The following is a 57671-nucleotide window of genomic DNA, read 5'->3' on the forward strand; positions in this document are numbered from 1 at the left end:
TGGGCGGTGCGGAAGGGCTGAACAAGAGCCTGCACAAATATGTGATAGGTGCCATGAAGGTAGAGGCGATGATCCGGTATATTGATGCGGGAAGCCTCATGATTGTTGGCAACCGGGAGGATGCGCATTTCCTGGCATTGGAGCAGGGAGCGGGAGTATTGATTACGGGCGGTTTCGGTACGAGCCGTGAAGTGAAGCAGCTGGCAGACCAGTTGGACCTGCCCATCATATCATCCCGACATGATACGTTTACGGTAGCCTCCATGATTAACCGCGCCATTTTTGACCGTTTAATTAAGAAGAAAATTATGCTGGTCGAGGATATTGCTCATGATAAACCCAAGAATCACCAGTTGAAAAACTCTGTTACCGTTCAGGAATTTAAGCGGATTATCCAGGAGACCGGAGAGATTCGGTATCCGGTAACCGATGAATGGAACCGGGTCATCGGCATCGTCGGGGTTCGGGATGTGGAGGGATTGGCCGAATCCCAGCCGATCGAGAAAGCAATGACCCGCAATCCGGTAACGGCAAGTTTGAAGACGTCCCTCGCTTCAGCGGCACAGATTATGATGTGGGAGGGAATCGATTTTCTCCCGATTGTCGATAGGAACCGCAAGCTGCTCGCAACCGTCACCCGAAAAGAGGTGCTTGGCGCACTTCGCGATGCCCGAAACCAGCCTCAGCTTGGAGAGACGTTTGACCAGCTGATCTGGAATGGCATTGCCGAGGATCGGGATGAGGAAGGGCATTTGTTTTTCCACGGCTTTATTACTCCCCAGATGGCCACGGATCTCGGTACGATTTCTCAAGGCGTGCTCACAACGGTGATGAGTCAGGCGGCTGTCAAGGCTGCCAAGGATATCAGCGGGTGGGATCATGTATTGGATCATCTGTCGACCTATTTCATCCGGCCCGTGCAGATTGAGGATCCCATCGTCATTATTCCGAAATTGCTGGAAATCAGCCGGCGCACCTGCAAGATGGAGATCGAAATCCAGCATCAATCCAGTCTGATTGCCAAAGCGGTCATGACGATGCAGGCCATCGATCATGGATAATACAAACGCTTGAAATATAAAGGGGCATCCCATAGGTCGCTATGACCTGACGGGATGCCCCTTCAGCTTAATTCACTCAGCTTGCAGTCCGGGAATTCTTCAGCCTGTTGTAATAGGTGCGGCTTCGAAGCCCGGCAAATATATTAAATGCGCCAAGCACCATAAACGCGGCCTCTACAATAACGGCCGGCGTGGAGCCGCTGAACAAAAACATACAGATAAGCGATAGGGAAACCAGCATAATGCCCATGCAGAGGTTCATCATGGACATATATAGTCCGCGATCAGCCGGATCGGCCACTCGGCGAGCACGAATACTGTACAGCGCAGCGGCAATTACGGACAAGACAAGGATAATGTACAGGACGTAGTGAATGACGGTTATCATGGAAGGCTCCTTTAGTTCGGCTATGTGCTCACGATGCAGCACAGCATATACGATTCGATCATTTACGATAACGGTATTGTATCATGATATGCTTGACTTTGCATCCAGATGGTCAATGCTGATCCAGATTTGCAGCACACCCTCCATGACCAGCATGGTCTTGATTTGGACTTTGTAATCTTTATCGCGAACGTTGTAAATTTTGTCGCTGAGGAGCGAACGGGTCAGCTTGCTGTCCGTATCGATATCAAACACGTTCCGGCCGCGAAGGGCTGCCAGATCTTCCCCCATGAGTTTTATGATATCCTTGCTGATCACGGGATCAAGAGGGGCTTTGGCGTCTTGCTCGCTGCGGATCTTGATTTCCTTGATGACCGTAGATTGTTTATTGTATTTTTTTAACGAATCGATATCTTCTTTATACTGCGTGATTTGGAGCTGCTGGGCTTGATTCGTTTCCCACAGTTTAGTGTAGCTTGCGTGGTAGATCGAGTTGTAGACGATGCTGCCGACGACCATCCCCAGCACGAAGATGGAAGCAACCTGATAGAAGGGGCGAAAGCGGTGGGCTGGGGGCACTCGCATAGGCTAGCTCCGGCTGGAGCAAACCCATTTTACGAGTTCGCTGCCCATATGCGCTCCGAGAAATGCAAAGCCAAGATATAATATTTGCTTGATCGCAGGGGATAAATTGCCGCCAAGCATATTGCTCTCGATGACGCGCATCGGATCGATGGTGCCTCCGATGGCGGCAGCAAGCGCCCATATCTTGATCCGGTCTGCGACCTCCAGCATGGTATGGGTGGGGGGCTGCAGGGACAGCACGGCACCCACGCCTCCCACCATAGCGCCCCCCAGGACGATGCCGAAGGCTATAAAAAAGTCCAGGATCGCTTTTGATAAAAAAATGCTCATCGCCTCATGTCTCCTCTCTTCTTAGGTGGATATCACGGCAGCCGCCTGTCCACATTCTCCCTAGTCTCATTCTATGGGCGGGCCTAGCATGATTATGATAAAATGGAATAAAGACTTTTAAAGATATTCCCGGGTTGACTATAAATATAAATGTACCGGCGAAAGGAAGGCGTTACGATGAGCTCTTTCGTGCATTTGCACGTGCATAGTGAATACAGTTTGCTCGATGGAGCGGCACGTATCGGTGACCTGGTGCGGGAAGCGGCAGCGCTTGGAATGAAATCGCTGGCGCTGACGGATCATGGCGTGATGTATGGGGCCATTCCATTCTATAAAGCCTGCCTGGCGCAGGGCATTAAACCGATTATTGGCTGCGAAGCCTATATTACGGCGGGTTCCCGCAAGGAACGGGGCAGCCGGAAGGATCAGCCGATCTATCACTTGATTCTGCTCGCCAAGAATGAGGTCGGCTATCGCAATTTAATGAAGCTCTGTTCGATCGGGCATCTGGAGGGTTACCATTACAGACCCCGAATCGATATGGAGGCGCTGGCTGCCCATCATGAAGGCATCATATGCCTCAGTGCTTGCCTGGGAGGCGAGGTCCCGCAGCATCTGCTTCATGGACGTGAAGCGGAAGCCAAGGCAGCAGCGCTTCGTTACCAGGCGATATTCGGAGATGACTATTACCTGGAGCTGCAGGATCACGGGATTCCGGAGCAGAAGCGCGTCAATCCGCAGCTCATCGCGCTCAGCCGTGAGACGGGTATTCCACTCGTAGCTACCAATGATGTGCATTACCTCACGGAGGAAGATGCCGAGGTTCAAGACGTTCTGATCTGTATCGGTACGGGCAAAACGGTGGAGGACGAGGACCGGCTGCAGATCCAGACCAACCAGCTGTATCTCAAGAGCGGCAGTGAAATGGAGCGTCTGTACCCCCATGTGCCGGAAGCGATACAGAATACAGCCAAGATTGCGGACCAATGCAATCTGGAGCTCGAATTCGGCAAATCGATTTTGCCGGAGTACAGCTCTCTCCCCGAGGGAAAGAATGCTGCGGAATATCTGCGCGAGCTTTGCCTGAACGGACTGCAGGAACGCTACGGGATTACGGAACGGTGGCAGGATGAGGCACTTCGGAGTGAGCTGGAGCAGCGTCTGAATTATGAGCTCGGCGTCATCGAGAATATGGGCTTCAGCGACTATTTTCTGATCGTATGGGACTTTATTGCTTACGCCCACAGACAGGGCATCGCGGTTGGGCCCGGCAGGGGCTCGTCGGCGGGAAGCTTGGTCGCCTACACCCTTCAGATTACAAATGTTGATCCGATGAAATATAAATTGTTGTTTGAACGCTTCCTGAACCCGGAGCGGATTACGATGCCCGATATTGATATCGACTTCAGTGACGAGCGCCGGGATGAGGTTATCGATTATGTGGTGGATAAGTATGGGAAGGAGCATGTCGCCCAGATCATCACGTTCGGTACGATGGCGGCAAGGGCGGCTGTACGCGATGTCGGCCGTGCGCTGAATGTGCCGTTCGGGGATGTGGACAAAGCGGCCAAGCTGATTCCTAACCATCTTGGCATCAGTATTGCCAAAGCGATGGAGCAAAGCCCGCAGCTGAAGGAGCAGTACGAAACAAGACCGAAGGTGCGCGAGCTGATCGACATGGCGATGAAAGTGGAAGGTATGCCGCGGCATGCTTCGACGCATGCCGCGGGTATCGTTATTTCACGCGATCTGCTGACGGATGCGGTGCCGCTGCAGGAAGGCAGCGAGAAGACAGCGCTGACGCAGTATTCCATGGAGAATTTGGAGAGCGTGGGCCTTCTTAAGATGGATTTTCTGGGTCTGCGGACGCTGTCCATCATCGAGCGGACGCTGAAATGGATTCAAGAATTGACCGGCGGGGCGCTTGATTTCGAACAGATACCGGATAACGATGGCAACACGTACGAAATGCTGGGGCGCGGCGAAACCACGGGCGTATTTCAGCTTGAGTCCGCAGGTGTAAGGCGGGTGCTGAAAGATCTGAAGCCTTCGGCGTTTGAGGATATCGTATCCGTGGTCGCCTTGTATCGACCAGGTCCGATGGAATTTATACCGAGGTTTATCCAGGTTAAGCACGGCCAGATAGATCCTGAGTACCCTCATGAGGATCTAATTCCAATACTTGGCGATACTTATGGGATCATTGTCTATCAAGAGCAGATCATGCAGATTGCCTCGACGATGGCGGGCTTCTCTCTCGGGGAGGCGGATCTGCTTCGCCGAGCGGTATCGAAGAAAAAGCGCGAGGTGCTGGACCGGGAGCGCAGCCACTTCGTTTCGGGCAGCCTCAAGCTTGGCTATAGCGAGGATGAAGCTAACCGCGTGTACGATATGATTGTGCGGTTTGCGAACTATGGATTTCCACGTGCGCATGCTGCCGCCTACGGCGTACTCGCCTTCCAGACGGCTTATCTGAAGGCACATTATCCGGTTCCATTCATGGCTTCCATGCTGACCGCCGTTATGGGGAGTCACCGGAAGGTTGCAGAATACGTGCTGGAGGCTCGCCGCATCGATATTGAAGTGATGCCGCCCGATGTCAATGAAAGCGGGACATATTTTACGCCGGTTGTAAGCCAGTCTGAATCCGGCAGCCTGGATGAAGGGAGTCATCATTTCACCGAAGGCGGCATTCGCTTTGGGCTTGCAGCCATCAAGAACGTGGGCACCCAGGCGGTTGAGAATATCGTGGAGATACGCCGCGAGAAGCCATTTGAAAGTCTGCTCGATTTTTGCCGCCGCGTAGACCTCCGCGTATGCAACAAGCGCGTGATCGAGTCACTCATCCAGGCCGGGGCCTTCGATTCCTTGCCGGGTCACCGCTCCCAACTGGTGGCCATGCTGGATGAGACGGTGGAAGCAGCTGTGAAGTGGCGTAAAGAGCGGGACGACCTGCAAATTCAGCTGTTTGACTTTGTTGAAGCAACCAATTGGGACATTGAATATCCTGACATCCCGCCTTATACGGCAGGTCAGCAGCTCGAATTCGAGCGTGAGCTTCTGGGTATGTATCTGTCCGGCCACCCGCTGGATGGATATGAAGATACACTGACGGAGTCGGGGGCCGACCGGCTAATGGACCTTCATGAAGCGGCAGACGAATCGATGGCTGCCGTGGCCGGTATGGTGGTTACGCTGAAGACGATTACGACCAAACAGGGCAAAGCGATGGCCTTCATGGAATGCGAGGACCAAATCGAGCGCTGCGAGGTTGTGCTCTTTCCTGAAGTATGGAAACGAAGCGCGCATCTGATTGAAAAAGGCGCCCTGCTTGCCATACGGGCCAAGGTACAGCTGCAGGATGAAGGCTTCAAGCTGCTGGCCGAAGAAGTGGCGCCGCTTGAAGCGCAGACGCTGCGTCAACTGGTCCAGCGGAGCAAGGTCCGTGGAGCAGCAGGCGGCGGCAGGGGCAAAGCCGGGGGACCAGGATCAGGCAGCGGCGGGGCTGGAAGATCGGGTCCGGGTCCGTCAGGAGCACAGCCGGTTTCCACTGCAGTGCCATCGGCAGAGCCGGCCGCGGCACCGGTGAGCACCATGAATGGCGGTGAGACGACCCCGTTTGGAAACGAAGCCGTAAACAACCGCCATGCGTCCGAGAAGGATTCTCGTACAGACACAGCGAATCCTAAGGCTGAGCAGCGCGTGTTTGTGAAAATAACAGCCGATGCCGAGCAATCAGAATTGCTGGTGAAGCTGAAAGAGCTGCTGCAGCGGCACCCGGGACCTGTCGCAACGGTGTTATTTTACGAGCGGAGCCAAAAGGTCCTTGCACTTAGCGATGCCTACCGGATTAAGCCCTCGAAGGAGCTTTTTGCTGAAATGGAGGGCATGCTGGGACAAGACACCGTCAAGGTAAAATGATATCAAAATTTAAGAACGTTTCTAATCCCTCCCGCATACAATTAGGACACTACAGGAAACATTGGCCGAGTATCGCCAGCCCAACAGGCTCTCCACGACATTTAATCCAGTGGGGAATTCGGCCAGAGACGCGGGGGGGATTTGTGATGTCAATTGATTTGGCAGAGAGCATGCTCAGCCGCAGGGGAGTCAGCGTAAGCTCCATCGCGGATATTGTGTTTCAGCTTCAGAAGCGATATCATCCGAAATTAACGATCGACCAGTGTGAGGAAAGCGTTCGAGCAGTACTTGGCAAGCGGGAAGTGCAGTATACGCTGTTTACGGGCATTGCGCTTGACGAGCTGGCAGAGAAGAAGCTGCTGCCGGAGCCCTTGCAGTCGATTATGGAACAAGATGAACCGCTCTACGGTGTGGATGAGACCATGGCGCTTGGTGTCACAAGCATTTATGGCATGATCGGATTGACCAGTTTCGGTTATTTGGACAAGGAAAAAATGGGTGTGATTGAGACGTTGAATGATAAATCCGACGGGATCCATGTGTTTTTGGACGATCTCGTTGCAGGTATTGCCGCTGCCGCTTCTTCGCGGATCGCGCATCGAAATCCCGATGCGGCCCTCTACTCTGCGGGTTCTGACTGATTATCGCGAGTGCTGTCGAATGATGCATAAGGGTACAAATTTGGCTTTCAGCCCCCTGCTCTCTTTGTTGAGGTAAAAACTGAAGTATGTTATCATTATCCATTATATCGGCTCAGGATATGCCTGTGGGACGAGATTAGGGGGATCTGAAAGGCATGTGGACGGTAATCTATATTGCGCCAACTGCAAAGGTGGCGGAAATGATCAAGACCAGGCTAACGGAAGAAGGTTTTTTGGTTCAAAGCCGTCCTGTGAATCTTTCCAAACAGCAGTTTGAGATTTTGGTACCCTCCGGAGAGCTTGAGGAAGTACAGGAAGTGTTGAATTCGATATTGCACCCCTAGTTTCACCTGGGTTACATAGCGAAGCAAGTGTACGGATCGGCGAAGTGCTATTTGCGGCGGCCATTCAAATTTACGGCTGGAGAGGTGTAGTTGTGTTTAAAGACTTGTTTCAGAAAAAAAGGAAATACGCAACGATCCCATCGGAACGACTTGGGACAGCGGGGCAGCCTCAGGAAGGCGAACGCCCGAAACGGGAAATTCCAGAAGGTCTGATGAATAAGTGTGCCAAATGCGGCACCATTCAATACAGCAAAGAGCTTGAGAAGAATCTGAAGGTCTGTCAGGAATGCGGACATCACATGCGTCTGAATGCGATAGAACGGATTAGCATGACATTGGATGAGACAGGCTTCGAAGAATTTGATGCCGATATGATCTCGGTGGATCCGCTGCAGTTTCCTGGATATGCAGCCAAGCTGGAGCAGCAGAAGATGAAGTCCGGACTTCATGATGCGGTTATTACCGGTCACGGCTCCATCCTGGGCCAGCCCGTTGTTGTGGCTGTGATGAGCTTTGATTTCTTCACGGGAAGCATGGGCTCCGTCGTAGGGGAGAAAATTACGCGCGCCATTGAGTTTGCAACGGACAAGCGTTTGCCGCTTATTATTTTCTCTACCTCCGGCGGTGCCCGGATGCAAGAAAGTATTCTAAGTTTGATGCAGATGGCCAAAACAAGCGCAGCCCTATCCAGATTCAATGAACTGGGCGGGCTGTACATTTCAGTAATTACGGATCCGACGACCGGCGGCGTATCCGCCAGCTTCGCAACCCTCGGCGATATTAACATTGCCGAACCGGGTGCCGTATTCGGTTTTGCGGGCCGTATCGTTATTGAACAGACCATTCGCCAGAAGCTGCCGGACGACTTCCAGACAGCGGAATTTAATCTGGCACATGGTCAGCTTGACATGGTTATTCATCGGAAAGATATGCGCTCCATGCTTGGCAAGCTGCTGGAGATGCATTCCGTGAAAGGGGGATTCTAATGTCAGGCGAATTGCCTTTTGAAATGCCTCTTGCAGAAATGCGCAAGAAGATTGAAGAACTGAAACAATTCGGACAGGAAAAAGGGATCGATTTCACGGATGAAATCGCCCGCCTCGAAGAACGATATAGCCGATTGGAGGAAGAAATTTACACTTCGATTTCACCTTCCCAAAAAATGCATCTGGCCCGTCACCAGCAACGTCCGACATCGCTTGATCTGATTCAATTGGTCTTCACCGATTTTATCGAGCTGCATGGGGATCGACTCTATGGGGACGATCTCGCAATCGTCGGCGGATTGGCCAAACTTGACGGCATTCCCGTTACGGTGGTTGGTCAGCAGCGCGGCAAAGATACGAAGGACAATATCGCCCGTTTCTTCGGAAGTCCGCATCCGGAAGGCTTCCGCAAAGCCCTGCGACTTATGCAGCAGGCAAACAAATTCAAGCGTCCGATCATCACCTTCATTGATACAAAAGGCGCATATCCGGGTAATACAGCTGAAGAAAGAGGTCAGTCCGAGGCGATTGCCCGTAATTTACGGGAAATGTCGTCTCTTGGAGTGCCTGTTGTTTGTGTGGTCATCGGCGAAGGTGGAAGCGGCGGTGCTCTTGCGATGGCCGTAGGCAACCGTGTGCTGATGCTTGAGCACGCGATTTATTCCGCGATATCCCCTAATGGTGCCGCATCCATTCTGTGGAAGGATGCGTCCAAGGCAGATCAGGCTGCGGAAGCGATGAAGATTACCGCGAAGGATCTGCTCGAAATGGAAGTCATTGAGGAGATCATTCCGGAGCCTAAGGGCGGTGCCCACCGGAACTATGAGGAGACGGCTGCCGCGATCCAAAGCGCCCTCATCAGCCAGCTGAAGGAGCTGTCGGTGATGGACGCCTGTGAGCTTAAGGAAGACCGTTACCGCAAATTCCGCAAGATCGGCGAATTTGATTTTGCGAAGGCCGAAAAGACGGAACAGGAAGACATTATACTGTAAAAGTCTGATGAGTATGTGACGATATGACAAAGTTCCTATACAAATGAGATTTTTTGTAGTAGATTTAGTTGTTGGAAAAAGAGATATAGAGAACCCTTTAATAAACGGAGGAAACCCAAAATGCGCAAAACAAAAATTGTATGTACCATCGGTCCTTCCAGTGAATCGTTGGAAAACACCAAGAAGCTCATTATGGCTGGCATGAACGTGGCTCGTCTGAACTTCTCTCACGGCGACTTCGAGGAGCATGGCAACCGGATTAAAAATATCCGCCAAGCTTGCGAAGAGTTGAACAAAACGGTAGCGATCCTGCTTGATACCAAAGGACCGGAAATCCGTACAGGTAAACTTGAAGTGGAACCGATTGAGCTTGTACAAGATGAATATATCACCCTTACTACCGAGGAAATCCTTGGTGATAAGAATCGTTTGTCCATTACTTACAAAGAGTTGCCGCAAGACGTTCAAGTCGGATCGACGATTTTGATCGATGATGGTCTGATCGGTCTGACCGTAGTGGAGATTGAAGGCACGGAAATCAGATGCCGCATCGTTAATGGCGGAACCATCAAGAGCAAAAAAGGTGTTAACGTACCGGGAGTTGCAATTTCCCTCCCAGGAATTACGGAAAAAGACGCCAACGATATCATTTTCGGGATCGAACAGGGCATCGATTTTATTGCTGCTTCCTTCGTTCGTAAAGCAAGTGACGTGCTTGAAATCCGCGAATTGCTGAAAAGACACAACGGAGAGCACATCCAAATTATCTCCAAAATCGAGAATCAACAAGGCGTTGATAACCTTGACGAAATCCTTGAAGTATCCGACGGTTTGATGGTTGCCCGCGGTGATCTGGGCGTTGAGATTCCTGCAGAGGAAGTTCCATTGGTTCAAAAACGCATGATCGAAAAATGTAACCTGGCTGGCAAACCTGTTATCACGGCTACCCAAATGCTGGATTCCATGCAGCGCAACCCTCGTCCTACCCGTGCGGAAGCAAGTGACGTGGCGAATGCGATTTTTGATGGTACAGATGCCATCATGCTGTCCGGCGAAACGGCTGCAGGTAAATACCCGGTGGAGTCCGTGTTGACTATGTCCCGTATTGCGGAAAAAGCGGAGTCTGCACTGAATTATCGTGAAATGTTCTTGAAACAGCGCATCGCGCAGGATACCAGCGTTACAGAAGCGATCAGCCAATCGGTAGCGATCTCCGCACTCGATTTGAATGCAAAAGCGATCATTTCGTCCACGGAGTCCGGTCAAACGGCTCGCATGGTATCCAAATACCGTCCAGAGGCTCCTATCGTCGCTGTAACGACTCAAGACAGAACGATGAGACGTTTGGCACTGACTTGGGGCGTGACGCCGGTTAAAGGCGAACAGGCTTCTTCTACAGACGAGATGTTTGATTATGCTCTGCAAGGCGGCGTGAAGTCCGGACTTGTTAAAGAAGGCGATCTTGTTGTCATTACAGCAGGTGTGCCGCTTGGCCGTTCCGGTTCTACCAACCTGCTGAAAGTGGATCAAATCCCTGCGCAGAAGTAATTTCGATTAACAGGAATCGCGAGATTCTGAATATAGCTGCATACAAGCAATGGACGATGAACTCTATCGACCATTGCTTTTTGCATAGATAAGGGGTGATGACATTGCCTAGCAAAGACGAATGGAGACCCAGCCGCTGGTACTGGACATCCTTTCGGGTGCGTTATCAGGAAAGTGATCAGATGGGCGTGGTATATCATGCTAACTACTTAAACTGGTTTGAGATGGGTCGAACCGAAATGATTCGTGAATTGGGATTTTCTTATCGCGGAATGGAAGAGGAAGGCGTATTGCTCCCGGTGGTTGACCTTGACATCAAGTACCGCCAGCCAGCCCGATATGATGATTTGGTTACGGTATTCACTCGAATGACTGCTTTCTCTCCGCTTCGAATACACTATGAGTATGAGGTTCGTCTACTGAGTGGGCAGGAGCTGGATGATTTGGATGCCAGTATGATGTTCCCGGAATCCGGACTTCCCGGTGCATTGTTAACCGCAGGGGCAACCCGTCATGTATGGCTGAACCGTGAGTGGAAGCCGGCTCGACTGGATAAATGCGCTCCAAAGCTGTATGATGCATTGAAGGACACCCTCTTGGGGAGGAAGGAGTAGCTTCATGTTCAAATGGTTGTTGGCAGCATTTATCTTCGTGCCTGTCATTGAAATATTTGGTTTCCAATTCGTTGCGGATCGCGTGGGCGGTATGAATACATTTCTTCTGACATTGCTGACCTCTGCCGTCGGCGTTGCTATGATGAGGTTTGAAGGCCGCAAAGCGATGGAAGATGCCAAACAGAGAATGAATTCAGGTATGGTTCCCGGTGTTTCCATGGCGGATGGCTTATGTATATTTGCAGGTGGAGTACTTCTTATTCTGCCGGGCTTTGTCACTGACATTATCGGATTTACGCTGGTATTTCCACTGACCCGTCCGTTGTACCGAATTTTGCTGCTGAAGTGGATGAAGAAAAATATGAAGAACGGCAAGATTACGATTTTTCGCAGATAAATCCAAAAAAGGCTTCCCCCATATATGACCGGCCCATCAGGGGCCGGTCTATTTATATGGGGCACTGCACTTTCATGGAGCTCAGCGGCCTGTAAATTACATCTCTCCTCCATGGAGAAGTTAGGGTCAGTTACCTCACCCTGCCCCCGATAATGTAATTCCTGAGATCCTTGAATACATGGGCCCGCCGGAAAGCATCCACAATGACAAGTGAAACCGGACCAATGATCAGACCCAGAATGCCGAACAGCTTCAGTCCGACAAACATGCCGAACAAGGCGGCCAGCGGGTCTAATCCCACGCTGCTGGCAAGCACCTTGGGCTCCATGATCTGCCTGACGATCAGGATGATGCTGTACAGCACTGTCAGTCCGATGCCGAGCGTCAGGTCATCGGACATGAAGGCATACAGCGACCAGGGGATCAGGACGATTCCGACGCCAAGATAAGGGAGAAGATCCACCAATCCTATCAGAAGTCCGATGGCAAAGGCGGAATTGACGCCGAGTGCATACAGCGTGATCATGACGATAAAGGCCGTAATGGATATTAGGATCAGCTGGGCTTTGGCGAATCCGAACAACGCTTTTTTGAGGTCCGAGAAGATATAGGTCATGGGTTTATGGATGACGCCCGGAATCATGCGGAACAGCGCCCGATTATGACGCTCCCAGCTATTGCTGAGAAAGAAGGTGGAGAGCAGGACAACGATGAAAATCGTGCCTAAATTCGGCAGGTAATAAATAATTTGCAGAATTCCGTTAAAAATACCAGTAACCAGGTCGGTCACGGCCGTACCGATGGTTTGTGTAGTGCGGGTCACGTTTTGATTGATGGTTTCATGGTAGTTGGGGTTGTTCTGATAGAAGCGGCCGATCTCATTGACAATATTCTGGAAGCTGTCATTTTGCGTCCAAGAGGTAAGCCAGTCCATCCAGGCGTCGATATGCAGGTTGAAGGACTGGGAGAGGGTGATCAGCTCCTTGACCAGCCTCGTAACAGCTGCAGTCAGAATCAGCAGAGCCGCACCGAAATACAGCAGCAGGGACAATGAGACAGCCACCCAGCGCGGCAGCTTCATGCTCTGCTGGAGCAGGTTGACGCACGGATTCATGGCATAGGCGATGACCCAGGCCAGCAGGAAGGGGTAGAGCAGCGGCAGCAGTACATATATCAAATAGGCAGTCACGAAGATGGAAGACATCACCCACACTCCACGGCCGATGCGTTTGAGCATCAATCGTTCCATTGAATCACACTCCTTTTGCGGCTGACTTCAGGGACGAGCAGAATGGGCTCATTCTATACCTATGCGAGGAGTTTCAATATAAGGATAAAGAGTTCGAAAACGTCCATCTTCATGATTCGACAATGAGAAATATCATAGGTATAATGGAATTGTAAGTGATTTCAAAAAAATGTTTATGGTGTCGATAAAACATTTTGATGCGGCGAATGTCGTCGCTTATGTTCACATATCAGACAAAATCCAGTATGATATGAGAAGGTTTTGTGACTAGGACCATAGCAATTTTTTTGCGTGTTTTTCTTTTTCATCCGACTTCATGAAAATGTTTTCATGAAAGTCAAAACCGTTCAGTTTATCCCGATCACAAAGGAGAGATGATGCATGACAGCTACCAAGGGTTTGGAAGGCATTGTAGCTACCACCTCCGCGATTAGTTCGATCGTCGATGGCGTTCTGACCTACCGTGGATATGATATTGACGATCTCGCAGAACATGCAAGTTTTGAAGAGGTAGCCTATCTGCTCTGGTTTGGAAAGCTTCCAAACGCAGAGGAGCTCAAGGCGCTCCAGCAGGATTTGAGCGACTACGCTGCAATTCCGGATGAGCTTATTGAGCAGATCAGATTGTATCCGAAGGACGGCAATACGATGGCTGCGCTTCGTTCCGCTGTATCCGCGCTTGCGCTGTACGACGCAGAAGGCGATGATATGAGCCGTGAAGCGAATGAGAAGAAAGCGGTTAAACTGCAAGCTCAGCTTCCGACTATTATTGCTGCTATCGCTCGTGTGCGTCAGGGCAAGGATCCGGTAGCTCCCAAAGCCGGCGTCTCCATTTCGGAGAACTTCCTGTATATGCTGAGAGGCGAGGATCCTGATCAGACTTCCATCAAGGCGCTGGATCAGGCGCTCGTCCTTCACGCGGATCACGAGCTTAATGCATCCACGTTTGCAGCCCGCGTAACCGTAGCAACACTGTCTGACATATATTCCGGTGTTACTTCTGCCATCGGCGCACTCAAAGGTCCTCTGCACGGCGGTGCGAACGAAGCCGTTATGAAGATGCTGAACGAAGTCGGTTCGCTTGATCGGGCACAGGCTTACATTCAGGAGAAGCTGGACAACCGTGAGAAAATTATGGGTTTTGGACATCGTGTTTACAAAAACGGCGATCCCCGCGCGAAGCATCTGCAAAAAATGTCTCGTGAGCTTGGTGAAATGAAAGGGGATACCACGCTGTATGACATGTCGGTTCTGATCGACGAGACGGTTACAAACCAAAAGGGTCTGAAGCCGAACGTTGATTTCTATTCCGCATCGGTTTATACTCAGCTCGGCATCGAGCAGGAGTTGTTCACACCGATTTTTGCCATCAGCCGCGTATCCGGATGGACTGCGCATATCCTTGAGCAGTATGAAGGCAACCGTATTATCCGCCCGCGTGCAGAGTATACAGGTTTGACCGATCAAAAATATGTGCCGATAGAACTTCGCTAAGTGACTGGCAATCATGTACAATAGGCTAGAGAACCGCTTAAACGTGAGCGAATCGCGGCTGGCGGGTTTCTCTGTGCCTATTCACATGGATTTTTCTGAATGGCTAGAAATAAGAACCATATTCGAAGGAGGAACTCATACTTATGAAATTGGAAAAATTCGCACTACCGACTGAAGGCGACAAAATCACGATTGATAACGGCAGCTTGCAGGTACCTAACAACCCGGTCATCCCTTTTATTGAAGGTGACGGGACGGGCCGTGACATCTGGAAAGCTTCCAAGCGCGTGCTTGATGCAGCTGTAGAGAAAGCATATAGCGGTTCCAAGAAAATTGCCTGGTATGAAGTGTTTGCCGGTGAGAAGGCTTACAATACATACGGTGAATGGCTCCCGAATGATACGCTTGAAGCGATTCGCGAGTACATCGTTGCAATTAAAGGACCTCTTACGACGCCAATCGGTGGCGGTATCCGTTCCCTGAACGTTGCTCTTCGCCAAGAGCTGGATCTGTACACTTGCTTGCGTCCTGTTCGTTACTTTACAGGCGTGCCATCCCCGGTAAAACGTCCAGAGCTGGTTGACATGGTTATTTTCCGTGAGAATACAGAGGATATCTATGCAGGTATTGAATATAAAGAAGGTTCCGAAGAAGTGAAGAAAGTGATCAAGTTCCTTCAAGACGAGATGGGAGCGAACAAAATCCGTTTCCCGGAAACGTCCGGTATCGGCATCAAGCCTGTATCCGCTGAAGGTTCCAAGCGTCTTGTTCGTGCAGCTGTGGAATATGCAGTTAAGCATGGACGTAAGTCCGTTACGCTGGTTCACAAAGGCAACATCATGAAATTTACGGAAGGTGCCTTCAAAAACTGGGGTTATGAAGTGGCTGAAGCTGAATTTGGCGATAAAGTATTCACTTGGGCTCAATACGACATCATCAAGGATCAAGAAGGCGTCGATGCGGCTAACGCTGCTCAGAAGGCAGCTGAAGATGCTGGCAAAATCATCGTAAAAGATGCGATTGCTGATATCGCGTTGCAGCAGGTTCTGACACGTCCAACCGACTTTGATGTGATCGCAACGCTGAACCTGAACGGTGACTATCTCTCCGACGCACTGGCTGCACAAGTTGGCGGTATCGGTATCGCTCCAGGTGCTAACATTAACTATGTAACAGGACATGCGATTTTCGAAGCGACTCATGGTACTGCTCCGAAATATGCTGACAAAGACGTGGTGAACCCTGGCTCCGTTATCCTGTCCGGCGTTATGCTGCTTGAACATTTGGGATGGCAGGAAGCGGCTGACCTGATCTACAAAGGTATGGAAACATCCATCAACAACAAAACCGTGACTTATGACTTCGCTCGCCTCATGGAAGGCGCTACAGAAGTAAAATGCTCCGAGTTCGCAGACGAAATCATTAAAAACCTGTAAGGAGGAGAGACATCGTGGCAATTACTCGTAAAAAGATTACGGTAGTAGGTGCTGGCTTTACTGGTGCGACGACCGCGCTGATGCTTGCTCAAAAGGAACTGGGTGATGTGGTTCTGCTCGATATTCCACAGCTCGAGAACCCAACCAAAGGTAAAGCTCTGGACATGCTGGAAGCAAGCCCGGTTCAAGGATTTGACAGCAACATTGTCGGTACATCCAACTATGAGGATGCAGCAAATTCCGATATCGTTATCATTACAGCTGGTGTAGCTCGTAAGCCGGGCATGAGCCGCGACGATCTCGTTAACACGAATGCAGGAATTGTGAAATCGGTATGTGAGAACGTGAAGACTCACGCTCCGAACTCGACGGTCATCATCTTGAGTAATCCGGTGGATGCCATGACGTATGTGGCATATAACACACTTGGATTTCCCAAGAACCGCGTTATCGGTCAGTCCGGCGTATTGGATACAGCCCGCTACTGCACATTCATCGCACAGGAGCTGAACGTATCCGTTGAGGATGTGCGCGGATTTGTTCTTGGCGGTCATGGCGATGACATGGTCCCTCTCGTTCGCTATTCCAGTGTCGGCGGTATTCCGATCGACACATTGATTCCCGCCGAGCGGATTGAAGCGATTGTACAGCGCACTCGCGTTGGCGGCGGCGAGATCGTTAACCTGCTGGGTAACGGCAGTGCGTACTATGCCCCGGCGGCATCTCTTGTGCAGATGACGGAAGCGATTCTGAAGGACAAGAAGCGGATTATTCCGGTTATTGCTCTCTTGGAAGGCGAGTACGGCTATGACAACCTGTTCATGGGTGTGCCTGCCATCCTCGGGGGAGACGGCATCGAGAAGATATTTGAGCTCGAGCTGACTGCTGAAGAGAAAGCTGCACTGGATAAATCCGCGGAATCTGTACGCAATGTGACGGCGGTTGTGACTCTGTAACTGAATCACGCTTCACAGAATCGTCTAAAAATGCAGTCCCGTCCCGTTTCCAGGGGCGGGATTGCTTTTCTTTGGATGATCTGTCCAGTATAATAAGGACGATGACGTGTATGTAACAATAATCACACTAATGACTTTGGAGGAATTATTTATGTGGAACGTGACATTTTTTCTGCATATGGTCGGTACGGCGGCGCTAGGATTTTACTTGATCCTGCCGTTTGTTGTTGGCGGTATTCAGAAGCTGTCTCTCGGTGCTCAAGAAGGAGCCATTAATACGATTCGGGTAACGAATCGATTTGCTCAGTATGGTTTGGTCATTCAGCTGTTGACTGGCGGATACTTGATGTCTCAAGGGGACTATTCACCTGCCTGGATGATTATTGTAACGATCCTGCTTCTGGCTATGTTTGCGGTAGGGGGCATTATGAGCAAACCGCTGAAGAATGCGCTTGCAGGAATCCGCGAGAAGCGTGAAGTGAAGGAAGAAACAAGCAAGCTGGGTACGCTTAGCGCTCTTCTGGCCTTGCTGCTTTTGGTTATGATTTTCTTCATGGTGTTCAACCATATCATCTAAGAACAGCTACATACGAGAAGAAAACCGCCCGGTGAATCGGGCGGTTTTTTTGTTGAAAGAAAACACTGTACAACGTTTGATCCTGATCAATATGGGTAAAAAACAATAGCGAGAGGCTTTTTAGGAGTATAAAGAGCCGTGTCGTACACATCCTAAGAATGGTTGTTTGAGATACTGACCTGAAAGGAGAAATGTTCATATGCCACAAGATCAACCAAAGCAAACATTGCCGCCCCAGCATCAGGATCACAGGCCAGGAACGGAATCGGAGATGCACCCGAAACCGGAATTCGAGAGTAATGAATACAAAGCTGCCGGTAAATTGCAAGGCAAGGTAGCCTTGATCACCGGTGGTGACAGCGGCATTGGCCGTGCGGTAGCCGTGCATTATGCCAAGGAAGGTGCGGACGTATCCATTGTGTACCTGAGCGAGCACAAGGATGCCGAAGAAACGAAGCGTCAGGTGGAGCAGGAAGGACGTAAATGCTTGCTGATCTCCGGTGATGTTGGCGATGATGCTTTTTGCCGCGATGCCGTGACCGAAACGGTAGAGAAGCTTGGGAAACTCGATATTCTCGTAAATAATGCAGCGGAACAGCATCCTCAGAAGAAAATTGAGGACATTTCGAAAGAACAATTAGAGCGGACCTTCCGAACAAACATATTCGGGATGTTCTATCTGACACAGGCGGCCATGCCGCATCTGTCCAAGGGAAGCTCGATTATTAATACGACCTCCATCACGGCTTACCGGGGAAGCCCGCAGCTGCTGGATTATGCATCCACCAAGGGAGCCATTGTAGCCTTTACGCGCTCGTTGTCGATGAACATCGTTGAGCAAGGGATTCGGGTAAACGCTGTAGCCCCAGGACCGATCTGGACGCCGCTGATCCCTTCAACTTTCCCAGAGGACCAGGTGAGTGAATTCGGCGCAACCCAGCCGATGAAGCGCCCGGGTCAACCGGAAGAACTGGCTCCGGCTTATGTATATCTGGCATCAACAGACTCCTCCTATGTGAGCGGTCAAGTGATTCACGTCAATGGCGGTGAAGTGATTAACGGATAAGTCACTTGTATCTGTTACGAGAGACTTCGAGCATACATTTATAGAATAAAACAGCGAACATCCAGGACTTCAGCCTGGATGTTCGCTGTTTTCATGTGATTGATGATTCGGATAATCAGACGCTTCTGAAACCGCTCGGAAGAACGCCGGTATCCCGGATCTCTCTGATTTCGTCCAGGGTCAAGAAGCGGTTCGAGCTGATAATGGATTCCGGTTCCTCCCCGCCAATGATATCACCAAGATCCGCGATATTGGTGCTGCCGCGGAACACTCTGAATACGCCTTTGAAATTACGTCTTGAGAACAGAACCAGGGTGGCTCTGGATCTTGTCGAGAAGAATCGCAGGCTTTCAATGTCACCAAAGGTTCCTTCGAGATTGCGGATTCCTAAGTTTCCACGTCCGACAAACCGGCGTCCTGCGTAGAACTCTTCTCTATAAAGCGCGAGTCTGGGATAAACTACCTGGGAGATTGAGACTTTCTTCATCGTAATCTCCTCCTTTCCTTAACCAATATATGCGAGATTCATAGATTGGTATGGTTGATACAACGGGAGAGATCGACACATTTTTATCGGAGCATGGATGATATGGAATCTGGCACTCCGGATAGCGATCTGGTACTTGCTGGCTAAAGGGCCTGCTTACGTAGTCACAATGAATTCGCATGATCTTATTTCGAATTTTCGTTGCGGATCAGAACACTCCGGTTTATGATGAAAGTCAAATACGTCAATTCAGTCATAGGAGGAAACAGGTGAGAAGTTTTGGATTGGCTTTTGCAGCTTGGTTTGAAAAGTACACCTTTCTGCTGATTCCCGGCTCGCTGGTGCTTGGCTGGCTGCTCTCGGATTATTTGCTGGATTTTGTACACTGGATCCCCTATCTGTTTGGTTATATTACATTGATCATGGCTCTTGGCTGCGGCATCCGACATTTGCAAGGTGTTCTAAAAAAGCCCTTTGCCGTCATACTGACACTGCTGCTCGCCCATGCGGCGGCTCCGGTGCTTGCTTACGGACTGGGTTCTGCCGTATTCGGAGCACAGTCCGACTATACGATAGGTCTGCTGTTATTCGCCATCATTCCACTGGGGATATCCTCGGTGATGTGGGTGGGAAGCTCCGGCGGGAGCGTTCCGTTCATATTAGCTGTTGTAGTGCTGGATACTATACTGAGTCCGCTGGTTGTGCCAGCATTGATGGACATGTTTATCGGGGATGCTCTGGTTACATGGAACTCTTCTGAACTGATTCTGGATTTGTTGACCATGGTGGTACTGCCGACACTGATCGGAGTGATGCTGTACGAAGTATCCAAAGGGCGGATGAAGGACTGGTCGGCTCCGGTGACACAGCCGATATCCAAGCTGTTTTTCATGCTGGTGGTTATGCTCAATGCGGCAGCTATCGCTCCCCATGCAGCTGGCATGAAGGATGAGATGCTGGTGGTTATACCGGTTGTCCTTACGCTGATTGTGATATGTTATCTGCTTGGGTATTTTGGCTCGTATGCGATGCTTGGACCGACCCAGGAAATGCAAATCACATTTACATATGCTTCAGGAATGCGTAATATATCTCTCGGGATGGTGCTTGCGACATCTTATTTCTCACCGCAGGCTTCGATCCCGGTTGTACTGGGCATTATGTTTCAACAGCCGGCCGCAACGGTTATTCATGCGCTGTTTCATAGAAGGCGGACGCGGGCGGTAGTATATCCAAAATGATTATGCAGCAGAAAGAGGAGAGACCATGAGGCAGTATCGCAACCGCTTGACCCTGATTATGCTTACTTTAATTGGACTATCCATGCTTGCAGCGGGCCTGGCTATGGTGACCGTGTTCAAACAGTCGCATATTCAGCTGCTCGAGGACAATATGGTTCGGGAAATCAGGCTTCTGCAGACCATGATGGAGTTTCCGGCTACGGACGATCCGGATGCCTTATCGTATTATACCGAACGATCGAAACAACTGGAGGAGCTGTCCGACGCTCGAGTCACTTTTATATTGAAGGATGGGACGGTTATCGGGGATTCGGAGAGCGATCCGCTAACCATGGATAATCATGCCTATCGTGAGGAAATGCTTCAAGCGGTGAAGGAAGGCCGCGGCAGCACCATCCGCCGGAGCAATACCCTTCAGCAGGACATGCTGTACGTTGCACTTCCTGTTCAGGCAGGGGAGAACTTTGACGGGTTCGTCCGATTGTCTGTCAGCCTGAAGGAAGTTGATCAGGGAGTCAGACAAGGCTGGACGGTTATGGGGATCGGCCTGCTGGTGTTGTTTCTGATTGCTGCCTTGGTGAGTTACCGTGTTGCCAAGGGTTTAACCTCACCACTGGAAAAAATAACGCGCGTAGCCAGACGGATATCGCGCCTTGAGTATGATGCGAGGGTGAAGATTCACCGTCAGGATGAGATTGGCCAATTGGCACAAGCCATTAACGCCATGGCTGACAGCCTGCAAACCCAGCTGCGCACCATAAGGGATAATGAGGATTTGCTGCAAAGCGTTCTGAACAATATGACGGGCGGCATCGTTATGGTGAACAGGGCAGGTCAGATCATTCTCGTCAACCGGGCTGCCGAGAAAATGCTGGGTATTGATGCCGAAGTGATTACCGGCAAATCATACCGTGAGCTCAAGCAGCATTATGAGTTGACGAAATTGATGGAGGAAGGACTTGAGAGTAAGGAAGATTTTCATGAGGAGCGCAATCTTTATTATCCGGTCGAAGCCATTATCCGGTTGGATGGGGTGACGATGAGGCAGGAGGAGGAAGAGGACTCCTATCGCGGAATGCTGTTCCTGCTGCAGGATGTAAGTGATATCCGCAGGCTTGAACGCATGCGGAGCGAATTCGTAGCCAACGTGTCCCATGAGCTGAAGACCCCGCTTGCCGCGGTCAAAGGGTTTGCTGAAACACTGCTCGGGGGTGGAGTTACAGATGAGAAGACCTCGCGATCCTTCCTCCAGATTATATACGACGAGTCCGAACGGCTGAACCGGCTGATCGGCGACATCCTGGAGCTGTCCAAAATCGAATCCAAGCGAATCCAGATGGATTACTCGCCGATTCACCTGTCGGTGTTCTTTGATACGATATCGGAAATGATGCGTACAGTGGCTGAGAAGAAGCGGATCACCCTGGAGCTGGACATTCCGGAAGAGTTGTTTATGGAGGGGGATGAGGATAAACTTCGTCAGATTTTCATGAATCTGCTCTCCAATGCAATTAATTATACGCAGGAAGGCGGACGAGTAAAATTAACCGCGCGTGAACAGCATAATAACGGCAGTGCCGATGATATGGTGGAGTTCGTGGTGACGGATTCCGGGATCGGGATTCCCAAAAAAGATCTTCCTCGCATATTTGAACGATTCTACCGGGTGGATAAAGCACGCTCACGCGGATCAGGCGGAACCGGGCTTGGACTATCCATTGTTAAGCATCTTGTGGATCTTCATCACGGCACCATCAAGGTGGAGAGCGAGCTCGGCACCGGAAGTTCCTTCATCATTGATCTTCCGGTATTGCAGGAAACGGACGAAACAGGAAGTTAACACTCCGTTAACATTCTGTTGATATACTTGCATAAGCAGTCCAATTATCTAGATAAGGGCGGGGGTAACATTGAGTCAACGCATGCTTGTTATCGAAGATGAGCCGACACTTTCTCGGCTGTTGTCTTACAATCTCACGCAGGAAGGATTTCAAGTCGAGGTAGAGGAGCACGGCACTGCAGGCTATGAGAAAGCAGCCAATCATGAGTATGATCTGATCCTGCTGGATGTCATGCTGCCTGGAATGAATGGCTTTCAGATTTTAGAGAAGCTGCGCGGCAGCGGAATCACTACGCCGATCATTATTCTGACTGCGAAGAACGCCGAAGAGGAAGTTGTTCAAGGTCTGAAGATGGGAGCGGATGACTATATCACGAAGCCATTTGGGGTATCCGAGCTGCTGGCGCGTGTGTCCGCGGTCATGCGCAGGGTTTCGGGCCATGTGGAAGAGGTAAAGACGCCTGACCAGCAGGGTAATGTCATTTCACTGGGACAGCTGGAAATCTACCCTGAGAAATATGAGGTGCGGCTGGGCGGTCAGAGCATCAATCTCCGACCGAAAGAATTTGAAGTACTGCTCTATCTGGCCAAAAAACCGGGCGTTGTGTTAACAAGAGATGATCTCATGAACGTGGTCTGGGGTTTTGATTATATCGGCGGACAGCGAACCGTGGACGTTCACGTAAGTTCACTTCGCAAGAAGCTTGAGCTTGATCCTGAATCCGTGCACATAGACTCCATACGCGGAGTTGGCTATAAACTGGTTGTTAATCCGAAAAAAGGCTCCCATCATTCGATTTGAAATGATGAGGAGTCTTTTTTAGGTTTTTTGTTTACATTGCCTTAATATTTTGAGTAAATTCTCCTAATACTAGTCCAGTAAGATGCGTCTAAAGGACCAGATTAAAAGGGGTGAGGGCGCATGACACTGCTTCAAACCAAACCGGCACAATCAGCAGTAGTAGAAGTACAAGCGGAAGCGGCATTCGAGAGCCGATTAACAACGGAGCCTGAAGCAGGTGCATCATATCGGCAGTACATAAGAAAGGTCCCTATTATCCGGGAGAGTGAATCTTGCCTGGACGTGCTGAATATGTTCGCGAAAGATCCGTCCATCCCTTGTGTTATTTACTGCAATGAGGAGGACAGGCCGTCAGGTCTGATCATGCGAGATGTTTTTTACCAGCGCATGATGGGCAGGTTCTCCGTAGATTTGTATTATACGAGGCCAGCCTTTCGGTTTGCTGACCATCACCCGATGAAGATCGACATGTCGGAGAGGGTAGGATCCCTGCTTCAAATGGCTTTGGAGCGTCCGGATTCAAAATTCTACGACTGTGTCCTGTTAACGGATGGGGATCGGCTTGCAGGGGTGCTGACTGTCCGGGACCTCATGCGTCTGTCCAGCGGTCTTCAAGCCGAGGCCGAAGAGAAGCGGGAATTGATTTTGCAGGAAAGTTACCGCCATACGCATAATATACAATCCTCGTTAACCGAGGTCAGAGAGGCAGCAGCGAAAACAAGTTCCGAATGCAAACAGATGAGGGAATGGTCCCATACCGGGAAAGAGAAGCTGGAACTTGTCAGAACCTCATACCTTGGGCTTGTCGATGATATGACCAAGCGTGAAGGACAAGCTTCTGAGCTCGTCCAGAATGCAAGCCGCATATCCTCTATCACAGGAATGATTACGGAGCTTGCGAATCAAAGCAGCCTGCTCGCCATGAATGCCTCGATCGAAGCTGCACATGCAGGGGAGCACGGACGGGGATTTCAAGTGGTTGCGGTAGAGGTGCAGTCGCTTGCCAAGCAGACACGAAAGCTCTCAGGCGATATATCCGAGCTGCTGCAGCACATCGAGCGGCTCGCAGCGGATACAGCCGAAGGTGCCGTATCTTCGCTGAGAGAAATCCAATCATGCGAGAGTCATGTGAGTGAAGGCAGTCAGATGTTCCATGAAATGGAGACGACCGTTCATGAGATAGAGATATCCGGCAATCGGGTTTATCAACTGGCAGAGGAAACGGTCCAGCGCGTGGAGCGGGTCAAATTAGAGCTTGCAGGAATGAGCAACAGCGATGTTTCAACAACGTAAGTGTCGAAATCTATGTCTATGATTCTAGTTTTTTTTGAGATTTTACACAGAGTTTACATTTCTCAGAAACTGTTATTACATTACAGGATTATTATCAATATTGTGAGTAGGAAAGTAGAGACAACAACCATTTTGAAGGAGTGGATTCGTTTGTTTAGAAAATGGGGTCGTAAACCAGCAGGTATTCTGGTATTGGTGTTAATGCTGAGCACGCTTCTGGCAGCATGTGGCGGAGGTACTTCCGGCAGTGCTACAGGGGAAAATACAGACAATGGTTCAGCACAGCAAAACGAAGAGAACACAACAGCTTTGACAGGTACAATTGAAATTGACGGCTCAAGCACACTGCATCCTTTGACCGAAGCGATTGCTGAAGAGTTCGGTGCAGCAAACCCGGATGTTCGTATTCCGATTGGAACAGGCGGAACAGGTGCTGGCTTTAAACGCTTTAACAGCAGTGAAATCGCAGTGGCCAATGCTTCCCGTCCAATTAAAGATACCGAAGCAGAAGAAGCAAAAGCCAACGGCATTGAGTATCACGAAGTTCTGGTAGCCTATGACGGATTGTCCGTTGTTGTTAACCCTAGCAATGAATTTGTAGATAAACTCACCGTGGATGAGCTCAAAAAAATCTATGAACCAAACAGCACCGTGAAAACATGGGCTGACGTTCGCGAGGGATGGCCCGCAGAAGAAATTAAAATCTACTCGCCAGGTACGGATCACGGAACATTCGATTACTTCACCGAAGCGATTAATGGTGAAGCACAGTCAAGCAGAAATGATAAGCAAATTACGTTCAGTGCCGATACAAACGCAGTTGTTCAAGGCGTTGCCGGTGACAAGAACTCCATTGGATACTTTGGATTCTCCTTCTATGAAGAGAACCAAGACAAGTTGAAACTGGTTCCGATTGATAACGGAACAGCTACCGTAGCTCCAAGCATCGAAACGATCAAGGATAACAGTTACGCTCCATTGTCCCGTCCGCTGCTGCTCTATGTGAATGACAAAGAGCTTGAGCGTCCAGAAGTGAATGCGTTCATGAACTTCTACCTTGAAAATGCCGCTAGTCTTGCTGGCGAAGTTGGATTCGTACCACTTCAAGATGACCAGTATCAAGAAGAAATAGACAAGTTGGCAAAATAATTAAAGACTAGATGCCCGGAGGGTTCCCTCCGGGCGACCCATAGAAAGGGAAGAGGAGAATGAACAAAACTTCACCCGTGGCGGGAAGCACTAAAAGCATGACATTCCGTCGAAGCAAAACACGCATCTCAGATAAAATCATTCCAGTTCTGCTCGGCTTGTGTGCCATGCTTTCGGTGCTTACCACCATCGGTATTGTATATACGCTTCTACAGGAATCCGTGATCTTCTTTAAGGAAGTGCCGGTATGGTCCTTCTTGACAGGAACGACATGGAGTCCAATTCTCCCTCCAAAAGAATTCGGCGTGCTGCCCTTGCTGGGCGGCACATTGCTGATTACAGGCATTGCGGTCTTATTCGCAGTGCCTATCGGCTTGGCATGCGCTATTTATCTCAATGAATACGCTCCTGCCCGGGTTCGGGGGGTTGTAAAGCCAGTACTTGAAGTATTGGCCGGTGTACCGACGATTGTATATGGATACTTTGCGCTCGAAACGGTAACGCCATTCCTTCAGAAGATTTTTCCCAACATGGGTATATTCAACGCCCTTAGTGCCGGTATTGTGGTCGGGATCATGATCCTGCCGATGATATCGTCACTAAGTGAGGATGCCATGCGAGCTGTACCGAAGAGTTTGCGTCATGGCGCTTATGCGCTGGGAGCTACCCGGTTTGAGGTTGCGCTGAAAATTGTGCTGCCTGCCGCTCTATCGGGCGTAGTGTCATCCTTTGTATTGGCGTTCTCGCGCGCGATTGGCGAGACAATGATCGTAACGGTGGCTGCCGGTGCAACTCCGCAGTTGACACTGAATCCGCTGGAAAGCATTCAGACGATGACTTCTTATATTGTTCAAGTAAGTATGGGTGACGTTCCGCGCGGAACGATCGAATACGGTACGATTTTTGCAGTAGGTCTGACTTTGTTTGTCATCACCTTCTTGCTTAATATACTGGCGCAGTGGGTCGCTCGCCGTTTCAGGGAGGAATACTAGATGGAACAATTAAATCTGGGGGATAGCAAAGGTATCAACCGGAGACGTCGAAGTGACCAGACGCTGCATATTATTTTTCTGGCTTGTACCAGCATTGGTATTCTGGCCTTGATGGCTTTGATTGTTACGATTGTGATGGATGGCGTTCACAGGCTCTCACCGGAGCTGTTCACCAACTTTCCGTCACGAATTGCGGATAAAGCTGGCTTGAAATCGCCGATTGTCGGCACGATTTACCTGCTGCTGCTCATGGCGCCGCTGTCCTTTATACTGGGTGTGGGTGCGGCAATCTTTCTTGAAGAGTATGCGGGACGCAGCCGCTGGGTTCGGCTGATTCAGTTGAATATCAGTACGCTTGCAGGGGTTCCTTCTATTATATACGGTATCCTGGGTCTTGCGATTTTTGTGCGTGGGATGAACCTTGGCCGCAGTCTGCTCTCAGGGGTATTAACGATGACCTTGCTCGTGCTTCCGATTATTATCGTTGCGGCTCAGGAGGCGCTTCGTGCCGTACCTAAGAATCGGCGGGACGCTTCGTATGCCCTTGGGGCAACGAAATGGCAAACGGTATCCAGCGCCGTGCTGCCTTCAGCGATTCCAGGAATTATGACCGGGGTTATCCTGGCCTTGTCTCGCGCGATCGGCGAAACCGCGCCGCTGATTATGATTGGTGCTTTAACGTACGTGGCCTTCTTGCCGGAGAATCTGCTTGATTCGTTTACTGTCATGCCGATCCAGATCTTTAACTGGGTATCAAGACCAAGTGAGGCTTTCCACGAGCTGGCAGCTTCGGGTATCATTCTGCTCCTCATCATGCTGTTCATTATGAACATTGCAGCCGTGTGGATCCGGAATAAGTATTCGAAGAACATCTAAGAGAGGCTATAAGCAGATCTAATCGTGAAAAAGGAGACATGAATAAGATATGGAATCCATCATACAAATTGAGAAACTAAACCTTTATTATGACACGTACCACGCCCTGAAAAATGTAGATCTGGACATTCCGGAGAAAACCGTGACGGCATTCATCGGACCGTCCGGCTGTGGTAAATCCACTCTGCTGCGTACGTTGAACCGGATGAACGATATGATTCCTTCCACCCGGATTGAAGGCAGCGTGCAAATTGGCGGGACGGAAATTTACAGCGAAGAGGTGCACGTTGAAGCATTGCGCAAACAGGTAGGCATGGTATTTCAGCAGCCGAATCCGTTTCCTAAATCAATCTATGACAACATCGCGTACGGGCCGCGTCTGCATGGCATCCGCAACAAAGCCCAGCTAGATCAAATCGTGGAACAGAGCCTGAAACAGGCCGTTCTGTGGGATGAGGTCAAAGATTATCTCAAGCGCTCGGCTTTGAGCCTCTCTGGCGGCCAGCAGCAGCGTCTGTGCATTGCCCGGGCGCTTGCCGTGCAACCGGATATTCTGCTGATGGACGAAGCAACATCGGCGCTTGACCCGATCTCAACGCTGAAGATTGAAGAGCTGGTACAAGAGCTGAAGAGCAACTACACCATTGTCATGGTAACGCACAACATGCACCAGGCTGCCCGTGTATCCGGGCAGACGGTATTTTTCCTGAATGGTGAAGTGGTAGAATCCGCAAACACCGATACACTGTTTTCTACACCATCCGATGCGCGTACCGAGGACTATATTTCGGGCCGCTTCGGGTAATGATTCAATAACGAAATGATCTTTCTTAAAAGCAGATAGGAGGAGCGTCACACATGATCCGGAGAATTGAGTTTGATCAGCAGCTTAATGAGCTGAAGACCCTGCTGCAGGATATGGGCAAACATATGGAGGAAGCTCTGGCCAGCAGTGTACAGTCTCTCCAGACCTTGGATACGGAGAAAGCACAGGCCGTTATCAAGAACGATGCGCAGTTAAACACCATGGAAGAGCAGATCATGGAGATTGGCTCCCGCTTAATTGTAACCCAGCAGCCTGTGGCGAAGGATTTGCGCCGGATTTTGGTGGCCTTCCGCATTGCAAGCGATTTGGAGCGTATGGGCGATTTGGCTCGAGACGTTGCCAAGGTTACGATCCGCCTTCAAGGACAGAAGCTGATTAAGCCGCTCGTGGATCTTCCACGGATGTCGGATTTGGTGCGGGCGATGGTTTCAGAATCGATCGAATCCTATCTAACCGAAAACACAGATCTGGCTTATAAAATGGCTCAGGACGATGATCAGGTTGATCATCTATACAGCGTCATTCTGCAGGACCTCTATGCGCATCTGACTTCTGATCCGGATTCGGCCAATCAAGCCATGCTGCTGATCATGGTGGGGCGCTACATCGAACGGATTGCCGACCATGCAACCAATATTGGCGAGAGTACCGTATATCTCGTTACAGGGCATCGTCCTGACCTCAATCAATAAGCGCGATTACAGGGAAACGCTGGCGAAAGCCGGCGTTTTTTTGCGTGAAATCTTGAATTCACCGTTAATCGAACGGATTGTTCGGAATTAGCGGTAACCTATGTTATCATGTGGGAAGGAAGTAATATTGGTGCGAGGTGTTCTATGGACAAGCTGATTCTAATTGATGGAAATAATATCATTTACCGTGCATTCTTTGCGATGCCGCCGCTTACGAATGCAAGCGGGCAGCAGACGAATGCGGTTTACGGTTTTACCACCATGCTGCTTCGGGTGATTGAAGAGCATAAACCAACACATATGATGGTAGCTTTTGATGCTGGCAAGGAAACGTTCCGGCATGCGGATTATCAGGATTACAAGGGTGGACGTCAGAAGACGCCGCCTGAGCTGTCGGGACAATTCCCGCTGCTTAAAGAGCTGCTTAAGGGCTTGGGTGTCCCCCAATTTGAAATCGGCGGTTATGAGGCGGATGACATCATCGGCACCATTACACGTCAGGCTGATGAAGCTGGCCGTAAAGTGATGGTTGTATCGGGAGATAAGGACATGCTTCAACTGGCTTCCGAGCATACAACGATTGCCATGGTCCGCAAGGGTGTTACAGATATCGAGTATTATGGACCGGAACAGATCAAGGAGCGTTACGATCTGACCCCTGAACAGATTATCGATTTAAAAGGGCTTATGGGCGATGCTTCCGATAACATACCAGGGGTTCCAGGCGTGGGCGAGAAAACAGCGCTGAAGCTGCTGCATGAATTCGGCTCGGTAGAGGCTGTGATCTCGCGGACCGATGAGCTCAAGGGCAAGATGAAGGAGAAAATTGAAGAGCATGCGGATTCCGCCATTCTCAGTAAGAAGCTGGCTACGATCTTCCGCGAGGTTCCGCTGGAGCAGTCGCTCGATGATATGGCGTTTGCAGGCTTGAATGAGGAAACGGCCGGACCTGCGCTGGCGAAGCTGGAGTTCAAATCCCTGATTGAAAGGCTGAACCTGAGCACGAGCGGGATCAGCGGTGATGCAGCGGAGGCGAAGCCGGAAGCGAAGATTGATGTGGCAATTGTAGGCACGAAGGAGCTAGCCGGCGTTGCTGACATTCTTGAACACGTGACTATGCTGCATGTCGAGACGCACGGAGACAATCCCCATCATGCAGAGGTGATCGGGATTGCGCTGGCAACAGCGGAACGGCAGTACTATATTCCGTTTGACGTTCTGAAGTCGGAGGAGGCGGAGCCTGTCCGTGCTTGGCTTGCTGATAGTGAAATCCAAAAACGCGGTTATGATTTGCATCGGATTGATCTGGCGCTCCACTGGCAGGGCATTGCTTTTGCAGGGGCGGCATTTGATGTCCATCTGGCGGCCTACCTGCTGGATCCGACGGAATCAAATCAGAGCCTCAGCGGGCTGGCTTCCAAATACGGACTCGCGTATCTTCAAGCCGATGAGGATGTGTTTGGTAAAGGGGCAAAATACAAGGTTCCCGAGCTGGAGAAGCTTAGCGAATATATGGCTAGAAAATGTTTGGCCGTCACGGAGCTTGTCCCGGTACAGGAGAAGGAGCTGGCAGCAAATGAAATGCTTCCTCTCTTCCATGATCTGGAGATGCCGCTTTCCCGCATTCTTGCCGATATGGAGAAGCAGGGGATTGCCGTGAATGCGGAAGCTCTGAAGGAGTTGGGGCGTGAGTTCGAGGGGCAGATCGACAAACTCGTTAAAGAGATTTACGAGATTGCCGGAACAGAATTCAACCTGAATTCGCCTAAACAGCTGGGAGAAATACTGTTTGTCAAATTGGAGCTGCCGGTCATCAAGAAGACCAAAACCGGTTATTCCACCGATGCTGAAGTGCTGGAGAAGCTGGCGCCTTATCATGATATCGTTCGCCTGATCCTGCAGTATCGTACCCTGGCTAAACTGCAATCTACTTATGTGGAAGGCCTTCTGAAGGAAATCTCGGCACAGACCGGGAAAGTACACACATATTACCGTCAGACAATAGCTGCGACGGGCCGTCTGAGCAGCCAATATCCAAATTTGCAGAACATTCCGATCCGTCTGGAGGAAGGGCGCAAGCTGCGTAAAGTTTTTGTGCCGTCGGAGCCCGGCTGGAGCATTCTGGCTGCCGACTATTCCCAGATCGAGCTTCGTGTGCTTGCGCATATTTCGGATGATGAGCGGCTGAAGGAAGCCTTTGTTCAAGATATGGACATTCACACCAAGACTGCGATGGATGTGTTTGGAGTCGGCGTGGATGAGGTGGATTCAAATATGCGCCGATCCGCCAAGGCGGTTAACTTCGGGATTGTCTATGGCATTAGCGACTACGGCTTGTCCCAGAACCTGAACATTACCCGGAAGGAAGCTGCGGCGTTTATCGACCAGTATTTCGAGGTGTTTCAGGGCGTACGCCGCTATATGGACGTGATCGTCAAGCAGGCGAAGCAGGACGGTTATGTGAAGACGCTGCTGGAACGCCGACGTTATTTGCCGGAGATCAACGCCAGCAACTTCAACCTGCGCTCTTTCGCGGAGCGTACGGCGATGAATACGCCGATACAGGGAACCGCGGCGGACATTATCAAGCTTGCCATGGTCCATATGGACAAAGCGCTGCATGAACGCCAATTGAAGAGCCGCATGCTGCTTCAGGTACACGATGAATTGGTGTTTGAGGTGCCGGAGGATGAGCTGGAGGTCATGAAGGAATTGGTTCCGGAAGTCATGAGTCATGCATTGAAGCTGTCGGTACCGCTGAAATCGGAAGTCAGCTACGGAGAGAACTGGTACGAAGCGAAGTAGATGTGCTGCAGGCTCTGCCTCGCAGGCAGCTTGCTTACAGATGATGGGGACGTTTCTAAGGGATCATGGCGTGAAGAGGGGGCTGATTATGCACCATACCTTTCCACAAAACCATGGTCCCGCTGTGTCCCAACTTCCGGTATAATGGTACATGAGGTGAAGTCATTATGCCGGAATTGCCGGAAGTAGAAACCGTTAAACGAACACTTAACCAATTGATTAAAGGTAAGCACATAGATCAAGTTTCCGTACATTTGCCGCGGATTATTCAACGTCCCGACGATGCCGAGGCGTTTGCGTTTATGCTGAAGGATCACACCGTGCAAGGGGTGGAGCGCCGAGGCAAATTTTTGCGGATACTGCTGGACGGGCTGGTCCTCGTTTCCCATCTTCGGATGGAAGGCCGATATGGATTATATAGGGCCGAGGAACCTGTAGAGAAGCATACCCATGTCATATTCCATTTCTCGGATGGCACAGAGCTGCGTTATAAGGACGTGCGCCAATTCGGTACGATGCATCTGTTTGCGCCCGGGGAAGAATTCAAGCATGCTCCCCTTGCCAAATTAGGCTACGAGCCGCTTGATGACACATTTACGTTAGGAACCTTCAAGCAGGTCATTGGCAGCAAAAAAACAAAGATCAAGGCTGTGCTGCTGAACCAGGCATATGTGGTCGGAATCGGCAATATATATGTCGATGAGGCTTTGTTCCGGGCCAAGATTCATCCGGAGCGCAGCGCGAACAGCTTGAAGGATGCGGAGCTGAAGCGATTGTACCATGCCATTGTGGATACATTGTCCGAGGCCGTAAACGCTGGGGGCTCCTCTATTAAATCCTACGTCAATGGACAGGGCGAGATGGGCATGTTCCAGCACAGCCATCAGATTTATGGGCGTAAGGACAAGCCGTGCCATGCTTGCGGTGGTCCGGTTCATAAGATGGTTGTTGGTGGACGCGGGACCCATTATTGCCCGAAATGTCAACCGGTCCAGAAGCAATAAAATATAGGCGTGCACCCATTCCCCTTCTCACACATATAATGTGGAACATATGTGGAGCGCATGGAGCTGCTCTCTTTATGAATAAGCAGCTGTCTATGGCGCTTTCGGAGGAGGGAAAAGGGTGCTCAATCATATTTTCTCGTCTGCGCTGCTGGCCATGGCATTAAGTCTGGACGGTTTTGGAGCGGGTGTTACATACGGTCTGCGCAAAACAAGGATACCGCTATTGTCTGTATTAATCATCTCGCTATGCTCCGGACTGGTGCTAGGCGTCTCCATGCAGGCGGGTGCTCTGTTACAGCGGTTCTTATCCCCATCTGTGGCATCCGTTATCGGAGCTGCCATTTTGATTCTGCTGGGTTTGTGGTCCCTCTATCAGCAAGTCCGCAGAAGAAGCGAGTCTGAAGCGCAGCCGGTTTCTGCTTCGGGGATTTCCGAATCCCTTACGGAAGCACAGGCTGCTTTAAATCAAAGGAAGTCCATCCACGGTGGGGCTGGCACAGCTGAACCAGAGGAGCTTCAGAAAGCTGTATTCTCTCTTGAGATTCCGAAGATCGGCGTTGTCATTCAAATTCTGCGCAGTCCGACAAAGGCGGATCTGGATGACTCCGGCAGCATCTCTCCCTGGGAGGCGATGTGGCTCGGGATCGCGTTATCGCTTGATGCGTTCGGAGCTGGACTTGGCGCAGCGATGCTGGGTTTTTCGCCGCTGGGTACGGCGGCTGTGGTTGCATTGTTTAGCGGGATATTCCTCGTTATGGGCATGAGGATCGGTTTACGTTTTGCTTCCAAGGGCGGAATGCGATTTATCTCTTATTTGCCCGCTTTTTTGTTAATCGTCATGGGTATAATGAAGCTGTTATGAGGTGAAGTCATGAATATCGGTTTAACCGGAGGAATTGCAACAGGCAAAAGCACCGTGTCCTCTATGTTGGCCATGAAGGGAGCGCTTCTCGTCGATGCGGATATCATCGCCCGGGAAGTGATGCTCCCGGGTCATCCGGTGCTGGATGAAGTGACCGAACATTTTGGACAAGATATCCTGTTTGAGGACAGTACCTTGAATCGAAAAAAACTCGGAGAAATCATATTTCATAATCCCGAGCAGAGAACGGCGCTGAATGCTATCACACATCCTGCGATCCGGCAGGAAATCCGGGAACGGACGGAAGCGTACGAACGCCAGCATCCGGATCGGCTCGTGGTGGCCGATATTCCGCTGCTGCTGGAGGCGAGGGAGCAATATCCTTTTCTTGAGCAGATAGCGGTTGTCTATGTACCGCGAGAGCTGCAGCTTGAGCGTTTGATGAATCGTGATGCTCTTACCAGAGAAGCGGCAGAGGCACGTTTAAGCAGCCAGATGGATATCGAACAGAAGAAGTCGCTGGCGGATATTCTTATCGACAACAGCGGCTCACTAGTCGAGACACAGCTGCAGGTGGACAACCTGTGGCGCAGGATGGTTCAAATATGAAGTGGCTCCTTAAAAAAAGAGTGCTGCTTCTGCTGTTTGTTTCTTTTGTAGCGCTTCTGTTCCTGAGCTCCAACTGGATGACGCTCCTGTACCCGATCCATTATAAAGATGAGATCCGGAAGCATGCAGATTACTATGAGGTTGATCCATTCCTGGTGGCGTCCATCATTCGGGTGGAAACCAATTTTAAGCCGGGCAAGGAGTCCAAGAAGGGCGCGCTTGGCATTATGCAGCTGATGCCGGATACGGCAAATTGGGCGATGGAAATGGCCAAGCTGCCCTCGGTGAACCTCCTGAGCGTAAAGAATGAAGTGGACGCGAATATCCAGCTGGGCACCTGGTATATCCAGAGCCTGCACAAAGAGATGGACGGCAATCCGATTGCCGCCATTGCAGCCTATAATGCCGGCCCCGGGAACGTCAAGAACTGGATCAACAATGGTATGTGGGATGGAACCTATGAGAATGTGAAGAGTATTCCCATTGGGGAAACCAGGCATTATGTACAGCGAGTAATTTATTATTATAATCAATATACGGACGTATATAAGGGCGGTTTTTAATGAAAAAAGAGCGCTGGACAGGCTCTTACATCGAGCCGCCAACACTCCTTTTTTAAGGAAGAATCAATTATTGACCGGAGTATTGACCAGCCAATTGTTGCTCGGCCAGGGTTACAAGACGTTTTGTGATGTATCCCCCGATCGAACCGTTCTCGTAGGAAGTCATGTTACCTTGGTATCCGTCTTGTGGGATGGAGATACCAAGCTCTTGAGCTACCTCGTACTTCAATTGCTCAAGAGCAGCGTTTGCGCGAGGAACAACCAGGTTGTTGGAGTTGTTGTTGCTTTGTGCCATGTTAAGTTCACCTCCTTGAGTTGGTAAAAGTATTATGTCTCGGGTTTCGCATTTTCATAACATAAAAGACAAAAGTTTTGCTGGTAAATTTTTCTGAATGTAGTTACAGGTTAAATATGCGAAGAACAAAGGAAGTGAAGATGACTTTATGAAATGTCCATATTGCAGTTATGCCGGAACGAAAGTGCTGGATTCCAGGCCGGCCAACGAAAATAAATCCATCCGCCGCCGCAGGGAATGCGAGCAGTGCAGCAAAAGATTCACAACCTTTGAAATGGTGGAGGAAACGCCCCTGATTGTCGTTAAAAAGGATGGTAGCCGTGAAGAGTTTAGCCGGGAGAAGGTGCTTCGTGGCCTGATTCGGGCTTGCGAGAAGCGTCCGGTATCCGTCGACCAGCTGGATATGATTGTGTCGGATGTGGAGAAAGCACTGCGCAATACCGCAGCAGCCGAGGTGGAGAGCCGCCAGATCGGCGAGCTGCTGATGGAACGGTTATATCCCGTGGATGAGGTAGCTTATGTCCGATTTGCGTCCGTGTATCGGCAGTTCAAGGATATCAATATGTTTATGAAGGAATTGAAAAGCCTGCTGTCCAAGGATACGGACGTACAGGAGCTGTAAGAGCGTCGTGGTTTTTTAGGGAGACGGGTACTATACCGATGTTAGGATGGCTCCGCAGCCTCATCATGATAAGTGACATTATATAGAGAGTAAAAGAAGTACAGCTTGTCTTCATAAAATGCCAAAAAAATGTTGACAGGCCTGCTGATATTTTATATGATATAGAAGTCGCTTACGGGGCCTTAGCTCAGCTGGGAGAGCGCATCGCTGGCAGCGATGAGGTCAGGGGTTCGATCCCCCTAGGCTCCATAACTAAAAAGAACCCGCTAAACACAGGGATTTTCGAGTGTTTGGCGGGTTCTTGCTATGCTTAGATATGATTTGAGCGCGTGGTCACACGTTTGGTCACACTAAGGATTTTTTTAATGCTATTTCATCTTTTGCGAGGCAAATAGGACTCCGCTCAGACCTTTATTTTATTTTTCTCGATCACAAACAATGGCCCTGTCCTCTTTTGGAGGCAGGGTGATTTACTTTTACTCCGTTCTAAATGCTCCGATGAAAGGCGGTCAGTAAGTTGAGGATGAATTATTGAATCGTGTTTAACGATTCAGAATCAAATTCTAACGAGCTACCCGTGTCGGCAGCGATTAAAACCTCCTTTTCTTTGCTCTCAAGTTGCGACCCGAAAATCATGTTGCCATACTGATGTGTGGTTTCCTTATGAATAGATGGTGAAATATGGAAATTAATGTCGAAGGTCACTCGAATGTCTGAATGCCCAGGGATTTCCTTTACAATCTTTGGGTTTGTATTACTACTAAGCATTAATGTGACCACGGTATGACGAAGATCATGAAACCAAATTTTAGGGACTTTCGCTTTCTTCGTCAAATCATAGAACGTGTGTACGAAGTTAGGCACTCCTGTAAATCCACGCAACTTGCTTCGAAATCATAGACTCTATAGTACGAGACAGCGGAGCCGCAGCAAAATGCGCGGCTTATTTTAATCTCCTTCTGATAATTCCTTGTAGCGTTCCATTGTTATTTTTGCCTGCGACAGTACGTAATCCCTGACAGCTATCTTCGGAATTCGATAGCCCTTCATCTTTATCGCCTTGATTTCGCCACTATTTAGCAATTCATAGGCTTTGTTCCTCCCAATGTTCGATGCTGGCAATGGTCAACTTCATCGCGCAAGGGATGGCAATCGGGATCTATGGCAAGATGACGGACCTCAGCGATCGGCGATTCCAGCATGGAATCCGCTCTTTGGATCACCGCACCGCGGGGGCTTGATCTTCAGCAATATCTGGCTCGTGCTGGCGGTCTTACAAGTTGCCAGCTTAGGCCTCTTCTATTTCGTATTCGGCAGACGCCGCCGCGCTGAATCGTCCGAGACATGGTTAATCACGGCTTAAGCCTGCGTCAAGCGCACACTTCTACGACATGAGGTATTCTGTAAAATTCTTGGCCTTTCGCGCTTCGGCGCGATTAATGAAAGTGCGGTCAATTTAAACACTAAATATTCCTTGACAGGTATATTCCTTAATAGGTATATTCAAAATGAACAGAAAATAATATGAAAAAGGAGTGATTTGGTCTGAAGAAGTCGGCATTCTTGATTGTTGCCGTCGTCCTGTTGTTGGGAGCATTGGTCAGAAGTCCCGTGTTTGCTTTCGTATAGCGAATCCTTTGTAATCGCGCGTATGAATGGATTGGAATTTCACGCAACGTTAATCCAAATGCTGATTTATCCAGACTTCATCCAATCGTATTCCGATGAAGAAGGCAACACGATCCGGGCTCCGTTCAGCGGAACGTGGCCGCTCGAAGTGATCAATCACTTGATGTTAACCGAAAGCGAAGGAAAGACGACGCTTACGCTAAGAGGCGGTCCGTTTAACGCCACTGAGGAAGAACGCACCACCTTTGAGAGCATGCGCCCGCATGTACAGCAAGGATTCGTCGGGACATTTGATCAACTCGATGCGTCCTTGGAACAAAACTTGAACCGTTAACTACTGTGTTGGCGATATTGGAAAAAATGGGATAAAATCTGAGCAGAACCCTATTTCTTACCCAAATGAGGAGGAAAAACACGATGAGTCAACAGGCAAATAAAGCAACAACGCGAGTAGAAGGACAAGCATTAATCATTGAGCGTATTTTCGAAGCACCGCGCGAGTTGGTGTGGGATGCTTGGACAAAGCCGGAGCATGTGTCCCGCTGGTGGGGTCACGGCGGAGTACCCCTCCATGCCTGCGAGATCGATTTGCGAGTGGGTGGCACCTACCGATATGTTCAGTTGGGTCCGGATGGGACCGAGTTTCCTATCATCGGTACGTATCGCGAAATTGTGAAGCCCGAGCGACTGAACTATACGATGATTTTTGACGTGGCTCCGTATAACGAGCACGAATCCGTCATTTTCGACTCGTTTGAACAGCTTGAAGGCGGTAAATCAAAATTGACGATGCGCACGGAATACGTCTCTGCTGAAGCCCTTCAAGGCTCACTGGCTTCCGGTGCGGAGCAAGGCGCGATTGCGTCCATGGAACGTTACGCCGAATATTTGGCCAAGTTGCAACAGGAAGTCTAATATCCATCGATAAGAGAGGACGTGTTGAAAATGAACCCAGAAGTATCCACATTTATTGAAAATCTGTCCTCGCCATGGCAAGTTCAATTGTGCGGTCAGCTTCGGCATATGGTCCACGAGACGATTCCCGGAGCGGAAGAGAAGATTCAATACAAGAAACCGCATTTTCTGAAGAACGGGCAGTTTGCTGCCGTCATCTCACCTTCGAAAGATGCAATTGCATTTATGATCATGAATACAGTCGGCATGGCGTTTCCGAAAGGCTTCGAGGGTCCGGCCGAACGGAAGTGGATCAAGCTGCGCGAAGGAGATAAGCCGGATCTGGCCCAATTGTCCGGCTATCTGAAGCAAGCATCCGAGTCGTTGTAATTGGGAAAGTAGCAGTTTTTAGAGGATATAAGCAAAGAGAGAGAGTGGAGATAAGGTTCCTCACTCTCTTTATTTTTATCGAAAGAGAGGTTAAATCGGTGCAAGTTTCCGATGTGAGTTCCGAAGTCTCGCATCACGCAGTAAACGGCCCATCAAAAGGGCACGATAGTTGAAAATTGAAAATGGGAGAACCCTCATATTCTGATGGCTCTCCTTATTAACTTGCTGGGCTCTATTTCGATAACATCATGGCTCTCACTAATTAACCAAGTGGCTCTGCCGCACCGAAATATTCACAAGGACAGCGATGGTCGCCGTCCTTGTTGTGTTTTTTTATTGCAAACCAAACAAATGAATAATGCTTAAATAATGTAACCCTTCTTCACCAGTATGCCTTCCTACAGATGGAATTTTCCTTATGCATCTATCTTTAATTAGTAGTTCTATACAAGAAATTTTATATATGGTCAATATCGGAATAGATACTATGTATATTAACTGTCCAATTTCACAATCGGAATTCAGCAGATTGAAAGTGCAACTCGAGGAAGCTTTAGGCGAAAAGTTTCATCCAGAAAGAAAGCAAAAACAAGATAGCAAGAAACAGACAGAGGACAAGTATCTTAAAAATACATTTATTACCTATGCCTATGCCAAGCTAGGTTTTCAGAAAATAAGATTACGGAAAATACACCGGGACGCGTGTTGGAAATTTCTCCCGTCTCGACAGCATGGGATCAAAGAGACGCTACATTTTACGTGAAATAAGTCAGGTGTGAGGGGATTGCCCATCTGTAGCGCAGCTTGAGTTTATCTGCAGCATCACATAGAAAAATGAAGGCAGCTGATCTGAATGATCAACTGCCTTTTTTTCAGTAATATCTCGCTGCGCATGGGCAGCATGGGGATGAAGCGAGGCCCATGCAACGAGCTTTATGTACTGATCGTAGGTTCAACCACGGTTATGGTATTAAGAATGGAATCGAGATTAACCAAGGCGCCAATCGGCAGAGCTGCTTTATACAAACCATGACCCGTGGCAAGATTTGTGATCAACGGCTTGCCGAGCGGCACAATGAACTCGTTGATGACATCCTCGTAGGATTTGCCGTAAGCAGCCTGGCAGCCTGTACATTCCCCCGTGATAATGCCGATGCAGTCACGAAATTTCCCCGCGAGTTTCAAATCGTTCAAGTACCTGTAGACGGTATTGGTCGGTTCATGCGTTTCTTCAAGAACGATTATTTTGCCCCGCGTATCGATTTCGAAAGGCGTTCCAAGCGTATCTACAAACGAGGTTAGATTACCGCCCACAAGCGGCCCTGTAACGTTGCCCGGAACTCGGCTGATCAGAGGCATTTCGGGGGGATTCAGGATGGGCCGTGTTAATGAATACAGGGACGTCGCGGCAAAAAACTGGTCGTAATTGTAGGAGGGCGTCTCGGGTTTGAAGTCGATAAGCAAGAGGCTGTGAAACGTAATTAAATCCACGAATTGATGCAATGCGTTTAATAGTACCGTTATATCACTGTAGCCCGTCAAGATTTTCGGATGGTTCCGGATCACATGATAATCAAGGTATGGAAGGATTCCGGCTACTCCGGTGCCGCCTCTTGTGGGCAGTATCATTTTCACCTGATCGTCTTGAAACATCATCATTAAATCGGATGCCCGCTGTTCGTCTCTTCCGGCCAGAAACCCGTTTTGGGCATATACATATTGGCCCAATACGACATTGAACTCCATGGCTCGTAAATATTCGATCCGTGCATTGATGATGTTGGCATCGAGCGGGCTGCCCAAGGTAACGATTCCAACGGTATCGCCTCTCTGCAATATGGGCGGACGTATCGGCATATTCCTGCCTCCTTCCTTGAGTCCCAGGGGCCATCGTATTCCCGTATTGCTTAATTATATTGGGTACGTTGGTTTCACAGTACTCAATGAAGGGGAAATGTCGATTCATCGTCAGTCGGATCTAATCACTGCCCCGACATAAGCTTTCATGTTTTCTTTCATCGTTGTTAACGGGCGTCCCAATAAATTCTCCAGATCGCCAGAAGTTGAAGCCGTATCGATTTTTCTTAAAAAGCTGAATATCCAATGCTGTAACTCGTTGGTGGGACATAGGGATATCGCTCTGCCCGTTAGTTCTGAAAGAGTGGAGGCTACATCGCTGAAGGTCCAAACGTCAGGCGCCACAAGCTCATACGTTTTATTAAGATGGCCCTCACCGGATAATGCTGCCGCGATGGCGGCTCCCAGATCGGAGCGCGTAACCGCATTGAATTTCCACGACCCCGGATGGATACGAAGATTTCCTGTCAGAATGGACGCATTCACATCGAGTGCTTCGATAAAGTCCATATATAGGCCATTGCGAAGAAAAGTATACGGAATTCCGGTTGTGCGAATGGCATGTTCCGTTGCCAAATGCAAATGGGTCAGTGAAATGTCGCTATGTTCGGGAAAGGCAAAGCTGGTATAGAATATATGGCCAACGTTCGCTTTTTTTGCAGCTTCTATCACATGGGCATGCTGCCGCATACGAACGGTATCATCGGGATGGGGACTAGAGATGAACAACAGCCGCGAAGCACCCACGAAGGCCTTCTCCAGGGAGGCGGGCTCGTCGTAGTTGCAGAAACGAACAGTTATTCCTTGGTCCTCCCATGATTTTCCGGATTCCATACGCCGAACGCAAGCAACGATTTGATCAGGTGAAACATGGTGAAGAAGCTCTTGGATTATGAGGCTGCCGAGCCGGCCATTGGCTCCTGTAATTACGATTGACATTGCCATCATCCTTTTTGATTTTAGTTAAGTGCTTAACCAAATGGGCGTGAAAAGCCGTCACGCCTCCTTTAATTTACGCAGAAGGGCCAGTAGCTGCTTTAATTCTTCGTCATTCAGCACGTTCATCTTAGCTGAAACTTGCTGCCTGTTCGCAGGCAGGTTGTGGATTAATAAATGCTGACCTTCATTTGTAATGCTGATAACCGATTTTCGACCGTCCCGGGGATGGTTATCCCGCCGAATCAAGCCTTCATTTTCCAAGGGGGTGAGCAGCAGGCTGATATTGGGTTTGGTTACTCCGATTTGTTGTGCCAGCTTGGAGGGAAGCATGGTTCCTCCCTCTTTCATAAGTTCAACTAATATACGTATTCTGGCTCCGTTCAGCCCTTGTGCCTTCCAGTAGCTTTCGGATACGTCGACCAGCTTTGCCGTTGTTTCCACCAACGTGAAGAAAGCAAGGGTCGGCAGCGGCAAATCCAGCACGTATTGTTGCAGGTCGTCATTCAACGAGATCACACCCCCTATTTAGTTAAGTGCTTAACTATAAATAATATAATTCTAAATGGGTCAACTGTCAATTACCTGCTTCCTATACGCTCCGGGAGTCATTCCCGTCAACGTTTTGAAATTTCGATGAAAGTGAGTCAGGGTGTCGTATCCGCAGATTTCAGCGATTTGTCCGATAGATTTCTCATGCTGTAGCAGGAGCTCTTTTGCACGGGCGATTCGTTTGGCATTGATGTAACCCGTAACATGCAAACCGGTATATTTCTTGAACATACGGGAAAAATGGGCCGGGTCTACCGATGCATGGGCCGACAGAGTGGCTAGTCCTATGGGTTGATCCAGATGTTCATGAATCCATTGGATGGAATTCCTTAACCAGGAGGGGCCGATCTGTGAGTGGGCCGGCTGTTCTGCGGACAAGGTACTGATGTAGCGATTGATATGCAGCAGTAAGGAGCGCAGCAAGAGCACAAGCGCCTCGCGGAAACCCAACTGAGCAAGTCGGGTCTCTTCCGAGATCCTTTTTAGCATACCCTCGATATATTGTTGATTCGACTTGGGTAATTCATGACGATAAGATCCTGATTTTTGAGCAACGTCGAAGCAAGAAAGGATTGCATATTGCAGATCGCTTCCATTCGCACCTAAGACGAGCGAAGGCGCAAAGAATAAAGCACTCGAAATAATCGGATCATCCGGGTCAGGGAAAGAGCTGTGAATCGTGTTTCCGGGGATGATGAAAAGGTCGCCTGCTTTTTTCTCCATCAGCTTGTTTTCAATAAAAAAAGTGCCCTTTCCCTGGTACACATATACCAATTCGTAAAGATCATGCAAATGATGAGGCAGCTCCACTTCGGGGCTTTTTGTAGTCCGATAAACCAATTCCATCGGAAACAGGGGGTCCCCTTTAAATGGTTTGCGCAGGGGAGTCATGATCATCGCTCCTTATCTTCTAATAGAAACACAATATCAAAATAAGTTATAAAATTGCAATTCCACGCTATATTTGTACACAGACTTTGATCATACAATGAAAATAGCAAACATTACATCAAAAAGGCAGGGATGTTCATGAGAGTGGATGCCCATCAGCATTATTGGCTGATAGAACGAGGAGATTATGGATGGATCAAGCCGGATATTCCAGAGGTTTATCGAAACTTCCTGCCTTCTGATCTGAGGCCGAATTTGGATTTGCACCGGTTTGACGGCAGCATAACCGTCCAGGCAGCACCGACCATGGAAGAGACAGACTATCTATTGTCGCTCGCGGATCACGATTCTTCCATTCTCGGAGTGGTAGGATGGATCGATCTCTTCGATCCCGAGCACCGGCAGCATTACGAGCGATTTCGGAAACATCCGAAATTTATCGGCTTTCGTATTATGATCCAGGATATGCCTGATGCCCAGGTGATCCTGGAGCCGTCATACATCGAAGCATTAAGTGGATATGCCAAGGAGGAGGTTCCAATTGATTTTCTTGTTCTGAGTCACCAGTTGGAACCGCTGCTGAAGCTAATCCAACATGTTCCCAGCATCCGCGGAGTTGTCGATCATCTGGGCAAACCGCCGATCCGGAGCGGACGGATCGAGCCTTGGGAGAGCCTCCTGAAGCAAATTGCCGGTTTTCCGAGTATCTACTGCAAGCTCTCCGGCATGGTAACCGAGGCGGAGCATCGCCGATGGAGTCAGGAGGATTTTAATAAGTATGTACATAAAGTGACAGCGATGTTCGGTCCTGAGCGGGTCATGTTCGGCAGCGATTGGCCCGTATGCCTGCTTTCAGCTGAATATGGCCAAGTGGTTGACGTATTGGCCGAAGCTCTGCCGAAATCATGGGGAGAGGCGGAATATGCCCGATTGTTCGGCCTGAATGCCAAGGCGTTTTACAAGCTTAAGGATGTTCGTGGTGACGGTCTGGAAGAATAGCTGGGATGCTGCTGGGCAGCTCATGAATCGATATATCTATGAATAGGGAGGGTGTTTTCATCATGAAATATCGTAAGTTAGGTCGTACCGGGCTCGATGTTTCCGTATTAAGCTTCGGAGCTTCTTCGCTAGGCTCCATCTTTCGGGAAACGGACGACCGCGAGGGAATCCGAACCGTGCACGCAGCCGTTGATGCGGGCATCAATTTGATCGATGTATCCCCCTATTACGGCTTGACGAAGGCGGAAAGCGTGCTGGGCGAAGCAATCCAACAATTACCCCGGGACATGTTTATCCTGTCCACGAAAGCAGGCCGGTATGGCGAGCATGATTTTGATTTCACGTCCAAGCGAATTATCGACAGTGCCGATGAGAGCTTGAAACGACTTAAAACCGATTACGTGGATATTCTTTTTCTGCATGATATAGAGTTCGTTTCCGCATCCGTTATTCTCGAGGAGGCTCTTCCTGCACTCCAGCATTTAAAAGAGAAGGGGACAATCCGGTTTGGCGGGATTTGCGGTCTGCCGCTGCAGCTGTTCGAGAAACTGCTGCCCCAAGTGCAAGTGGACGTCATCATTTCTTATTGCCATTATTCTTTGAACGATCAGACACTTACCGGTTTGCTGCCGCTGCTTAACGACAAGGAAGTTGGCCTTATTAATGCATCTCCCTTATCCATGGGATTGCTTGGTCCCAGAGGAGCGCCGTCCTGGCACCCGGCTTCAACGGAGATCAAGGAAGCCTGCAGACGTGCGTCCGAATATTGCGCCAAAGCCGGAGTGGATATTGCGAAACTAGCTGTGCAGTTCTCAACCTCGAATGAACAGATACCGACAACGCTGGTCAGTACGGCTAACCCTGACAATATAAAGCGTAATGCTGCTTGGAGTGAAGAGTCGCTGGATCCTGTCGTCTTAGCCGAAGTGTTGAACATATTGGAGCCCGTACAAGGGCGGACTTGGACAAGCGGCCGTCCGGAATACAATGAAGGCATCCGCTGATCAAGAGAAGGAGGCAGTTAGAAGTGAAGGGAATTGTGTGTAATCGGATTGGGGAATTTCAATACCGGGAGGACTTGCCTGAGCCACAATTACTCGACGGAGAAGCCATCATCCGCATCAAGCGAATCGGAATTTGCGGTACGGATCTACATGCCTTCCGCGGTAATCAGCCTTTTTTTACGTACCCGCGAATTCTCGGTCATGAGTTATCCGGTGTGATTGAAAAGGTCGGAGTTAACGATGAGGGATTGAAGGTCGGGGACACCGTCTGTGTCATTCCTTATATACACTGCGGAGAATGCTGGTCTTGCCTGAGAGGCAAAACCAACTGTTGTCGATCCATGAAAGTGATTGGCGTGCATCTCGACGGCGGCATGCGCGAGCGCATCTCCGTTCCGATTTCCCATTTGATGCGGACCGAAGGGCTGTCTTTGGATCAGGCGGCCTTGATAGAGCCGTTAGCCATTGGAACTCATGGCGTTAAGCGGGCGAATGTAACCAGCAAGGATACGGTTTTGGTGATCGGAGCCGGTCCTATTGGACTTGGGATCATGGTTTGTGCCAAAGCGATGGGAGCAACCCTTATCGCCATGGATACAAACGTCGATCGACTGGCCTTTTGCAAAGACTGGGCGAAGGTAGATCATACGATTCAGGTTGGAGAGGAACTATCCGATCTTTCGGCGCTAACAGGAGGAGAATTTCCCTCCATCGTTTTGGACGCAACAGGAAACCAGGAATCCATGACCAACGCTTTTCATATGGTTGCCCACGGGGGGACCTTGGTGTATGTCGGCTTGATTCAAGGAGAAATCTCATTTCGGGATTCTGAATTTCATAAACGGGAATTGACGCTGATGGGCAGCCGTAACGCAACCAAGGATGATTTCAATGAGGTGATGAAGCAGATCTCGGACGGCGGGCTGGATGTAGAACCGTACATAACTCATCGGTGCAGATTTGAAGAATTGATCCGTGAATTTCAGGGCTGGATGCATCCTTCCGCCAAGGTGATCAAAGCGATGGTGGAGCTTTGAACCATCCTTACTCAACGTATTAGCCTGGTTCAGAAGAAGTATATGAGCTTAATTCATTCCACACCGGTTCTTCCATTTACGGATGAGAAAATGTTATATTTTTCGATCATTTTACAGGTCATGACGATGGTTATGCAGAATGAGTTAAAGAAGGAGTCATGTTCATTCCCTCGGTAGGAGAAAAAAAGGAGGTGAAGCAGATGGATGTGAACAAGGACCCAAAGGAATCTGCTTCTGCAGCTGATGAAGATCAGCATCAAGAAAAAGAACGGCGTCCTGTGTCGACCAGCAGCGGGCTTCTGGAATCGGCGGTCGACAAGTTTGCAAGAGAAGGCGGCTTTGACGATTTGCCGTTGAAGGGAAAGCCAATCAAGATCGAAGACGGGGATGTATTAACCGGTATCATGAAAAACGCGAATTACCAGCCGGCATGGATTGAGCTGAGAAAAGAAATCGCCGCCGACATCAAGCGGCTCCTGGGTCGTCCGGAGCCAAATGCAATCCCGGAGGCTGAGCTGGAGGCCATCAACCAAAAAATTATGAAGTACAACCGGATGGTTCCGAATCCGCAGCTGCAAAAAGGACTCCTGTCCGGAATGAATTTGCAGGCAGCCTACGACAAATGGGAGTAAAATTGCAAATAGAGACCTTGAAGCAATCAGCTTCAAGGTCTCTTCTGAATATAGACAATAGGGTTCATTCACCCCGATTCAATTCCGCCTACCTGCCGCTTACTCTCTTTGGCTCCGCCAAGCGTCCAACTGCTTCTGCACCTCTTGTCGTACTTCGTCCATGCCTGCTTGCTTCAGCTCCTCGTTAAACTTGGGGAGGATGGTATCGACATCGACGGAGCCTGTCATGAGGCTTGGATAATATTTTTGCCAGACCATCTCGATGTTAGCGGTTTGGGCGGTCAGGCTGGATAGATCCGGCGTGAATCCAAGAACAGTGGAGTTGACGACGCCGTCGTTGTATTTACGGAATTGGTCCCATTTGTCGAGGGGTTCCGGGTTATCGCCGCCCATGGTTTTCAGAATAAACCAATTCCCCTGCGTGTACTGCACTCCTGAATAGCTGCTTGCCGGCGTATCCGGGACGGCGTCGTCATTGCTGTTCTTATCCGTAATCAGAACTACTTGGCCCTGTTCATCCAGCGTGTAGTGCACGCCTTCGATCCCGTAATTGAACAAGTTGCGTATTTCCGGGTCCGTATTCAGCAAATTCAGGAATTTTATGCACTCCACGGGATGTTTGGTGTTGGCATTAACGGCCATGATGCCTCCACGGACGGCTTCCGTAGTCACGGTGTTAGGGGTTACGGGATGGGCTACAAGTTTGTAGCCGCGATCCTTGCTCCAAGTTGTCTCCGAGAGCGGTCCGCCGCCCGAGGACTTCCAGAACACCTTGGCCCCTCGCTTAAGCGCTCCAGGCTCTCGCAGCGCGGCATCCTTGTTAATGAAGCCCTCCTTGTAATAACGCCGCAACGTATCCAGCACCTGCCGCGCTTCCTTGGTTTCGAAGATATTCACCACCTGGGCGGCAGGGTTCAGCGATTGCACCATCAAGGGTAATTTATGGTTCAGAATATATTCGTATCCATGGAGCGCGAAGAAATTCTGTGAATCCCGGTCCAATTCCATAGGGATGTATGCCGGCTCTTCCTGGCGAATCATTCGTAGCAAGGGTTCAAGGGATTCCAGCGTATTGTATTGGGTAATGTCGATATTGTGTTTGTTCACGATGGAAGCGGGGTACATCCAATGATCACGCACGGCTAATTCCTTATTGGTGGGCACGCCGTAAATGCTGCCATCGTTCATACGCACCCCTTGCCAAAAGGTTGGGTCGATGGCATCGTACATGTCCTTACCAATGCCGGTAAGGTAATCATCAAGCTTCAGCCAGGCGCCGCGCATCGCAGTTGTTGCATAATCGGGGGCAAAAGCGATATCAAACGGACTCCCGGCGGATATCAGCGTGTTCAGCCGATCCTCGTATTCTAGCCAGCTTACCTTGACATAGGTGATCGTTACGCCGATTTTGCGAGCCATGATTTCATTGATTTTGTCGTTTACGAGCTGGAGATCCTTGTCCGGCTCTCCGATCGTATAATAGATCAGGTTAACCGTGTCGCCATCGTAGGCCTCGTCGTTATGTCCGGGCTGCGGGAAACAGCCGGTTGTATACGATGTGAGCAGCATTATTAGAACAATATGCATGAACCATCTTCGGGGTCTGGCATGCTTCAACATCGATCTCCTCCTTTCTCGCAGCGTGTTGTTATCCTTTTCCCCGCAGTTCAGAAGGAGATTTACCGAAAAAGTTGTGAAATTGCGTATAGAAATAATTGAGATTGTTGTAGCCCACCGAAAGCGCGATGCAGGAAATTTTCTCATCGGTTCCTTGAATTCGTTCTTGAGCAAGAATCATTCGGTAAGCCATAAGATATTCTGAGAACTTCATAGCGGTTTCTTTGAGAAACAATTGTCCAAGGTAGGTGCTGTTCATCTGAAAACGCTCCGCCACGGATTTTAAGGTGATGTTCTGAGCATACTCTGTCTTGATCATCAGCAGAATGCGGTTGACCAGCTTCGATAAGCTGTCATAACTTACACCTAAAACCGGATCCCTGTTCAAACTCTCGCTATTTATATCACCAATCGAACCATTCAGATCCTCCACTATAATCTTCTCGATCACTTGCTGCAGTTTGGTGCGTTCCACAGGTTTGAGCAGATAGTCTTTGACACCGCAGCGAATGGCTTCCAGAGCATACTTGAATTCGCTATAACCGCTCATGATAATAAATTTAGTAGGGAGCTGAAATTCGTTGAGTCTGCGAATCGCCTCATATCCAAGCTCCTTGCCGATGCAGACATCAAATATGGCGATGTCCGGCATCAGGTCCACTGCTTTGGACATGGCTTCGTTGATGGATTCGCAGGTTTCGATCCGGCCGAAGCCGTATTGCTTCCAATCCAGAATTCGCTTCATCCCCTCCAAAATCTGAGGTTCGTCATCCACAATCATCAGTTTGTACATGTGCAATCACCTCTTTTGAAATCCGCACGGAAATCTTGACTCCGGCTTCCTCATTATTCTCAATCTCTATCGAAAAGCCGTTCCCATAGAAGAAGTGAAGGCGTGTGTATACGTTGCGCAGCCCGATGCTGCCGGAAGACGGATCATCGTGGTTAGACAGCGTGCTTCGGACGTTTTCCAAGCGCTCTGGCGAAATCCCGCTCCCGTTGTCCACAAATTCCAGCACGTAACATGCTTCGGACTCAAAACCATTAACTACATACAGATTAAACTCATGATGGGTGTTGAAGCCGTGAATGAAAAAATTCTCAGCCAAAGGCTGCATCCAGAATTTCACGGTAGGGAGCAAGAGCAGCGGCGGTTCCACATTGATTTGGTAATAAAAACGTCCCGGGTATTTAAACTCCATAATCTCCAAGTACTTCTGCAGCAATTCCAGCTCGCTTGCAATCGAAATGACAGTTTCCTTCTTCACCATCTCCCGATAGAGCGTCCCTAACGTAGCAATGGCGTCCGCGGTGTCCCTGTCCTGGTTGACAAGGGCCGTGGAGCGGATAACCTCTAACGTATTGTATAAAAAATGAGGGTTGATCTGATGTTGAAGCGCTTTCATTTCAGTTTCCTGCTGTTTGATTTTCAGCAGATATTCATTGCGGATATGCTTATTCAGCTGCTGAATCATATCGTCCAATTCCCGGGCGATCATGCCGTATTCATTGCGACGGTAGCGGGCAGGCCCGCTTGGCGTAAAATTGGCCATCTTCACACGTCCTATCGATTGAATGATGCGGCGGAGGAAGAGGGCATCATCCCGCATATTGTATGCAATGAGAAGAAGTACGCTAATCATGGCTGCCAATACAATCAGAAAAACGGTGACCAGCATGCCGGCATGCTGACGAATCAGCATGGATAAATCGATGAGGGTGATGAATTTGAAATTAAATTTGGTGGATGGGAAGGAGGCAAATAGGATATGCTTCATGAACCCTTTCGAAATAAAACCATGACTGCGTCCATCCGCCTCAGCCAGACGGGATAGCTCCTCCAGGTCCTGGTCCTGTCCATTGCCGATGAGATAGGTATCGCCAGAAGCACTAACGGCAGCAGCATTGCCGAATCGAAAATTTCGTATGGATTTAAAAACCTGATCACTGCTGATCAGGAAGCGCATTTCCCCGAACTCCGGAGCGCCGAGCGCCGGATCCGACAATTTCTTGCGATATACGAAGCCCTTCATAATGGTATCGCGAAAGGCCTCATCTGCATTCGGCAGCCCGAAGCTGAAGCTTGCCGTTCCGTTTTCGTTAAAACGTACGACATTGCCATACCGGGCGGTGTGCAGACTAATCTGCGTAATTTCGCCTTGCGCCCAGCTGTACAGGTAGGTCTTAACGTCCTCCGGAAAGGAAACCAGCGGCTGTGAGAATTGGCTGTTGACCAGCCTGTTGGTTAAGTAGCCTTCCGCACTGCTGCTTAAAAAGCTGCGAGCGTCGTTCATCAGACCGGGATTGGAGTATATCCGCTGCATGTAGGCTTCGATTCGGTCGGCATCATACTGCAGCTCGTTCTCAACGCGCGCGAAGGCATTGGCCGCCTCGATGCGGGCATTGCCAATCCATTGATTCAGCAGCATGGCACTGGTCAGCGTGCCGAGGGTGAGTCCGATGGCCACGACGAAGATACAATAGGCAATAAACTTGTGACGATAAATTTTGATTTGTAAAAAAGAGCCCATACGACACCTCGATTGCAGCAGATCGGCCGAAATAATCGTTGCTATATCTCAATGTAACACGATTAACACCAAGCTTCATAGGTGTAAGGAAAAAGCATCCCTTAACAGCGACTCATTAAGGGATGCGCATGAATTCTAAGCATTACTTGAAGTATTGGTTGATTTGCTCCTGAGCAGCTTGCATAATCGTGTCCATGCCGGCCGACTTTAATTCCGCCGTGATTTTGGGCACCATTTTCTCCGGATCGGATGCACCTGTAATGAGTTCATATTTGTATTTATCCCATACGGCCTGGCAATTCGCCACTTCGGTTTGAAGATCGGTAATGTCAAGCGCGAAGCCCAGAATCGTTGAAGAGGTCGCTGCATCGTTCAGCTTTTTGACCTGTTCCCATTGATCTTCAGGAGCGCCTTTTGTAACCGCTAAATTAAAGAACGTCCCTTGCGTATAGGCAGCCAGCGGCCAAGTATCGGAGGTGCGCTCAATCACCTTCTCGCCATCAACGTTGTTGTAGTCCACGCCTAACTCGCCGAAGGCCAGCATATTGCGGAGCTTGGGATCCGTATTCACTAACTCGAGGTACTTCAGGGCTTCCTGTTTATATTTTGAATTCGCCGAAATTGCGTTTAGCGAGCCTTGGATCGTACTGGTTGTATAAATAGGTCCGTAATGCTGAACCATATCGTACTTCTCCACGGCGTCATTGATTTGCCAGCTGACCTCTGCCCCAGGGAAGGCCTGGGCTGCAAAGAATGCTCTTCCTTTGTCGTTCTCTGTTTTTGTCGGCGCATCCGGGTTGATGATGCCGTCCTGGTACCACCCATGCAAGAGCTTCAGGTTTGCCATGATATCAGGCTGCTCAAGAACAGAGACAACCGTACGCGAAGCATCGTCAGCCTTTACGCCGATGGGCGGGAAGCCTAAGGTCAAATCGTCATACTCGTTGAAGAAGCCGTTCAAGCCTTCGCCTTGCGTCATCGGGAGCGGATAGAAGCTTTTGCCTTCGCCAGCCTTCATGTCATGGAGAGGCTTATCCAGATCCTGCAATGTTTTCATCTGATTGATATCGATATTGTACTTTTGTACATGCTTATCATCGAATACCCAGTACTGCGTCAGTGACGAATCCTTGTAAGTCGGAACAGAATAATACTTACCGCCGATTTTTGTGCCTTCCCATACCTTCTCGGGAATCAATTTGTACAAGTCGGGCGTTTCACTCTGCACCAGATCCGTGATATCGGCAAATGCGCCCATAGCTACTTGTTTGCTGTATTTACCACTGTTCGTGAACATGATGTCAAATGGCTCGCCGGTATTCACAATGGTATTCATTTTGGTGTCCCATTCCCCCCAGCTGGCAACCTTGATGTCAATCTTCACGCCAATCTTCTCGGCTGTGTATGCATTCATGGCATCAATCGCTTTGCTGAAATTGTTAGGCACTTGACCGCCAATGGTCCACCAAGTCAGCGTTGGGACATCCTTGCTTGCAGCTGCGGATTCTTTAGATGTGTCCGGCGTCGTCGAAGATCCATCAGACGTGGATGCAGGCTTCGAGCCGCCACAGGCCGCCAAAGCAGCCAGCATAAGTGTCATCACGCACAGTGCAGATAAGAACCTTAAAGATTTCTTCATTCCATTTCCCCCTTCTTGAAGTTAACTCACCGTAAAAGTTGTATAAGAGTGATCTATCATAAACCAAGTATGGCTTGGCTTATTTCGCTGTTATCCTTTGACTGCACCGACCGTAAGCCCGGATATAAAGTACTTTTGGAAAAAAGGGTAGGCGAATGCGACAGGCAGAACGATGAGAATGGCTACAGCCATGCGGGCAGATTCCTTCGGCATCGTTGCGACAAGCAGCGCGTAGCTGACGCCCATGCTTGCGGCATTCTTGGCAAGTGCATCCACATTGCTCATTAAGCTGTTAAGCAGTGCTTGCAGAGAATAGAGGTTCTGGTTGTCGATATACAGCATCGATTGGAACCAGTCGTTCCAGTAACTAAAGCAGAGAAACAGTCCGATCGTTGCGATGACCGGTAGCGAGATCGGCATGATGATGGAGAAGAAGATTCGCAGCTGGCTCGCGCCATCAATTTCGGCAGATTCGATCAGCCCATCCGGAATCGTGCTTTTGAAGAAGGTTTTACATATGATGACGTTGAACGATGAAACAGCCAGCGGTAGAATTAGGGCCCAGACGCTATCCTTGAGACCTAACAGATTGGTGTTAATGAAATAACTGGATACCAAGCCGCCATTGAAGACCATGGGGATGAACACGACCCAAGTCAGAAAACCTCTCAGCTTGTAGGTCGGGCGAGAGAGTACATATCCCATCGAAGTGGTCAGCAGTACACCGAGCACGGTACCAGCTACGGTAACAAGTGCGGATACGCCGAGCGCGCGCAGAATCATCGTACCCTGCTTGACGATATAGACGTAGGCGTCAGCTGACAAAGCAACCGGCAGCAGATGATATCCCGTCTCGCGGATGGAGTCTTCACTTGAGAATGAAATCGATAGAACAACAACAACAGGGATGACGCAGAGCAGCGCCAGGATTATAAAAATCAGATTAAACAGAAGGTTCACGGCTTTGTTTGTACGGTTAAACTTCTCCAGGCCCGTCTCATAAGCGGTTTTCGTTGTCATCGTTTTGCCTCCTACATCATCGCGCTATCCGGATCAATTCGGCGAACAATCCAGTTAGCGATCAGAATGGTAGCACACCCCAGAACAGACTGCACAAATGCGGCAGCAGAGGCCATCCCTACGGTGGCGGTTTTTAATTGTTTATACACCATTACGTCGATGGTGGTAGACACGTTGAAGAGAGAGTTGGAATCTCGCGTAACCTGATAGAACAAACCGAAATCGGTGTAAAAAATCCGTCCGACGGCCAAAATGAACATCATGACAATCACCAGCTTGAGCATGGGCAATGTAATAAATCTTGTCTGCTGCCAGATGGAGGCGCCATCAATGACAGCTGCTTCATAATAAGTGCTGTCAATGCTCGTGATGGTTGCCAGATAGATGACCATGCCATAACCTAAGCCTTTCCAGATATTCAGGAGAATCAGAAAGTACGGCCAATAACTTGGCTCCATATACCAGTTAATCGGATCGCTGCCCATATTGACGAGCACTTGATTGACAATTCCTTTATCAAAGCTCAGGAAGGCCCAGCCTACGGCGGATACGACAACCCAGGATAGGAAATAGGGCAGGAACATCATCGTCTGATAGACTTTGCTTGCCTTTCGACTGTGGAGCAGACCGATCATAATGGCGAATAGAACGGGCAGTACAATCCCAGTAATGATAAAAATCATATTGTAGCCAATGGTGTTACGGATAATGATCCAGGCGTCATTCGACTTGAACAGGAACTCAAAGTTTTTGATGCCTATCCATGGACTGTTGAACACATTACTCAAGAAGCCGCCGCTAATCCTGAAATTTTTGAAGGCGATAATGATCCCGAACATCGGCAAGAAACTAAACAGGATGTACCAGATCGTCGTTGGCAATGCCAACAGGGTCAGTTCCGTATCCTGCTTGTGCCAGCGCGTTCGAAAGCGCTTTCGTTTATCTTTTGGTTCGGCTGTAGAGCTCATGTCCGTCACTCCTTACGGGGATATCTCGCTTGTAGTGGCCTTGTTGAATTCATTGTATAAGAGAAAGTTTCGATGCTTCCAGACAACAAACTTGATACTATAGTCAACAAACGTTAGATTTGAAAGAATTGAATTGTGAAACACAACCTAAAATTGCTATTTGTGGAATAAAAATAGCGGATAAGTTAGCAGGAACGGGAGGAGGAACGTGGTTGAAACCAGAGCGTAATCGAGACGGGTATCCTATGGTACAAATACCGGCAGGTGAAATTCAACTAAGGGACGATCGTATCAAGACAACATGGACAGCTCAGGTAAATTCTTTTTTGCTAGCACCGGTTCCAGTTACGGCTGCGTTGTATTGCTCGATTATGCAACAGACAGGTGAACTCGGTGACAAGCCTCAAGCGCCGATTGCGAATGTTTCATGGCATGATGCGATTCTCTTTTGTAATACAATATCGCAGAAGTCAGGTTTAAAGGCATGTTACTCGGTAAGCGATGATAGAGAGCAGGTTATCTGTGACCGGGAGACGGATGGCTATCGTTTACCTACAGAAGCGGAATGGCAGTATGCCTGTAAAGCAGGGACGGGTGGTTATCGGTACGGTGAGCTGGATCAAATTGCATGGTATGGTGAAAACTCGGAGGGTATGGCGCATGAAGTAGGCAAAAAGCTGCCGAATGCGTGGGGGCTCTACGATATGCTGGGAAATGTTTGGGAGTGGTGTTGGGATTTATACGACCCGGAAGTGTACGGTCCCTACAGAGTTTTTCGTGGTGGAAGCTGGGCTGAAGAAGCCAGGGGATGTGGAGCAACGTGCCGCCGCCGAAGTCATCCAATATTTCGAATTGAGGATCTCGGCTTTCGTCTTGCAAGGTCGATTCCCTCAAAGGGAATCACCTCCTGAATTACAAATGCATGAGCTGCTGTAAATCGATAGATTTTTTCACGGGAACCCAAACGCCCATTTATTACAGGTAATCTGTAATAAATGGGCGTTTGTTACGAATAGAGGTTTAGTCGGATAAACGTCTGGGACTGTTGACTCATCCGATGAATTTTTATTGATAACACTAATAAAACAAGACTTATTCATGTTTTTCTATTCCAACACTTACAATTCCAAAAACATAAAGATTAAAAAATACATCAAATTAATTACATTAATTGTGTTTGAAAGCGTTGACAAAACAATGATATATGCTTATACTTCGATTAAATATACAGGATGTTTGTATTAAATGAGGGGAATTTGAGTTTTGTTCTAGTTATTTTTTAGCTGAAAGGGGACTTGTTTTCGGGATGGTAATGAGAGCAGAAGCATGGCTTCCAGCGAGGAGGTGCTGGTCCGCATTTCTATGATCTTGTTGGAGTGAATAACATTCGCTTTCCGAGAAGCAACCAATGCTCCGAGATTTAAGAATGAAGTCAAGCTTTAATCAGGCGCCCTTGAATAACTACAGCTAATAGAACATCTCGACACCATACGGGAACGCTTGCAACTATTCATATCATGGGAGGTTAAGCATGAACAGAACGATGAAGCGCCTTTTCACACTGTTATTCATATCCATATTGATCATTTCGACGGTAACCGCTTGCAGCGGTAAAGGAAACAATGAGCCCGATAATCCCGTAGCCAAAGAAGAAGGCGTTTCCAAAGAGAAGAATCAAGTGATTTTCGAAGACATCAGTGAAGACATTCGCGGGAATACAGCACCGACGCAGGAGCAGATTGACGAGGTGAACAGCACGTTAAACGATACATACCTCGGTGATGTTTACGAGGAAGTGATTCCGAGTGATTATTCTGCATATCCGGTCCAAGGTGACGTGGTACTGGATGTGTGGATGCCCGCGAACTCCAATATCCCGGATATGAATAATCACTTGGTTCAGAAGCAGGTGGAGAAGCTGACCGGAATCAAAGTGAACTTCATTACGCCTCCTGTCGGGCAGGAGGCGGACGCCTTTACCTTGATGATCTCCTCCGGCGAGCTGCCGGATATCATTATCGATCCGGGGCGTTACCCGGGAGGTTTTGAAGCCGGGGTGAACGATGGTGCCTATTTGGACCTCACCGATAAGATGGAAGAGTTTGCCCCCAACTACACGGCATGGCGAAATTCCGATGAAATGAGAAGAAAAACGACCGTAACGGACGATGGCCGATTGCTTGGCTTCTACGGCATCGCGCCGTATTCCGAATGGATCTGGTTCGGAACCTTAATCAAGCAGGAAGCACTGGATAAGACAGGGCTGGAAGTTCCGACAACGATTGATGAATGGTACACGTTCCTCAAGAAATGCCAGGAAGTTGGATATAAGAATCCGCTGAATTACGGATCCACTTACGGCCAAATCTTTACTGGCATCATTAACGGAGCGTATGGCGTATGGGATTGGACCTTCATCGATGAGAACGGCAAGGTTGCATGGGGACCGGCACAGCCGAAAGCGAAGGAATACCTGACCACGATGCAGCAATGGAACAAGGAAGGCTTACTGAATCGGGACTGGGCGACCGCTGACTTTAATCAACGGATGGCAAGCGCCATTTCCGATGATACGGCTGTCATGATGGACTCGCCGGATACGATGTGGAGTTATTGGAAGGTGCAGAACGATATCGATTTTGTCGGGGCGCTGAATCCTGTGCTGAACAAAGGGGATAAATCCGCATCCACCTATAAGAATTTCAAGAGAGCCGGTACCAATGCGGCCATCACCACGCAGAGCAAGAACGTAGAGGCCGCTATGGCATGGCTGGATTTCAACTTCACGAAAAAAGGCTGGGAGCTCATTAACTTCGGCGAGTACGGCACGGTGCATTTGGTGGATGAGCAGGGGATGCCGTATTACCCGGAGAACAGCTATATCTACAATGATCCGGATGGTCAGCCGGTTGATGTGACGCTCTGGAAATACCGCATGCACAACTGGCCGAATATTCGTGACGAGCACCATGCGAATCCGTTGATTGCGGCAAAAGGCAGCTATTCGGGCGATATCCGGAAGACCTGGACGGAGAACATGGATACGAGCATGGCGATGCCGCCGATTACGTTCACGAAAGAGGAAGCCTCACGGGAGGCAGAACTCGGGAACCAATTGTCTACGCTGCGCGGTGAATATTTTGCCAAGATCATGATGGGTGAACTGCCGGTGGATACGTACGATAAATTTTTGAAGGAAGCGCAAAGCATGGGGCTGGAGGAATTCTTAAGTCTCCATCAAGCAGCCTTGGATCGGTACAACCAACGCTAGTGTCACTTTCGAAGAACAGGTGGTTGAATCATGGAGATATTAAGGAAACCAAGGGAAATGGACCCGGTAGGTTTGAACCCGAAACCGAAGAACACGAAGCGACTGATTCAAAAGGATCTAAAGAAAAACTGGTTTGTCTATCTGATGGCCCTTCCGGTCGTAGCCTGGTTCCTGATCTTCTGCTACGGCCCGATGTGGGGCGTGATGATCGCCTTCAAGGATTTCAAGCCCTTGCTTGGATTTGCCGATAGCGATTGG

General features: G+C 49.4%; 57 protein-coding genes and 1 tRNA gene (2 of these 58 only partly in view). 40 read left to right on the forward strand and 18 right to left on the reverse strand.

From position 1 onward, the window contains the following. Positions 1-1061, forward strand: partial view of a DRTGG domain-containing protein gene (locus WDY75_RS08520; RefSeq protein WP_006212051.1) — the 3' portion only. Its footprint begins 274 nt before the window's first position; 1061 of the gene's 1335 nt are visible here — the last part of the coding sequence; the start codon falls outside the window, past its left edge; its stop codon occupies positions 1059-1061. A gap of 76 nt (positions 1062-1137) precedes the next feature. On the opposite strand, the gene WDY75_RS08525 is transcribed toward WDY75_RS08520, so the two are convergent. The 3 genes from WDY75_RS08525 to WDY75_RS08535 form a co-directional block, all read right to left on the reverse strand. Then, positions 1138-1449, reverse strand: a complete 312-nt coding sequence (locus tag WDY75_RS08525; protein ID WP_006212050.1) for a YtpI family protein — start codon at positions 1447-1449, stop codon at positions 1138-1140. A gap of 81 nt (positions 1450-1530) precedes the next feature. Further along, positions 1531-2034, reverse strand: a complete 504-nt coding sequence (locus WDY75_RS08530) for a hypothetical protein (RefSeq protein WP_063480364.1) — start codon at positions 2032-2034, stop codon at positions 1531-1533. A 3-nt stretch (positions 2035-2037) separates the two neighbouring features. After that, positions 2038-2364, reverse strand: coding sequence for a YtrH family sporulation protein (locus tag WDY75_RS08535; protein WP_006212048.1), 327 nt, complete (start codon positions 2362-2364; stop codon positions 2038-2040). A 177-nt stretch (positions 2365-2541) separates the two neighbouring features. Between WDY75_RS08535 and WDY75_RS08540 the strand changes: the two genes are divergently transcribed. The 8 genes from WDY75_RS08540 to WDY75_RS08575 all read left to right on the forward strand — a co-directional run bounded on the left by WDY75_RS08540 (position 2542) and on the right by WDY75_RS08575 (position 11807). Next, positions 2542-6285, forward strand: a complete 3744-nt coding sequence (locus WDY75_RS08540) for a DNA polymerase III subunit alpha (protein ID WP_063480363.1) — start codon at positions 2542-2544, stop codon at positions 6283-6285. A gap of 146 nt (positions 6286-6431) precedes the next feature. Further along, complete coding sequence (locus tag WDY75_RS08545) at positions 6432-6926, forward strand: phosphatidylglycerophosphatase A (protein WP_006212045.1); 495 nt, start codon at positions 6432-6434, stop codon at positions 6924-6926. A 155-nt stretch (positions 6927-7081) separates the two neighbouring features. Next, positions 7082-7270 carry a hypothetical protein gene (locus tag WDY75_RS08550; RefSeq protein ID WP_006212044.1) on the forward strand — a complete coding sequence of 63 codons (189 nt, stop codon included), beginning with the start codon at positions 7082-7084 and terminating at the stop codon, positions 7268-7270. 92 nt (positions 7271-7362) lie between these two features. After that, positions 7363-8256, forward strand: a complete 894-nt coding sequence (accD, locus tag WDY75_RS08555) for an acetyl-CoA carboxylase, carboxyltransferase subunit beta (protein WP_006212043.1) — start codon at positions 7363-7365, stop codon at positions 8254-8256. Beyond that, positions 8256-9248 (forward strand): acetyl-CoA carboxylase carboxyltransferase subunit alpha, encoded by a 993-nt coding sequence (locus tag WDY75_RS08560; protein ID WP_036643304.1) that lies wholly within the window; start codon positions 8256-8258, stop codon positions 9246-9248. The genes accD and WDY75_RS08560 overlap by 1 nt, the downstream gene beginning before the upstream one ends. Before the next feature lie 120 nt (positions 9249-9368). Next, the gene (gene pyk / locus WDY75_RS08565; RefSeq protein ID WP_006212041.1) at positions 9369-10796 is read left to right on the forward strand and encodes a pyruvate kinase; all 1428 of its coding nucleotides are present in this window, start codon (positions 9369-9371) and stop codon (positions 10794-10796) included. Positions 10797-10894: 98 nt separating this feature from the next. After that, complete coding sequence (locus tag WDY75_RS08570; RefSeq protein ID WP_036643303.1) at positions 10895-11410, forward strand: acyl-CoA thioesterase; 516 nt, start codon at positions 10895-10897, stop codon at positions 11408-11410. 4 nt (positions 11411-11414) lie between these two features. Further along, a complete protein-coding gene (locus WDY75_RS08575) occupies positions 11415-11807 on the forward strand; it encodes an FxsA family protein (protein WP_036643301.1) in 393 nt (130 codons plus the stop codon). Positions 11808-11937: 130 nt separating this feature from the next. Here WDY75_RS08575 and ytvI read toward each other — a convergent pair whose 3' ends face one another. Then, positions 11938-13056, reverse strand: a complete 1119-nt coding sequence (ytvI, locus tag WDY75_RS08580; RefSeq protein WP_006212038.1) for a sporulation integral membrane protein YtvI — start codon at positions 13054-13056, stop codon at positions 11938-11940. Positions 13057-13437: 381 nt separating this feature from the next. On the opposite strand from ytvI, the gene citZ reads away from it, so the two are divergent. From citZ to WDY75_RS08605, 5 genes are all read left to right on the forward strand, one after another. Continuing rightward, on the forward strand, positions 13438-14550 hold the full coding sequence (gene citZ / locus WDY75_RS08585) for a citrate synthase (protein WP_006212036.1): 1113 nt from the start codon (positions 13438-13440) through the stop codon (positions 14548-14550). Positions 14551-14693: 143 nt separating this feature from the next. Continuing rightward, positions 14694-15986: an NADP-dependent isocitrate dehydrogenase gene (gene icd, locus WDY75_RS08590; RefSeq protein WP_006212035.1), complete on the forward strand. Its 1293-nt coding sequence runs from the start codon at positions 14694-14696 to the stop codon at positions 15984-15986. 14 nt (positions 15987-16000) lie between these two features. Further along, entirely contained in the window at positions 16001-16942 is a 942-nt protein-coding gene (gene mdh / locus WDY75_RS08595; protein WP_006212034.1) for a malate dehydrogenase, read from the forward strand. 151 nt (positions 16943-17093) lie between these two features. After that, entirely contained in the window at positions 17094-17519 is a 426-nt protein-coding gene (locus tag WDY75_RS08600) for a hypothetical protein (RefSeq protein ID WP_063480362.1), read from the forward strand. A 199-nt stretch (positions 17520-17718) separates the two neighbouring features. Beyond that, on the forward strand, positions 17719-18585 hold the full coding sequence (locus WDY75_RS08605) for an SDR family oxidoreductase (protein ID WP_006212031.1): 867 nt from the start codon (positions 17719-17721) through the stop codon (positions 18583-18585). Between the two features lie 115 nt (positions 18586-18700). Here the strand turns inward: WDY75_RS08605 and WDY75_RS08610 are convergent, their stop codons facing one another. Beyond that, positions 18701-19072 carry a hypothetical protein gene (locus WDY75_RS08610; RefSeq protein ID WP_063480361.1) on the reverse strand — a complete coding sequence of 124 codons (372 nt, stop codon included), beginning with the start codon at positions 19070-19072 and terminating at the stop codon, positions 18701-18703. Between the two features lie 269 nt (positions 19073-19341). On the opposite strand from WDY75_RS08610, the gene WDY75_RS08615 reads away from it, so the two are divergent. From WDY75_RS08615 to WDY75_RS08680, 14 genes are all read left to right on the forward strand, one after another. Beyond that, positions 19342-20313, forward strand: a complete 972-nt coding sequence (locus WDY75_RS08615; protein WP_063480360.1) for a bile acid:sodium symporter family protein — start codon at positions 19342-19344, stop codon at positions 20311-20313. Between the two features lie 25 nt (positions 20314-20338). After that, positions 20339-22153, forward strand: coding sequence for a two-component system histidine kinase PnpS (gene pnpS, locus WDY75_RS08620; RefSeq protein ID WP_063480359.1), 1815 nt, complete (start codon positions 20339-20341; stop codon positions 22151-22153). A gap of 70 nt (positions 22154-22223) precedes the next feature. Next, the gene (locus WDY75_RS08625) at positions 22224-22955 is read left to right on the forward strand and encodes a response regulator transcription factor (protein WP_040680925.1); all 732 of its coding nucleotides are present in this window, start codon (positions 22224-22226) and stop codon (positions 22953-22955) included. A gap of 120 nt (positions 22956-23075) precedes the next feature. Then, positions 23076-24248, forward strand: a complete 1173-nt coding sequence (locus WDY75_RS08630) for a methyl-accepting chemotaxis protein (RefSeq protein ID WP_063480358.1) — start codon at positions 23076-23078, stop codon at positions 24246-24248. Between the two features lie 150 nt (positions 24249-24398). After that, complete coding sequence (locus WDY75_RS08635; protein WP_006212025.1) at positions 24399-25397, forward strand: PstS family phosphate ABC transporter substrate-binding protein; 999 nt, start codon at positions 24399-24401, stop codon at positions 25395-25397. A gap of 98 nt (positions 25398-25495) precedes the next feature. Next, entirely contained in the window at positions 25496-26389 is an 894-nt protein-coding gene (gene pstC / locus WDY75_RS08640; protein ID WP_228029941.1) for a phosphate ABC transporter permease subunit PstC, read from the forward strand. After that, a complete protein-coding gene (gene pstA / locus WDY75_RS08645; RefSeq protein ID WP_006212023.1) occupies positions 26390-27265 on the forward strand; it encodes a phosphate ABC transporter permease PstA in 876 nt (291 codons plus the stop codon). Between the two features lie 49 nt (positions 27266-27314). Further along, positions 27315-28070 carry a phosphate ABC transporter ATP-binding protein PstB gene (gene pstB, locus WDY75_RS08650; protein WP_006212022.1) on the forward strand — a complete coding sequence of 252 codons (756 nt, stop codon included), beginning with the start codon at positions 27315-27317 and terminating at the stop codon, positions 28068-28070. Positions 28071-28123: 53 nt separating this feature from the next. Then, complete coding sequence (gene phoU, locus WDY75_RS08655; protein WP_006212021.1) at positions 28124-28783, forward strand: phosphate signaling complex protein PhoU; 660 nt, start codon at positions 28124-28126, stop codon at positions 28781-28783. A 144-nt stretch (positions 28784-28927) separates the two neighbouring features. Further along, positions 28928-31588: a DNA polymerase I gene (polA, locus tag WDY75_RS08660; RefSeq protein WP_063480357.1), complete on the forward strand. Its 2661-nt coding sequence runs from the start codon at positions 28928-28930 to the stop codon at positions 31586-31588. Positions 31589-31755: 167 nt separating this feature from the next. Beyond that, positions 31756-32592 (forward strand): DNA-formamidopyrimidine glycosylase, encoded by an 837-nt coding sequence (mutM, locus tag WDY75_RS08665; protein ID WP_006212020.1) that lies wholly within the window; start codon positions 31756-31758, stop codon positions 32590-32592. 121 nt (positions 32593-32713) lie between these two features. Next, positions 32714-33457: an MntP/YtaF family protein gene (locus tag WDY75_RS08670; protein ID WP_063480356.1), complete on the forward strand. Its 744-nt coding sequence runs from the start codon at positions 32714-32716 to the stop codon at positions 33455-33457. A gap of 9 nt (positions 33458-33466) precedes the next feature. Next, positions 33467-34066, forward strand: a complete 600-nt coding sequence (gene coaE / locus WDY75_RS08675) for a dephospho-CoA kinase (RefSeq protein WP_063480355.1) — start codon at positions 33467-33469, stop codon at positions 34064-34066. Next, positions 34063-34629, forward strand: a complete 567-nt coding sequence (locus tag WDY75_RS08680; RefSeq protein WP_063480354.1) for a lytic transglycosylase domain-containing protein — start codon at positions 34063-34065, stop codon at positions 34627-34629. Before coaE ends, WDY75_RS08680 begins: the two co-directional genes overlap by 4 nt. Before the next feature lie 67 nt (positions 34630-34696). Here WDY75_RS08680 and WDY75_RS08685 read toward each other — a convergent pair whose 3' ends face one another. Beyond that, positions 34697-34924 carry an alpha/beta-type small acid-soluble spore protein gene (locus WDY75_RS08685; RefSeq protein ID WP_006212016.1) on the reverse strand — a complete coding sequence of 76 codons (228 nt, stop codon included), beginning with the start codon at positions 34922-34924 and terminating at the stop codon, positions 34697-34699. Between the two features lie 148 nt (positions 34925-35072). On the opposite strand from WDY75_RS08685, the gene nrdR reads away from it, so the two are divergent. Next, positions 35073-35546: a transcriptional regulator NrdR gene (gene nrdR, locus WDY75_RS08690; protein ID WP_006212015.1), complete on the forward strand. Its 474-nt coding sequence runs from the start codon at positions 35073-35075 to the stop codon at positions 35544-35546. A gap of 176 nt (positions 35547-35722) precedes the next feature. Further along, a tRNA-Ala gene (locus WDY75_RS08695) sits at positions 35723-35795 on the forward strand. A 279-nt stretch (positions 35796-36074) separates the two neighbouring features. On the opposite strand, the gene WDY75_RS30730 is transcribed toward WDY75_RS08695, so the two are convergent. Together WDY75_RS30730 and WDY75_RS08700 are read right to left on the reverse strand one after the other, a co-directional pair. Further along, positions 36075-36410, reverse strand: a complete 336-nt coding sequence (locus WDY75_RS30730; RefSeq protein WP_409348321.1) for a tyrosine-type recombinase/integrase — start codon at positions 36408-36410, stop codon at positions 36075-36077. 84 nt (positions 36411-36494) lie between these two features. Continuing rightward, entirely contained in the window at positions 36495-36668 is a 174-nt protein-coding gene (locus WDY75_RS08700) for a helix-turn-helix domain-containing protein (RefSeq protein ID WP_076152143.1), read from the reverse strand. Positions 36669-37161: 493 nt separating this feature from the next. On the opposite strand from WDY75_RS08700, the gene WDY75_RS08705 reads away from it, so the two are divergent. The 3 genes from WDY75_RS08705 (at position 37162) to WDY75_RS08715 (ending at position 38459) form a co-directional block, all read left to right on the forward strand. Beyond that, positions 37162-37509, forward strand: a complete 348-nt coding sequence (locus tag WDY75_RS08705) for an SRPBCC domain-containing protein (protein WP_338842107.1) — start codon at positions 37162-37164, stop codon at positions 37507-37509. A gap of 83 nt (positions 37510-37592) precedes the next feature. Then, on the forward strand, positions 37593-38090 hold the full coding sequence (locus WDY75_RS08710; RefSeq protein ID WP_006212011.1) for an SRPBCC domain-containing protein: 498 nt from the start codon (positions 37593-37595) through the stop codon (positions 38088-38090). 30 nt (positions 38091-38120) lie between these two features. Then, positions 38121-38459: a DUF1801 domain-containing protein gene (locus tag WDY75_RS08715; protein ID WP_006212010.1), complete on the forward strand. Its 339-nt coding sequence runs from the start codon at positions 38121-38123 to the stop codon at positions 38457-38459. A 933-nt stretch (positions 38460-39392) separates the two neighbouring features. Here WDY75_RS08715 and WDY75_RS08720 read toward each other — a convergent pair. The 4 genes from WDY75_RS08720 to WDY75_RS08735 all read right to left on the reverse strand — a co-directional run bounded on the left by WDY75_RS08720 (position 39393) and on the right by WDY75_RS08735 (position 42695). Then, the gene (locus WDY75_RS08720) at positions 39393-40316 is read right to left on the reverse strand and encodes an LD-carboxypeptidase (protein ID WP_063480351.1); all 924 of its coding nucleotides are present in this window, start codon (positions 40314-40316) and stop codon (positions 39393-39395) included. Positions 40317-40427: 111 nt separating this feature from the next. Beyond that, positions 40428-41255 (reverse strand): NmrA family NAD(P)-binding protein, encoded by an 828-nt coding sequence (locus tag WDY75_RS08725; RefSeq protein ID WP_063480350.1) that lies wholly within the window; start codon positions 41253-41255, stop codon positions 40428-40430. A 57-nt stretch (positions 41256-41312) separates the two neighbouring features. Continuing rightward, positions 41313-41762 (reverse strand): MarR family winged helix-turn-helix transcriptional regulator, encoded by a 450-nt coding sequence (locus tag WDY75_RS08730; RefSeq protein ID WP_006212007.1) that lies wholly within the window; start codon positions 41760-41762, stop codon positions 41313-41315. Positions 41763-41822: 60 nt separating this feature from the next. Beyond that, on the reverse strand, positions 41823-42695 hold the full coding sequence (locus WDY75_RS08735) for an AraC family transcriptional regulator (RefSeq protein ID WP_063480349.1): 873 nt from the start codon (positions 42693-42695) through the stop codon (positions 41823-41825). 138 nt (positions 42696-42833) lie between these two features. On the opposite strand from WDY75_RS08735, the gene WDY75_RS08740 reads away from it, so the two are divergent. The 4 genes from WDY75_RS08740 to WDY75_RS08755 all read left to right on the forward strand — a co-directional run bounded on the left by WDY75_RS08740 (position 42834) and on the right by WDY75_RS08755 (position 46367). Then, positions 42834-43694 (forward strand): amidohydrolase family protein, encoded by an 861-nt coding sequence (locus WDY75_RS08740; RefSeq protein ID WP_197477171.1) that lies wholly within the window; start codon positions 42834-42836, stop codon positions 43692-43694. A 62-nt stretch (positions 43695-43756) separates the two neighbouring features. After that, on the forward strand, positions 43757-44698 hold the full coding sequence (locus WDY75_RS08745) for an aldo/keto reductase (protein ID WP_063480347.1): 942 nt from the start codon (positions 43757-43759) through the stop codon (positions 44696-44698). 23 nt (positions 44699-44721) lie between these two features. Then, the gene (locus WDY75_RS08750; RefSeq protein WP_063480346.1) at positions 44722-45735 is read left to right on the forward strand and encodes a zinc-binding alcohol dehydrogenase family protein; all 1014 of its coding nucleotides are present in this window, start codon (positions 44722-44724) and stop codon (positions 45733-45735) included. Positions 45736-45935: 200 nt separating this feature from the next. Beyond that, positions 45936-46367: a DUF1992 domain-containing protein gene (locus WDY75_RS08755; RefSeq protein ID WP_040680919.1), complete on the forward strand. Its 432-nt coding sequence runs from the start codon at positions 45936-45938 to the stop codon at positions 46365-46367. 99 nt (positions 46368-46466) lie between these two features. On the opposite strand, the gene WDY75_RS08760 is transcribed toward WDY75_RS08755, so the two are convergent. The 6 genes from WDY75_RS08760 to WDY75_RS08785 all read right to left on the reverse strand — a co-directional run bounded on the left by WDY75_RS08760 (position 46467) and on the right by WDY75_RS08785 (position 54142). Continuing rightward, the gene (locus WDY75_RS08760) at positions 46467-47987 is read right to left on the reverse strand and encodes an ABC transporter substrate-binding protein (protein WP_006212001.1); all 1521 of its coding nucleotides are present in this window, start codon (positions 47985-47987) and stop codon (positions 46467-46469) included. A 28-nt stretch (positions 47988-48015) separates the two neighbouring features. Beyond that, positions 48016-48777, reverse strand: a complete 762-nt coding sequence (locus WDY75_RS08765) for a response regulator (RefSeq protein ID WP_063480345.1) — start codon at positions 48775-48777, stop codon at positions 48016-48018. Further along, positions 48752-50515: a sensor histidine kinase gene (locus tag WDY75_RS08770; RefSeq protein WP_006211999.1), complete on the reverse strand. Its 1764-nt coding sequence runs from the start codon at positions 50513-50515 to the stop codon at positions 48752-48754. Before WDY75_RS08770 ends, WDY75_RS08765 begins: the two co-directional genes overlap by 26 nt. Before the next feature lie 142 nt (positions 50516-50657). Beyond that, on the reverse strand, positions 50658-52154 hold the full coding sequence (locus WDY75_RS08775) for an ABC transporter substrate-binding protein (protein ID WP_063480344.1): 1497 nt from the start codon (positions 52152-52154) through the stop codon (positions 50658-50660). Positions 52155-52244: 90 nt separating this feature from the next. Further along, positions 52245-53174 carry a carbohydrate ABC transporter permease gene (locus tag WDY75_RS08780; protein ID WP_006211997.1) on the reverse strand — a complete coding sequence of 310 codons (930 nt, stop codon included), beginning with the start codon at positions 53172-53174 and terminating at the stop codon, positions 52245-52247. Between the two features lie 11 nt (positions 53175-53185). Beyond that, positions 53186-54142 (reverse strand): ABC transporter permease, encoded by a 957-nt coding sequence (locus tag WDY75_RS08785; RefSeq protein WP_063480343.1) that lies wholly within the window; start codon positions 54140-54142, stop codon positions 53186-53188. A 245-nt stretch (positions 54143-54387) separates the two neighbouring features. Between WDY75_RS08785 and WDY75_RS08790 the strand changes: the two genes are divergently transcribed. The 3 genes from WDY75_RS08790 to WDY75_RS08800 all read left to right on the forward strand — a co-directional run. Beyond that, a complete protein-coding gene (locus WDY75_RS08790; RefSeq protein ID WP_063480534.1) occupies positions 54388-55053 on the forward strand; it encodes an SUMF1/EgtB/PvdO family nonheme iron enzyme in 666 nt (221 codons plus the stop codon). 620 nt (positions 55054-55673) lie between these two features. Then, on the forward strand, positions 55674-57413 hold the full coding sequence (locus WDY75_RS08795; protein WP_063480342.1) for an extracellular solute-binding protein: 1740 nt from the start codon (positions 55674-55676) through the stop codon (positions 57411-57413). A gap of 30 nt (positions 57414-57443) precedes the next feature. Then, positions 57444-57671 carry the start of an ABC transporter permease gene (locus WDY75_RS08800; protein ID WP_006211993.1) on the forward strand. Its footprint extends 744 nt past the window's final position, so only the first 228 of its 972 coding nucleotides appear in the window; its start codon is at positions 57444-57446; its stop codon lies beyond the right edge, outside the window.

Origin of the sequence: Paenibacillus glucanolyticus, assembly GCF_037333485.1 — a bacterium.
In the GTDB taxonomy this organism is placed as follows: domain Bacteria; phylum Bacillota; class Bacilli; order Paenibacillales; family Paenibacillaceae; genus Paenibacillus_AQ; species Paenibacillus_AQ glucanolyticus.

Excerpts from the sequence above, each read along its gene's own strand:
- WDY75_RS08570 (WP_036643303.1), top strand. The coding sequence starts at position 10,895 with ATGACATTGCCTAGCAAAGACGAATGGAGACCCAGCCGCTGGTACTGG.
- WDY75_RS08790 (WP_063480534.1), top strand. The coding sequence starts at position 54,388 with ATGGTACAAATACCGGCAGGTGAAATTCAACTAAGGGACGATCGTATC.
- coaE (WP_063480355.1), top strand. The coding sequence starts at position 33,467 with ATGAATATCGGTTTAACCGGAGGAATTGCAACAGGCAAAAGCACCGTG.
- WDY75_RS08780 (WP_006211997.1), bottom strand. The coding sequence starts at position 53,174 with ATGACAACGAAAACCGCTTATGAGACGGGCCTGGAGAAGTTTAACCGT.
- WDY75_RS08785 (WP_063480343.1), bottom strand. The coding sequence starts at position 54,142 with ATGAGCTCTACAGCCGAACCAAAAGATAAACGAAAGCGCTTTCGAACG.
- WDY75_RS08775 (WP_063480344.1), bottom strand. The coding sequence starts at position 52,154 with ATGAAGAAATCTTTAAGGTTCTTATCTGCACTGTGCGTGATGACACTT.
- WDY75_RS08770 (WP_006211999.1), bottom strand. The coding sequence starts at position 50,515 with ATGGGCTCTTTTTTACAAATCAAAATTTATCGTCACAAGTTTATTGCC.
- citZ (WP_006212036.1), top strand. The coding sequence starts at position 13,438 with ATGACAGCTACCAAGGGTTTGGAAGGCATTGTAGCTACCACCTCCGCG.
- ytvI (WP_006212038.1), bottom strand. The coding sequence starts at position 13,056 with ATGGAACGATTGATGCTCAAACGCATCGGCCGTGGAGTGTGGGTGATG.
- pyk (WP_006212041.1), top strand. The coding sequence starts at position 9,369 with ATGCGCAAAACAAAAATTGTATGTACCATCGGTCCTTCCAGTGAATCG.
- WDY75_RS08600 (WP_063480362.1), top strand. The coding sequence starts at position 17,094 with ATGTGGAACGTGACATTTTTTCTGCATATGGTCGGTACGGCGGCGCTA.
- WDY75_RS08545 (WP_006212045.1), top strand. The coding sequence starts at position 6,432 with ATGTCAATTGATTTGGCAGAGAGCATGCTCAGCCGCAGGGGAGTCAGC.
- pstB (WP_006212022.1), top strand. The coding sequence starts at position 27,315 with ATGGAATCCATCATACAAATTGAGAAACTAAACCTTTATTATGACACG.
- WDY75_RS08535 (WP_006212048.1), bottom strand. The coding sequence starts at position 2,364 with ATGAGCATTTTTTTATCAAAAGCGATCCTGGACTTTTTTATAGCCTTC.
- WDY75_RS08755 (WP_040680919.1), top strand. The coding sequence starts at position 45,936 with ATGGATGTGAACAAGGACCCAAAGGAATCTGCTTCTGCAGCTGATGAA.
- WDY75_RS08610 (WP_063480361.1), bottom strand. The coding sequence starts at position 19,072 with ATGAAGAAAGTCTCAATCTCCCAGGTAGTTTATCCCAGACTCGCGCTT.
- WDY75_RS08575 (WP_036643301.1), top strand. The coding sequence starts at position 11,415 with ATGTTCAAATGGTTGTTGGCAGCATTTATCTTCGTGCCTGTCATTGAA.
- WDY75_RS08740 (WP_197477171.1), top strand. The coding sequence starts at position 42,834 with ATGAGAGTGGATGCCCATCAGCATTATTGGCTGATAGAACGAGGAGAT.
- WDY75_RS08795 (WP_063480342.1), top strand. The coding sequence starts at position 55,674 with ATGAACAGAACGATGAAGCGCCTTTTCACACTGTTATTCATATCCATA.
- WDY75_RS08525 (WP_006212050.1), bottom strand. The coding sequence starts at position 1,449 with ATGATAACCGTCATTCACTACGTCCTGTACATTATCCTTGTCTTGTCC.
- WDY75_RS08630 (WP_063480358.1), top strand. The coding sequence starts at position 23,076 with ATGACACTGCTTCAAACCAAACCGGCACAATCAGCAGTAGTAGAAGTA.
- WDY75_RS08685 (WP_006212016.1), bottom strand. The coding sequence starts at position 34,924 with ATGGCACAAAGCAACAACAACTCCAACAACCTGGTTGTTCCTCGCGCA.
- pnpS (WP_063480359.1), top strand. The coding sequence starts at position 20,339 with ATGAGGCAGTATCGCAACCGCTTGACCCTGATTATGCTTACTTTAATT.
- WDY75_RS08715 (WP_006212010.1), top strand. The coding sequence starts at position 38,121 with ATGAACCCAGAAGTATCCACATTTATTGAAAATCTGTCCTCGCCATGG.
- WDY75_RS08560 (WP_036643304.1), top strand. The coding sequence starts at position 8,256 with ATGTCAGGCGAATTGCCTTTTGAAATGCCTCTTGCAGAAATGCGCAAG.
- WDY75_RS08725 (WP_063480350.1), bottom strand. The coding sequence starts at position 41,255 with ATGTCAATCGTAATTACAGGAGCCAATGGCCGGCTCGGCAGCCTCATA.
- phoU (WP_006212021.1), top strand. The coding sequence starts at position 28,124 with ATGATCCGGAGAATTGAGTTTGATCAGCAGCTTAATGAGCTGAAGACC.
- pstA (WP_006212023.1), top strand. The coding sequence starts at position 26,390 with ATGGAACAATTAAATCTGGGGGATAGCAAAGGTATCAACCGGAGACGT.
- pstC (WP_228029941.1), top strand. The coding sequence starts at position 25,496 with ATGACATTCCGTCGAAGCAAAACACGCATCTCAGATAAAATCATTCCA.
- WDY75_RS08680 (WP_063480354.1), top strand. The coding sequence starts at position 34,063 with ATGAAGTGGCTCCTTAAAAAAAGAGTGCTGCTTCTGCTGTTTGTTTCT.
- WDY75_RS08760 (WP_006212001.1), bottom strand. The coding sequence starts at position 47,987 with ATGTTGAAGCATGCCAGACCCCGAAGATGGTTCATGCATATTGTTCTA.
- WDY75_RS08765 (WP_063480345.1), bottom strand. The coding sequence starts at position 48,777 with ATGTACAAACTGATGATTGTGGATGACGAACCTCAGATTTTGGAGGGG.
- polA (WP_063480357.1), top strand. The coding sequence starts at position 28,928 with ATGGACAAGCTGATTCTAATTGATGGAAATAATATCATTTACCGTGCA.
- nrdR (WP_006212015.1), top strand. The coding sequence starts at position 35,073 with ATGAAATGTCCATATTGCAGTTATGCCGGAACGAAAGTGCTGGATTCC.
- WDY75_RS08605 (WP_006212031.1), top strand. The coding sequence starts at position 17,719 with ATGCCACAAGATCAACCAAAGCAAACATTGCCGCCCCAGCATCAGGAT.
- WDY75_RS08710 (WP_006212011.1), top strand. The coding sequence starts at position 37,593 with ATGAGTCAACAGGCAAATAAAGCAACAACGCGAGTAGAAGGACAAGCA.
- WDY75_RS08530 (WP_063480364.1), bottom strand. The coding sequence starts at position 2,034 with ATGCGAGTGCCCCCAGCCCACCGCTTTCGCCCCTTCTATCAGGTTGCT.
- icd (WP_006212035.1), top strand. The coding sequence starts at position 14,694 with ATGAAATTGGAAAAATTCGCACTACCGACTGAAGGCGACAAAATCACG.
- WDY75_RS08550 (WP_006212044.1), top strand. The coding sequence starts at position 7,082 with ATGTGGACGGTAATCTATATTGCGCCAACTGCAAAGGTGGCGGAAATG.
- WDY75_RS08720 (WP_063480351.1), bottom strand. The coding sequence starts at position 40,316 with ATGCCGATACGTCCGCCCATATTGCAGAGAGGCGATACCGTTGGAATC.
- WDY75_RS08540 (WP_063480363.1), top strand. The coding sequence starts at position 2,542 with ATGAGCTCTTTCGTGCATTTGCACGTGCATAGTGAATACAGTTTGCTC.
- WDY75_RS08735 (WP_063480349.1), bottom strand. The coding sequence starts at position 42,695 with ATGACTCCCCTGCGCAAACCATTTAAAGGGGACCCCCTGTTTCCGATG.
- WDY75_RS08745 (WP_063480347.1), top strand. The coding sequence starts at position 43,757 with ATGAAATATCGTAAGTTAGGTCGTACCGGGCTCGATGTTTCCGTATTA.
- mutM (WP_006212020.1), top strand. The coding sequence starts at position 31,756 with ATGCCGGAATTGCCGGAAGTAGAAACCGTTAAACGAACACTTAACCAA.